The organism is Streptomyces sp. NPDC102462 (genome assembly GCF_044765425.1).
Lineage (GTDB): Bacteria > Actinomycetota > Actinomycetes > Streptomycetales > Streptomycetaceae > Streptomyces.
Genome location: NZ_JBIWKB010000002.1, coordinates 232,168 through 289,838, shown reverse-complemented (window position 1 = coordinate 289,838; position 57,671 = coordinate 232,168). Strand labels below are relative to the sequence as shown.

The following is a 57,671-nucleotide window of genomic DNA, read 5'->3' as shown; positions in this document are numbered from 1 at the left end:
GCTCACCGACTTCGGCATCGCCCAGGTCGAGGGCGACCCGTCCATCACCTCCACCGGCATGCTCGTCGGCGCGCCCTCCTACATCTCCCCTGAGCGGGCCCGCGGGCACAAGCCGGGCCCGGCGGCCGACCTGTGGTCGCTCGGCGGCCTGCTGTACGCGGCGGTGGAGGGCGTCCCGCCGTACGACAGGGGGTCGGCCATCGCGACGCTGACCGCGGTGATGACCGAGCCCCTGGAGGAGCCCAAGAACGCGGGACCCCTCAGGGACGTCATCCACGGGCTGCTCACCAAGGACGCCGCCCAGCGGCTGGACGACGCGGGCGCCCGGGCCATGCTCAACGCGGTGATCCACGCGCCCGAGCCGGAGGCGATGGACGCCACGCGGGTCGTGCCGCTGCCGGCGCAGCCCGGCGGGTCCGCGGACCGGGCCGCCGCGGGCGGCGGCAAGCGGGGCGAGGAGGCCGCGGAGAAGCTGCGCGGGGCGCTGCGTTCCGTGCGCAAGGCCGCGGGGGTGGCCACGGCCGGGGTGGCGAGCCGGACTGCCCCGAGAACGGGGGGCACGGAGGTGGGCGCGGGCGAGTCCGCTCCGGCCTCCGGCGACGCGGGTCCCGTCGGTGCGGGTCCTGCGGGTGCAGGCGCGGGCGTAAGCGGCGGCGGGGCTGCCGGTGCCGGCTCGGCTGGGGCGTCCGGGGCCGCTTCCCCGTCGGCCGCGGCCGGCGCGGCGGCTCCGGGGGCGGCCGCGCAGGCTGGTGCGGCGAAGACGGGTGCGGCCAAGTCGGATGCAGCGAAGCCGAGTTCCGGGTGGCCCGTGGTGCCGCCGCCGGATCTGCCGCCGCGGCCCGCGCCCCGGGCGCCGCTCACGGACGTGGTGCCGAAGCGGACGCTGGTGATCATCGCGGTGGTCCTGGTGCTCGCGGTGGTCGGCACGGTGCTGGCCCTCACCCTCGGTGACGACACGGGCTCCAACGGCGCCGAGGACGGCGGCAAGCCGGTGGCGAGCGCGGGCGCGAGCGCCGGCACCAAGCAGGACAAGGACGGCACCCGCACGGACGGCGAGACCGGCGATACCTCGGCCTCCTCCGGTACGGGCGCGGCGACGGACCCCGCGACGGGCTCCGCGTCCGGGGCGGGGAGCGAGCCGAGCGCGAGCGCGTCCGGCGACGGCGGCTCCGGCGAGTCGAACTCCAGTGGCAGCGGCGGCGCGCCCGTGGTGCAGACGCACAAGGGGCGCCAGGGGTACTCGATCGGGCTGCCCGCGGGCTGGAAGTACGGGTCCTCGGACAACGCGGGGGACCGGTTCACCGGACCCGAAGGACAGAAGCTCCTCGTGGCCTGGACCAGCACGCCCAAGGACGACCCGGTGGCGGACTGGAAGAACCAGGAGCGCTACATGGTGCGTCCGCAGTACCAGCGGATCCGGATAGAGCAGGTGGACTATCGCGGCTGGAACGCGGCGGACTGGGAGTTCACCTACACCGAGGGCGGCACGAAGTACCGGACCATCGACCGCGGCTTCGTCATCGAGGGGCGGGTCGGTTACGCGCTGATGTACACCGCGAAGTCCGCGCAGTGGGGCGGCGAGTTGCGCAAGGGGACCTGGAAGACGCTGACGCGGTCCTTCGAACCCAAGGCGTGAGGCAGCGGTCCGGGTTTCGGGGCGTGACAATACGGTCAAGCCCTCAATGCGGGTTGCCTCCGGCACGTATCGTGAGGGGCCGCGGACCGTACGCGTCCAGGAACGCCTACCGAACGGGCCGCAAAGCGAACGGAATTGACCGACAGGGCTGCCGGGGGAGGCAACGTGGACGACTATGCGGGTCGGGTGCTCGCCGACCGCTACCGCCTGCCGCTGCCGCCCTCCGACGAGTACGAACTCACCGAGACCCGCGCCTTCGACACCTACAGCGGGCAGGAAGTACTCGTCAGGCAGGTGCCGTTGCCCGAGGTCGTCGAGGCGGAGGTGCTGGACGCGGACGGGCTGCCCGACGGTTTCACCGCCCGTGACCGCGGCGCGCGTCGGCCCCCGGCGGCCCGGTCGGCGACGCGGCGGCCCACGGATCCGGCGGTGCGGCGCGCCGTCGAGGCGGCGCAGGCCGCCGCCCGCATACCCGACCACCCGCGGCTCGACCAGGTCTTCGACGTGTTCGCCGAGGGCGGTTCGCTGTGGATCGTCAGCGAGTGTGTGACGGCGCGCCCGCTGTCCGCGCTGCTGGCCGAGCATCCGCTGACGCCGTACCGGGCCGCCGAGGTCGCCTCCGACGTCCTGATGGCGCTGCGAGTGCTGCACGCGCACGGCTGGGTGCACCGCAACATCACGGCCCGCACGGTCCTCGTCTGCGACGACGGGCGTGTGATGCTGACCGGTCTCGCGGTCGGCGCGGCCGAGGAGGCACTGTCCGGATACGATCCGGTCCCGGCTCCGGAGGAGCCGGAGGGCGCCGGTCCGCAGGGCCTCGCCGGGCCCGTCGGGCCCACAGGGCCGGGTGGCGCCGCAGGACCCGGCGCACCAGGCGGTCCGGGGAGCGCCGTCGGACCGGTCGGATCCGTGGCGCCCGGAGTGCCCGGCTACGGCGCTGGTCGCCCCGGTGGGGTCGGTGGTGGGCCCGGTGGTGGAGTCGGTGGTGGGGCGCCGGAGGGTGTGGACCCGGAGGCGGCCCGGCGTGCCGCGATCCAGGCGCGGGCCGTGGGGGGCCGACCGGTGCCCGGCGCGGAGGGCGCGGACGGCGCCGTGACGCCCGGGGCGCCGGGCCGCCCCGCGCTGGAGGGCGGCGGGGACGTCCGGGCCGCCCGTGCGGGGGCGATCGCCGCGTACCGGGCGGGCGCACGCGCCGCCGCCCGGGTGCAGGAGACACAGCAGAACGGGCGGGCCGCGCTGCCCGGCGTCCGGCCGCCCACCGAGGCCGACCCCGGCGCCGCCCGCGAAAGCGGCCCCGCCCCGGTGCCGTACGGGCCCGGTCCGGGCGTGGACCCACGCCCCGGCGGCACGCCCCCCGGACAGATAGCCGATCCCTACGGCGTGCGCGCCACCCCCTGGCACGGGGCGTCCCCCCGGAGCGCCCCGGGCGAGGACCCGCAGCGGACGGCGCTCCCGCCGGGCGGCGCCACCCACGCGGCCCCGCACGCCCCCGGCGGGCAGGTCGGCCCCGCCCCCGCGCTGCCGCCGGCCGCCGCCGACGGACGCTCGCTCCCGGCCGCCACCGTGCCCCCGAAGGGCGGTCGTGCGCCGGTGCCGCCCGCCGCCGACACCCCGCCGCCCGCCGGCTGGGGCGAGCCGGCCGCCGGTGCCCCCGCCCGGCGGGGCCCCGCCACCGCGCTCGCCGCGGAACGGGCACGGCAGGTGCGGATGACTGTGGTGGGGCCGGTGACCGAGCGCTGGGCACCCGAACAGGCCGGGCCGGTGCACGAGAACTGGCAGCTGGCTGCCCCGATCGGTCCCGCGACCGACCTGTGGGCGCTCGGCGCGCTGCTGTTCAGGGCCGTACAGGGGCATGCGCCGTACCCGGAGGAGTCCACGGCCGAACTGGTTCAGTTGGTGTGCGCGGAGCCGCCCGCCTTCGCGGAGGAGTGCGGGCCGCTGCGTCCGGTCGTCGAGTCGCTGCTGCGTCAGGACCCCACCGAGCGGCCGGACTTCGAGGAACTGCGCGGCTGGCTGCGCTCCCTGGTGCGGTCCGCGCCCGAGCCGGACGCCGGCACACATGTGGTCGCCGCGCCGCCCGCCGACCCCAAGCGGCTGCCGATCGTGCGGCGCCGCGGCGAACTGGTGCGCAGACGGCGCGCCGGGCTGCCCGCGACCAGTGCGCACGGGCGGCACAAGCGGGCCCGGCAGGAGGCCGCCTCCCCACGCCGTCTGGGCCGCACCCTGCTCCTGCTGATCCTGCTCCTGCTGGCGGGCACGATCGCGTACGCGGTGCTGTTCATGCCGAAGGCGGACAGCACCGACGCGGCGGACGGCGAGCGGACCGGGGCCGCGAGCCAGGTGAGCCAAGCACCCGCGCCCTCGGGCGGGGCGAGCACCGCGCCCTCGGCGGACGCGTCCGAGAAGACCTCGTCGGCACCGTCCACCGAGACGCAGACCACCGAAGGGCCCTCCGCCGCCGACGGTTTCACGCTGCGCAAGGACCCCGAGGGCTTCCGGATCGCCGTCGCCGACGGTTGGGACCGCACGCCCCGCAACGGCCTCGGGCAGGTGCTGTACACGCACGGCGACTTCCAGCTCGTCGTCGTGCCGGGCCGGGACAGCGCGGCCAAGTACGGCAGCGACCCGATGGTCTACCAGCGGGACAAGGAGAGCGAACTGCAGCCCTACCGCGACTCCAGCTGGGCCACCGCCGCCGGGCTGCGGACCATCGAGGTGGGCGGCCGGACCATGGCGGAGGGTCAGTTCACCTGGACCGACGACCAAGGGCGAGACCTGTTCGTACGCAATATCGCCCTGCTCATCGACGGCCGCTACCACGTGGTGCAGGTGCGCGGTCCGGAGGCCGAACGGGACGAGGTGACACGGCTGTACGAGCAGGCGTCGCAGACGTACCAGTACACCCGCTGACGCCGCTTCGCGTCCGGTTCCCGCGGGCTTGCGGAAGCGAAAACCGTCACAGTGCGGTCTCCTTGGCACCCCGCCCGTTCCATGAACGACTGCCGGTCCCTAGTCTGACCCTGTCAAGAGCATTGCGGGGCAACGTGAATCAGATGCAGGGCCTGCTCGTGGCGGGCCGCTACCGGCTCGTCGACTCCATCGGCAGCGGGGGCATGGGCCGGGTGTGGCGCGCACACGACGAGGTGCTGCACCGGGCGGTCGCCATCAAGGAGTTGACGGCGGCGTTCTACGTCTCCGACAGCGACCAGGCCGTGCTGCTCGCCCGCACCCGGGCAGAGGCCCGCGCGGCGGCCCGCATCAACCACTCCGCCGTCGTCACCGTGCACGACGTGCTGGAACACGACGGCCGCCCGTGGATCGTGATGGAGCTGGTCGAGGGCAGCTCGCTGGCCGACGCGGTCAAGGAACGGGGCCGCATCGAGCCGCAGGAGGCCGCGCGCATCGGGCTGTGGGTGCTGCGGGCGCTGCGCGCCGCGCACACCGCCGGCGTCCTGCACCGCGATATCAAGCCGGGCAACGTGCTGCTCGGGCGGGACGGCCGGGTCCTGCTCACCGACTTCGGCATCGCCCAGATAGAGGGCGACTCCACCATCACCCGCACCGGAGAGGTCGTCGGCTCGGTCGACTACCTCGCCCCGGAACGAGTGCGCGGCCACGACCCGGGCCCCGCCTCCGACCTGTGGGCGCTGGGTGCCACGCTGTACACGGCGGTGGAGGGCCGGTCGCCGTTCCGCCGCACCTCACCGCTGAGCACCATGCAGGCGGTCGTCGAGGACGAGGCAGAGGAGCCCGGGTCCGCCGGTCCGCTCGGCCCCGTCATCACCGCCCTGCTGCGCAAGGACCCCGCGGAGCGGCCGGACGCCGCGGAGGCGGAGCAGCTGCTGGCGGAGGCGGCGGAAGGGCGGCGGCCCGGTGCGGCGCAGGCGTTCGTGCCGACACAGAACGTGGCATCCCACCCGCCCGAGCCCACCGGGTACGGCCCGCCCGAGCCCACCGGGTACGGCCCGGCCGACCCCACCGGGTACGGCTCCGCCACCGCGGCCCCGTACGGGACGCACCCGGCGACCCCGCCGGTGCCGACCACGGCGCCGACGGCCCTCGCGCCGGCCGCGCCGCCCGCCCGGCCCCGGCGCCGCCTGCGCACCTTCGCAGTCGTGATCGCGTTGGCCGCCGTCGTGGGCGGCGCCGCCGCGGTGGCACTGCAGGAGCTGGGCACCGGACGGCAGAACGACGACGCGGCCGTGACCACGCCCGACCCCACGGACTCGGCCACCGCCAGCCCCAGCGGCACGCCCACCGAGGACGCGACCGTGCCCTCCGACTGGCAGCGCGTCAACGACCCGCTGGGCTTCACCCTGTCCCTGCCCAAGGGCTGGAAGCGACAGGTGTACGGCATAGAGGGCGACCTCAAACAGGTCGACTACACACCCGACGGCGGCAAGCACTTCGTCCGCATCTCCATCGACGGCTCACCGGACTTCGCCGACCCCTTCCAGCACCAGCAGGACCTGGAACAGCAGTTGCAGCGGCTGGTGGACTACGAGCGGGTGACGATGGAGGAGAACACCTACCGCGACCGCAAGGGCGCGCTGTGGGAGTACACCTGGACCGCGCTGGCCAAGGACCCGCCGTACGTCGCAGGTCCGCGCCGCGCCATCGAGGAGACGTACATCGGCCGTGACGGTGTCGAGTACGTGATCTACATGTCGTCGCCCGCCGAGGACTGGGCGACGGCGAGCCGGCAGTTCACCTGGGTGCTGCAGAGCTGGCAGCCACCCGCGGGCTGACACGCTTGGCCGGTCGACGCCCCGGAAGCAGAGCGTCCGGTGCGGCATGATGGGCCCATGGGGACCGAGGGGGACGCCTTCCGTGTGATCGCGGGCCGTTACCGCCTGGAGGCCCGGCTCGGGCGCGGCGGGATGGGCGTCGTGTGGCGGGCAGCCGACCAACTGCTGGGACGCCGGGTCGCGGTCAAGGAACTCACCCAGGACACCTCCCTCTCGGACGACGACGCCCGGCTGCACCGCGAGCGCACCCTGCGCGAGGCCCGCGCGGTGGCGCAACTGCACCATCCGCACATCATCGTCGTGCACGACGTCGTCGAGGACGACGAACGCTCCTGCATCGTCATGGAGCTGATCGACGGCGACTCGCTCGCCGAGCGGATCGCGCAGCGCGGACCGGTCGACGCAGCCGAGGCCGCCCGCATCGGCATCGCCCTGCTCGGCGCGCTGCACACCGCGCACGCGGCCGGTGTGCTGCACCGCGACCTCAAACCCGCCAACGTCCTGATCGAGTCGGGCACCGACCGGGTCGTGCTCACCGACTTCGGCATCGCACAGGTCGCCGGTGCCACCACACTCACCGAGACCGGCTCCTTCGTCGGTTCGCCCGAATACACCGCGCCCGAGCGGATGTCCGGGAACCGGGCCGGGCCCGCGTCCGATCTGTGGTCGCTGGGCGCGCTGCTGTGCGCGGCGCTCAGCGGCGAGTCGCCGTTCCGGCGCGACTCGCTCGGCGGCATCCTGCACGCCGTCGTCGCCGCCGAGATCCGGCCGCCCGCCGAGGCCGAGCCGCTGCTTCCGGTCATCCGGGGCCTGCTGGAACGCGACCCGGCCCGGCGGCTGGGTGCGGCCGAGGCGGAGCGGATGCTGCGCGCGTTCCTGGAGACCGGCCGTACGCCGCAGCCGGCCGACGGGCCGCGGCCGGCCGGCCCGTATCCGCCGGCCCAGCGGGACGCGCCGGGGCCGGTGCCGGCCGGCCGGACGCCGTTACGGCTGTCGCGGCGGGGTGTGCTGGTGGCGGCGCTGCTGGTCGCCGCGATGGCCGGGGCCGGTATCTCGGCGGCGGCACTGCTGATCAACCGCGACGGCGGCGGCGCACCGACGCGTCCGGCGCCCGGCACGTCGGCGAGCACGGCATCAGGCACACCGGCGCCCGGCGCGTCGGCGCCTGGTACGTCGGCGGGCGTGTCGCCTTCGCCTAGCGCGTCCACCGCCTTGGGTGCCCGCCCGGCACCCTCGGGCTATCGCACCGCCCGGGACCCGGCGGGCTTCTCCCTCGCCGTGCCCGAGGGTTTCACCCGCGACCCGCAGGACGAGCGTGTCTTCTATCTGTCGCCGGGGGCGACCTTCCGGCTCGGCATCAAGGTCACCGAACCCGGACCGGGCGGCCCGCTCGCGGTGCTGCGCCGGGCGGCGGCCGAGGGTCCGCGCACCAACCCCGGGTACCGCGACGGCCGGGTGACCGAGGCCACGCACCGCGGACGACCGGCCGCGCTCTGGGAGTTCAGCTGGAGCGGCTACAGCGCGGTGGAGGGGCCACGGCACACCTACGACCTGTGCTGGGAGGAGAACGGCCGGCTGTACGACGTATGGGTGTCGGCGCCGGTGGGCAGGACCCGCACCGCCCGCGCACACTTCGACGTCGCCCTCGACACGTTCGCACGCGACTGACACCGATCCCGGCTCACGCCGCCCCCCAATGCGTGGGGGAGCCGGTGGGTCACGGGTCTGTGACCGGTTGGCGCCGAGTGTGGCTGGTTCGCCGCATGGCACGGTATGGATGGACGCATGAGCAGCAACGGGGGAGCCCACCAGCGCGCCGATGAGCCGACGAGTTTTGGTCTGCAACCGCCCAACCCGCCCGCGCACGTGCCGCATCCGGACAATCCGTATGCGGCGCCGACCCAACTGGTGCCGCCGCGGGCCGAGTCGCCACAGCCCGAGTCGTCACAGCCCGCGCGCGACCTCGGCGCCGGGCGTCTGATAGCCGGGCGCTACCGGCTGTTGTCGAAGCTCGGTGACGGCGGCATGGGCACGGTGTGGCGGGCCAAGGACGAGACGGTGGACCGTGAGGTCGCGGTGAAGGAGCCGCGGGTCGCGGACCATCTTCCCGAACAGGAACGCGCGAACGCCTTCGAGCGGATGCGACGCGAGGCGCGCGCGGCGGCCCGTCTCGACCATCCGGCGGTGGTGAACGTCCATGACGTGGCGGTCGTCGACGGCCGGCTGTGGATCGTGATGGAGCTGGTGCGGGGGCGTTCGCTGGGCAGCGCGCTCCGGGAGGGCACCCTGGACACGCGGGAGGCGGCCCGGGTCGGCCTCCAGGTGCTCGGCGCGCTGGAGGCCGCGCACGCGGCGGGCGTGCTGCACCGTGACGTCAAGCCCGACAACGTCCTGCTCGGCCGGCACGACCGGGTCGTCCTCACCGACTTCGGCATCGCGCAGATCGAGGGCGAGACCAATCTGACCGACACGGGCGGCTTCGTCGGATCACCCGAGTACATCGCGCCGGAACGGGTGCTGGGCAGACGCCCCGGGCCCGCCTCGGACCTGTGGTCCCTCGGTGTGGTCCTGTACGCGGCCACGGAGGGTGTCTCGCCCTTCCGCCGCAGCAACACCGCGGCCACGCTCCAGTCGGTCCTCAACGCGACCCCCGCCCCGCCCGCCGCCGCGCACGGCCCGCTCGCCGAGGCCGTGAGCGGGCTGCTGGAGAAGGACCCCACGCGCCGTCCGGACGCGGCCCGGGTGCGCGCCCTGCTGGAGGCGGCCGCGCGTCCCCCGGCTCCGGTGTCCGCCGGGACGCCCTCGTCCGCCGGCCCGGCCGGCCGCCGCTTCCGGCCGGGCCGCGGAACCTGGTTGGGCCTCGGCGCGGCCGTGGCCGCCGCGGCGGTGGCGGGGTATCTGCTGTTCGCCGACCCGTTCGGCGGCTCCCTCCCGGCGGACTGGGAGACGAAGGCGGAGAAGGACCTGGGCGCGACGCTGGCGGTGCCGGCGGCGTACAAGGCCGTTCACCCGGGCAAGAACGACACCGACCGGAACTGGGTCACGTACTACGATCCGAGCGGCGCCGTCTGGATCGGGCTGAGCCTGTCCAGGAAGTCCGACGACTCCCTGCGTCGGATCAAGGGCTCCGCGGCCTCCCAGATGTACGCGGACAACGAGAAGTTCAAGGACGACGGCGACTACAGCCTCTCCATGCCCGACGGGCCGGCGACGAGACCGGACGACAACGCGGAGTTCCACGGCAGGCCGGCGGCCCAGAACACGGTCACCTACACGACGACCGACAGCCAGAACCCCCGCCCCCGCGAACTGCGGGTCTTCTACTACCGGACCACGGCCGGGGACATGTACAAGCTCACCATCGGCTATCCGGGCAAGGGCGACTTCACGGCCCGGGGCCGCGAGGTGGCCGGCACGGCCGTCGCGCATCTGACCGTCGACAAGCCCTGAAACAGGGGGAGTTGACGGATTCGTCGCACCGGGCGTCGCGGCGGCCCGCGTCGACAAGGGCGCTGCAGGCACGGTACTGATGGGGCATGAGCGAAGACGGTGCACCCGCGGCCGACGGGCGTCTGATAGGCGGCCGGTACCGGCTGTCAGCGCGCCTCGGCGCCGATGCCACGGCCGACGGCGCCGCCGCCGGCCGGGTGTGGCGGGCCGTCGACGAGGCGACCGACCGTGAAGTCGCCGTCAAACAGCCGCTGTTGCTGCCGTCGGACCCGCGGGTCGCCCACCGCGTGCACCATGAGGCCCGGGCCGCCGCACGCGTGGACCATCCGTCCGCCGTGACCGTCCTGGACGTGCTGCTCGATGACGGACTCCCTTGGATCGTCATGGAGTTGGTGCGCGGCGAGTCGCTTCGTACGGCGCTGCGCCGCGGGCCCGTCCCGCCCGCCGAAGCCGCTCGGATCGCTCTCGCCGTCCTCGGCGCGCTGCGTGCCGCGCACGCCGTCGGCATCGTGCACCGTGGCGTCAAGCCGGCCAACGTCCTGATCGAGTCAGGAACGGGCCGCGTCGTCGTCACCGACTTCGGCACCGGACACGGCGGCCCCGCGGATCCGCCCGGCCCGTCGGCTGGGCCGCCCGACCCCCTCGGCCCGCGCGACTTCCTCGCCCCCGAGCGGCTGTCCCGGCCGGGCGCGGGACCCGCCTCCGATCTGTGGTCCCTGGGCGTGCTGCTGTACGTCGCCGTCGAGGGCCGCTCGCCCTTCGGCCACACACCGGGAACCACGTCCGGCGCCCCCGGAGCCGGCGCTCTCGCACCTGGGGCTTCCGCACCCGGCACCCCCGCACCCGGGGCTCCCGGCTACGACCGTGCAGGTCCGCTCGGCCCCCTGCTCACCCGGCTCCTGGTCGACGAACCGGCGGACCGGCCGGGGCCCGACGAGGTGGCGGCCGTGCTGCGCGCGGTCGCCGAAGGGGAGCGCGCGGGGCGGCGCGACGGACAGCAGGTGGGGGCGACGCCGTCGCGCAGATCATCGGCCCCGCTCCTCGGCCCGGCCCGGCGCCTGGGCACAACGCCCTGATCAGCACGTTCACCGCCAGTGTTCACTGGCGTCATGTGAGCGCTCGGTGAATCCCTGTTACCGACGGGTACCCAAAGTTTCCGCGCCGGAATACCCTGCCGCTCATGACCGACTCGCAGGCCCAGGAACAGGCTCCCGCACGGCCCACGGACGTGACCGGCACCGGCACGAACCCCCTCGCCCCCGCTCCCGAGGGCGCGCGGACCGCCGCCGACGTGGTCACGCCGGAGCTGGTCGCCCAGCTCACCAAGGGCGTCATCGGCTCCGGCCGCACCGCCAACCACACGCCGTTCACCGGCGAGAAGCTGGCCGACCTGCCGCAGTCCACGCCCGAGGACGTGCGCAAGGCGTTCCAGACCGCCCGCGCCGCCCAGGCGGTATGGGAGCGGACCCCGGTGCGGCAGCGGGCCGCCGTGCTGCTGCGCTTCCACGACCTGCTGCTCGAACGGCAGGCCGAGGTCCTGGACCTGATCCAGCTGGAGACCGGCAAGGCGCGGCTGCACGCCCACGAGGAGGTCCAGGCCGTCGCCGTCGCCGCCCGCCACTACGGCCGCAAGGCGCCCGCCTACCTCAGGCCCAGGCGGCACACGGGCGCGGTGCCCACCCTGACCAAGGTCACCGAACTGCGCCACCCGCGCGGGGTCGTGGGCCAGATCGCCCCCTGGAACTACCCGCTGGAGCTGTCGGTCGGCGATGCGCTGCCCGCCCTCGTCGCCGGCAACGCGCTCGTGATGAAGCCGGACACCGAGACCTGCCTCACCGCCCTGTGGGCACGCGACCTGCTGATCGAGGCCGGGCTGCCCGCCGGTGCCTTCCAGGTGGTCCTCGGCGACGGCCCGGTCGTCGGCCCCGAGGTCGTCCGGCACGCCGACTACGTCTCCTTCACCGGCTCCACCCGCACCGGCCGCGAGGTGGCGCAGAGCGCCGCCGCCCGGCTGGTCGGCGTCTCCCTCGAACTCGGCGGCAAGAACGCCATGCTGGTACTCGCCGACGCCGACATCGAGAAGGCCGCCGCCGGCGCCGTCCGCGCCTGCTTCTCCTCCGCCGGTCAACTCTGCGTCTCCATCGAGCGGTTGTACGTCCACGAGTCGATCGCCGACGCCTTCCTCGACCGGTTCGCCGCCCGCACCAGGGCCATCCGGCTCGGCACCTGCCTCGCCTACGGCGCCGACATGGGCTCCCTGGCCGGGGAACGCCAGCTGGAGACCGTACGACGGCATGTGACGGAGGCCGTCGCCAAGGGCGCGAAGGTGATCGCCGGCGGTGTGGCCCGCCCGGACATCGGCCCGTACTTCTTCGAACCCACCATCCTCGACGGCGTCGAGGCGCCCATGGCCGTCTGCACCGAGGAGACCTTCGGACCGGTCGTGTCGGTGTACCGCTTCACGACCGAGGACGAGGCGGTCGAGCACGCCAACTCCACTCCCTACGGCCTGAACTCGTCGGTGTGGACGAAGGACGGCCGGCGCGGCAGGTCCGTCGCCGCCCGCCTGCGCACGGGCACGGTCAACGTCAACGAGGGCTATGCGCCCGCGTACGGCAGCGTCCAGTCCCCGATGGGCGGCATGAAGGACTCAGGGCTCGGCCGCCGGCACGGCTCCGAGGGCGTCCTCAAGTACACCGAGGCCCAGACGGTGGCCCAGCAGCGGCTGCTGCCGATGGCCCCGTCGCTGGGGATGGACGACGAGAAGTACGCCCGGTTCATGAGCGGGAGCCTGCGGCTCATGAAGGCGCTCCGGCTCCGCTGAGCGCCCCGCCGCACCTGCTGAGCCGACCTGTCTTCGGGCGCGGGCCGCGCGACCGGCCACGGAAGCCCGCACGCACCACTCGATGAGGAGAACTCGTGCCCCAGGACAGCTACGACTACGACGTCATCGTCGTCGGTTCCGGCTTCGGCGGTTCCGTGACCGCCCTGCGCCTGACCGAGAAGGGGTACCGCGTCGGCGTCCTCGAAGCCGGCCGCCGCTTCACCCGCGACACCCTCCCCGCGAACTCGTGGGACCTCAGGAACTACCTCTGGGCGCCCAGCCTCGGCATGTACGGCATCCAGCGCATCCACCTGCTCGGCAATGTCATGGTCCTGGCCGGCGCGGGCGTCGGCGGCGGCTCCCTGAACTACGCCAACACCCTCTACGTACCGCCGAAGGCGTTCTTCGACGACCCGCAGTGGAAGGACATCACCGACTGGCAGGAGGAGCTGACGCCGTACTACGACCAGGCCCGGCGCATGCTCGGCGTACGGCTCAACCCGACCATGACACCCTCCGACGTGCACCTGAAGGCCGCGGCTCGGCGGATGGGCGTGGGCGACACCTTCCACCCGGCCCCGGTCGGGGTGTTCTTCGGCGACGGCGAGGACGCGGACGGCAGGGCGAAGGCACGCCCGGGGGAGCAGGTCGCGGACCCCTACTTCGGCGGTGCGGGACCGGCCCGCCGGGCCTGCACCGAGTGCGGCGAGTGCATGACGGGCTGCCGGCACGGCGCGAAGAACACCCTCAACGAGAACTACCTCCACCTCGCCGAACGGGCCGGCGCGGTGGTGCACCCGATGACGACGGTCGTGTCCGTCACCGACGACTCCCAAGGCGGCTACGCGGTGGCCACCCTGCCGACCGGCCACCGCAGAAAGGGCGCGGGCCGGACCTTCACGGCCCGCAGGGTGGTGCTGGCCGCCGGCACCTACGGCACCCAGACCCTGCTGCACCGTATGAAGGCCCATGGCCAACTCCCGTACCTCTCTGACCGGTTGGGCGAGCTGACCCGGACCAACTCCGAGTCGCTGGTGGGCGCGCAGACCGACGACCGCCGCTACCGCAAGGCACACGGCACGGCGAAGGCCGACTTCACCCGGGGCGTGGCGATCACGTCCTCGATCCACCCGGACGCCGACACCCATGTCGAGCCGGTCCGCTACGGCAAGGGCTCGAACGCGATGGGCGGTCTGGCGATCCTCCAGGTCCCCTACGCCGAGGGCTCCTCGCGCGTCCTGGCCTGGCTGGCGAACGCCGCCCGGCACCCGTGGCTGCTGGTCCGGTCCCTGTCCTTCCGACGCTGGTCGGAGCGGACCATCATCGGCCTGGTGATGCAGTCCCTGGACAACTCCCTGACGACGTACCTGAAGCCGGACGGCGTCGGCAAGGGACTGCTCACCGCCCGGCAGGGGCACGGCAGGCCCAACCCCAGGCAGATCAAGGCGGCGGCGGAGGCCGCGTCCGCGCTGGCCGAGGAGATCAACGGCTTCCCCGGCAGCAACGTCGGCGAGCTGATGGGCACCCCGCTCACCGCCCACTTCCTCGGCGGCTGCCCGATCGGCGACTCACGCGAGACGGGTGTCATCGACCCGTACCACCGGCTGTACGGGCACCCCGGCATCTCGGTGGTGGACGGCGCGGCGGTCTCGGCGAACCTGGGTGTCAACCCGTCCCTCACCATCACCGCGCAGGCCGAGCGGGCGATGGCGTACTGGCCCAACAAGGGCGAGAGCGACCCGCGTCCGGCGCAGGGGGCCGCGTACCAGCGGCTGAGGCCGGTGGAGCCGCGCAGCCCCGCGGTTCCCGCGGACGCCTTCGGTGCCCTGCGCCTGCCGTTCCTCGGGATGCCGGCGGTGCCGCCCAAGCCGTAGGCGGGAGTGGGCGGGGAAGACGAAAGAGAGGGACCTGCGCCCCCCTCCGAGCGCAGCTCCCTCTCTTTCGTCTTCCCGCGCGCCGGCCTTACGCGTTCGCGTCGGCCTTGCGGCGGCGCACCGCGAACACCGCACCCGCGCCGACGACGACGGCGATACCGCCGACGAGGCCGATCATGGGCAGCGCGGAGTCGGAACCGGTGTCGGCGAGGTTGCCGGTCGGCACGGAGGAGAGGTCTCCCTGCGGCTTCTTCACCGAGCCCTTGCCGCCCTTGTCGCTCGGGGTGGCGGAACCGGGGTCGGGGTTCGGCGAACCGGCCTTCAGGACCTCGAAGTCGTACATCGCCCAGCCCTCGGCGACACAGGTCTCGCCGTCGACGTCGTCGAGGTAGGCGCCGGAGCCGAAGGAGTAGGCATCGCCCGCGGGAGCCTTGGCGTCGATGCTGACGCGCAGGTCGATGGACTTGCTCGCGCCGGCCTTCAGCTGCTTCGCGCGGAAGAAGACGTCACCGGCCCACCGCTCGTCGCCGATGCGGTCCCAGGAGCCGTCCACCGGGTTCTTGAACTGGAGGTTCACGTACGGGCTCAGGTACTTCGCCTCGTCGTCGAACTCGTAGTTCTCGATCTCGGCGTAGAAGTAGACGTCCTCGACGTCGGCCTTGGAGTCGTTCGTGACGACCAGCTTGAACGGGTGGAAGCCGTCACCCGCGACGACCTTGCCGGGCAGGCCCTTGATGTCCGCGGACACCTTGGCGCCGTATGAGCCGTCGAGGTCTTCGCAGTACGGATCCTCCGGGGCCGAGGGAGTCTCCGTCGGGCCGCCCGACTCGGAGGGCTCGGGCGAGGTCGACGGGCTCGTGCTGTCGCTCGGGGCGGGCGTCTCGCTCGGCGACGTGCTGCCGCTCGGCTCGGCGCTGTCCGACGGCAGTCCTGTGCCGGACGGCGAGGCGGAGCCGCTGGGCGTCTCGGCGGGCTCGGTCGTCACGCTCTCGCTGGGGCTCGGCGAGGTCGACTCCTCCGCGAACGCGGCAGGCGCGGACAGCAGGGCGAGCGGGGCTATGACGGCCGTCGCCGCCGCTGCCACCATGGCACGGCGAAGATTCATGAAGACCTCGTGGAGTCCGGGGTGCCGCTGGCGGGCGGCACCGTGTGGGTGGCGGGCTCCGCGTGTGGGGCGCGGGTTGGGTCCCTGGGCGTGCTGGTGTCGCTGGGTTTTGGTGAACTTTTTGATCTCGTCGGTGTCTGCTGGTTTGATCAGCGAGATCACTCAAAGGTTGCGCGCGCTCTCACAGAATTTTTATGTGTCCTGGGTCACACGGACCGAACCGCGCGGGGAGCGGCCGACGGCGGCTCCGGAGCGACGTGATCCTCACAAGGCCGACGAGTCAGCCGCGAACGGCGCGCTTCCCACGCGAACCGCGCGGGGGCGGTGAGCCGGGTGGGCTTGAGGGCGGGCCGTGCGCGGGTGATGCGTGCGGGTGGGCTTGGGAGCGGGCCGCGGGCGGGTGGCGTGAGGTGGGCGGCGACGCAACACCACTGCCGCGCCAGGTCTGACGGGCGATACCGGCTCCCCGCCCGAGGTGGGCCCGTGGCAGTGCCGGGTGCCGGGGTTTCTGTGAGCTTGGGGTGCAAGCCGTTGCCGACCACGCGCGGGTGCCAGGTGTGGTTCTTCGGTGGCCGGAAGTCGGAGAGGCGGCGTGTTTGAGGGGGTGCGGGCCGGCGGGGGAGGGTTCCGCGGGACGGAGGAACCGCCGTCTCGGCCTGGCAGAGGGGCCGCTTACTGCCGTGCGGTCGTCTGTGGGGGACCTGGGGGTTTCCGCCGGTCGGCTCCGGGCGTCCCCGGAGCCGACCGGTTCTCCTGGGTGACCGGGCTGCTGTCCCCTGCGGTCCGGTCACTTCCCTGGAGCGAGGTCCCACGACGCACGGCACGATCCGTACGCCTCATCGCTCCAGCGAGCCACGCGTGGTTCTTCGGGCCCGCCCCTGGCTGGCACGGACACCGGGACCAACGAAGCGGTGTGGGCGGCGGTCACGCGCCGTACGAGTGAGAGGGGGACCGAACTCAGATGCGACCCCGGCACAGTTCGAGGAGCGTCATGGCGAGCGCGGTACCGGGCTTGCCCAGTTCCTGTCGGTAACGGCCAAGGATCTCCATCTCACGGGAGAGGTTCACGCGCCGCCCGCCGGAGGCGATCCGCGCGTCCTGGATCACCGCGGACACGGCCATCCGCTCCTGGACGAGCCCGATGATCCGGTCGTCGAGCGCGTCGATGCGTTCGCGTGCGGTGCTGATGGTGTCGGCGGCCTCGGTCGTGCGGGCGCCGGTCTTCTCGGTGGTGGCGGTCATGTCGGGGCTCCTTGTCGGTGCGCCCCGGCCCGGCAGGCTCCGGAAACGCCAGGCGCCCCGGACCTTGTCGGCCCGGGGCGCCTGGGAAGTTGCTTGTCAGTTGCTCAAGCAGCACGACCATGGCAGCCGGCGGGCCGGACGCCATAGGTAAAGACGAAGGTCGAGTGCGCGAACATGCCTCCAGTATGCCACGGCCCCACCCACGCCCCACCGCCCCGAAGACAGGCGAACGGACCTGGGCGGGCCGTAGCTGGGGAGAGGGGGCGCAAGACTCGGGGCGTGGGGCTTGGACGCGGCGAGGTGTCCTGCGGGGCGCCGTTAGAATCGGTAACCACAGACCCCCGCCCGACCGCCGGAAGGCACCCCGTGTCATCAGCGACTCCCGCTGCCGCCACCCCCGACACCGTCCTGGTCGTCGACTTCGGCGCGCAGTACGCCCAGCTCATCGCCCGTCGTGTCCGCGAGGCGCGGGTCTACAGCGAGATCGTGCCGAGCACCATGCCGGTCGCCGAAATGCTCGCCAAGAACCCCGCGGCGATCATCCTCTCCGGCGGCCCCTCGTCGGTGTACGAGGAGGGCGCCCCGACCGTGGACCGCGCCCTGTTCGAGGCCGGCGTCCCGGTGTTCGGCATGTGCTACGGCTTCCAGCTGATGGCGCAGGCCCTCGGCGGCACGGTGGACAACACCGGCGCCCGTGAGTACGGCCGTACCGACCTGCATGTCTCCAAGCCGTCGTCCACCCTGTTCGAGGGCACCCCCGCCGAGCAGGCCGTGTGGATGTCGCACGGCGACGCCTGCTCCGCCGCCCCGGCGGGCTTCTCGGTCACGGCTTCCACGGACGTCGTCCCGGTGGCCGCCTTCGAGAACGACGAGAAGCGGCTGTACGGCGTCCAGCACCACCCCGAGGTGATGCACTCCACGTACGGCCAGCAGGTGCTGGAGCACTTCCTGTACCGCGGCGCGCGCCTCACCCCGTCCTGGACCACCGGCAGTGTGATCGAGGAGCAGGTCGCCGCGATCCGCGAGCAGGTCGGCGACAAGCGGGCGATCTGCGGTCTGTCCGGCGGCGTGGACTCCGCGGTGGCCGCCGCGCTCGTCCAGCGGGCCATCGGCCCCCAGCTGACCTGCGTCTACGTCGACCACGGCCTGATGCGCAAGGGCGAGACCGAGCAGGTCGAGAAGGACTTCGTGGCCGCCACCGGCGTCCAGCTGAAGGTCGTCGACGCCGAGGAGCGCTTCCTCACCGCGCTCAAGGGGGTCTCCGACCCCGAGGAGAAGCGGAAGATCATCGGCCGTGAGTTCATCCGGGTCTTCGAGCAGGCCCAGGCGGAGATCATCGCCGACGAGGGCCCGGCCGTGGAGTTCCTGGTGCAGGGCACCCTGTACCCGGACGTGGTCGAGTCCGGCGGCGGCACCGGCACCGCCAACATCAAGTCCCACCACAACGTGGGCGGCCTCCCCGAGGACCTTGAGTTCCAGCTCATCGAGCCGCTGCGCAAGCTGTTCAAGGACGAGGTCCGGATGGTCGGCCAGGAGCTGGGCCTGCCCGCGGAGATCGTCCAGCGTCAGCCCTTCCCGGGGCCCGGCCTCGGCATCCGCATCGTCGGCGAGGTCACCAAGGACCGCCTCGACCTGCTGCGCGAGGCCGACGCGATCGCCCGCGAGGAGCTGACCGCGGCCGGCCTCGACCGTGACATCTGGCAGTGCCCGGTGGTGCTGCTCGCGGACGTGCGCAGTGTCGGCGTCCAGGGCGACGGCCGCACCTACGGTCACCCGATCGTGCTGCGGCCGGTGTCCTCCGAGGACGCGATGACCGCCGACTGGTCGCGGCTGCCGTACGACGTCCTCGCAAGGATCTCGACCCGCATCACCAACGAGGTCCGTGACGTCAACCGGGTCGTGCTCGACGTGACCTCGAAGCCGCCGGGCACCATCGAGTGGGAGTGAGCCCCGAGCGGCGCGGGCAGCGCCCGAAAGGGGCGCGGGGAACTGCGCGGCCGGCCACGACGGAGCCGCACCCGGCCGACGGCGCGGCACGGCGCGTCCGGCGGAGCGTTCAGCGTCTGAGGGTGCGCAGCGGCCGGCCGGGCTGCCAGACCTCGGTGACCAGCCAGGTGTCGTCCTCGACGTAGGTCCGCACGACCTCGGTCAGCTCGGCGCGGAAGAGGTGGAACGGCTGCGGCGGTTCCACCTCTTTCACATACGCCCCCTTCAGCTCCGGGTCCTCGACCTCGACCGCGCGCCCGCCGATCCGGATGTCGCCGTCGCCCGGGTCCGTGCCGGAGCCGGGGTTGGCCTGGAGCGCGAAGCGCGGGTCGCGGCGCAGGTCGAGGGCCTTGAGCGAGTGCGGCATCATGCCGAGCCACAGCTCGCCGTGCAGGAAGCGGACCTCGAGGCCGCTGGTGCGCGGGGAGCCGTCCTTGCGCAGCGTGGCGAGGACATGATGGCGGAACGCGCCGAAGCGCCGCTCGGCGGTCTGCGCGAGGCCGGGTGCGGCGGTGCTGAGTGCTGCCCAGTTCATGGGCCCACTCTCACGGCGATACCCGACATCTCCTGTCGGGTTTCCCTTGCGGACGTCATCTTTGCGCAACTTCTCTGTTCTCCTGCGCTGACCGACGGTAACTTCCGCCCCGTGACGCAACCCAGTGCTGGAGGACCTGTGCACGGGCCGACCCCCACCCCGCCATTGCCGCTGCCCACCGACCAGTTGCAGTTCGCGATGCCGCCGATGCACGACTCGCTCGACGCCGAACGACGGCATCGAAAGGAACGGCTCGCCGGCGCGCTGCGGATCTTCGGCCGGTCCGGCTTCGAGGACGGGGTGTCGGGACACATCACCGCGCGTGACCCGGAGTTCTCCGACTGCTTCTGGGTCAACCCGTTCGGGATGCCGTTCAAGCACGTCACGGTCAGCGATCTCGTCCTGGCCAACCAGGACGGGCAGGTCATCGAGGGCCGCTACCACATCAACCAGGCCGCGTTCACCGTGCACGCCCAGGTGCACGCCGCCCGGCCCGACGTCGTCGCGGTCGCCCACTGCCACTCCGTGCACGGCCGGGCCCTGGCCGCGCTCGGCGACCTGCTCGACCCGATCACCCAGGAGAGCTGTGCCTTCTACGAGGACCACGCCCTGTACGACGCCTACACCGGCGTCGCCGTGGACGCCGAGGAGGGCCGCCGGATAGCGGCCGCGCTGGGCAGCCGCAAGGCGCTCGTGCTGCGCAACCACGGGCTGCTCACCGTCGGCGACTCGGTGGACGCGGCGGCCTGGTGGTTTCTGTCGATGGAGCGGTCCTGTCAGGTGCAGTTGACGGCGAAGGCGGCCGGCCGGCCCGTGCTGATCGACCACAAACCGGCGGTGGCGACCCGCGAGCAACTGGGTGGCGACCTGGTGGCCTGGATCAACTACCAGCCGCTGTGGCAGGACATCAGCCGCAGCGAGCCGGATCTGCTCAGTTAGCGCGCAGCAGCCGAACCGGGTCCGCTCGGCCCGGGCCGTGCTAGAAACCGCGCAGCACGGCCGCCTTCGTCCGGGTGAACTCCTCGTCCGTGAGCACCCCGTCCCGGTGCAGCTCGCCCAACTCGCGCAGCCGGCGCAGCAGTACGTCGTGGTGGTCGGCCTGCGAGGCAACCGCGGCCAGCGGCGGCGGCCGGTCGGCGTACTCGGCACCGGCCCGGCTGGAGGGGTGCGGCAGCCGGGCGGTCACCGCGGCGGCCACGAGCGCGGTGAGCAGATCGCGGCGGGCGCTGCCCCACAGGTCGAGGGTGTACGGGTCGCGTTCCGGCGGCAGCTTGGAGAACACCGTCTCGCGGGTCACGAAGCGCAGGAAGCCGTCCTCGTGGCCGGAGTTGGGCAGCCACTCCACCTGGACCAGATCGCCGATGCCGATCATCCGGGGCCCGGTGGCCCGCTTGACCCGGTCGGAGGTGTCGGCCCAGTCGATGCGCACCTGCCCGCCGTCGAAGGAGACCGTCCCGTCGGAGGAGCGCACCGACACCGGCACCGGCGGCCCGGGCAGCAGATAGGCCCCGGCGGGCTCTCGCGGGATCTCGTCGAGCAGCAGCGCGTGCCGGATCTCCTCGGCGACGTACTCGGCGACCCCGGCCCGGTCCGCGTCCACGTCCAGCCGGTACGGGTCGGCCGCGTCCGGCAGCCGGCCGCCGGTGGCCTGCAACAGCGGATCGGCGCCCTCGCGCAGCCGTAACCGCAGTCGGCCGCGCCTGCGTTCGGGCTCGTAGACCACCCCCGACACGGCCTCCAGGGGCACGGCGATCTCCCCGTACGTCTGCCGGAAGAGCGGCACGGAGCGGTGCCGTCCCGGCGTGATCCGGATCGTGCCGCCGTCGAAGGCCCAGGCCCCGTCACGCTGGATGATCTCGGCCATACGCACATTCTCGCAGCCGGGTCAACACACCGGGCCTTCCCTCACCCCCGGTGACCGCACCTGCCGACGGCAGTCCGGTCGGCATAGGGCACAATTCGCAGACAATACAAGGGAGTTGCGCGGCAACGGCCAAGCCCCGCAAGGGGGGTGCCGGCCGTGCCGCGGGTCGCGGGGAAGGCGGGCATCGGGCGTGGCGGTGCAGGAGGCGGGGCAGGGCGGGGCTACGGCCGTCCATGAAGGCGGCTGCACCTGCGGGGACTGTCCGCACGGGGCGCGCGAAGGGCACCGCCGGGCGATCGCCGAATTCCTCGTCAAACGCGATGAGTTCGCGGCCGGCCGGGGCCTGCCGGCGGCGGTGGCGCACTCGGCGTCCGCCTCCCGCCAGTGGGTCTCCGAGGAGTTGACCCAGTCGGCGGAGGCCGTGGCCGAGCGCGGCCGGGCGGAGGGTGCGGCCTGGCTGGCCCGGCTGTGGCGGCGCACCCTGTACGTCCTATGGGCGGCCGTCGTCCTGCTGCTGCTCGTCCAGGCGCTGACGGCGATCGGCGCGGGCTGGACCGGCGCGCGCACCGCCGGGCTGCTCGCCGCGCTGGTGGTGGCCTGCGCGCTGACCGCCGCCTCCTGGTTCCACCGGGCCCGGGGCGGCGCGCTGGCCCCGGTCATCGGCGAGGACAACCGGCTGTCCACCTCCCGTACCGTCGCGGCGGCCTGGGTGCTGTTCGTCGCGTACGCGGTCCTCGTCCTGGCGGGCCGGCTCGCCGCGGCCTCCGACCCCGCCGAGCGCGACGCGCTGATCTCCGGTCTCGAACTGGCCCGCGGGGCGGGCGTGGTGACCGTGCTCGCCGTGGTCTGCGGTATCGCGGTGCTCGTCCGGCGGGTGGTGGGGCTGCGCATCCTCGCCCAGCGGCTGCAGAAGGTACCGGCGCACCGGCCGCGTGCGGCCGACCTGTTGACCGACGACGCGGGCCGGGGCACGTTCGCCGACATCCAGTACGTCGTGATCGGCACGGTGGCGCTGGCGTTCGCCGCGGTACGGCTCGCCCGCCGCCCCGACCAACTGCCCGACCTGCCCTGGGGGCTGGCCGTGCTGGTCCTGGTGTCCGCCGCCACCTATCTGGCAGGCAAGTACGCCGAGGGCGGGCGCCCGCTGATCCTCTCCGTGGTCCGGGCCCGCGAGGCCGGCGATCTGGACGGGCCGATCCGTACGGGCGACGACATCGAGATCCGCGGCGCCGGTTTCGTCCCGCCCGGCGCCCAGGGCGCCGACCGGCTGTCCCGCATGGTCGTGCGTATCGGCGCGGTCAATGTGCACGTGCCGCTGGTGCCCGTCGCCGGCGGGTTCAGCAATCCGACGGACGGGGTGCTGAGGGTTCCGGTGCCGGCGGAGGTGGAGCCGGGCTCGGTGGAGGTGCAGGTGGTCACCGCGGCGGGGGCGGCGACCAACCGCTGTGTGGTCGAGGTGACGGAGTGACGCAAGCCGCCTGAGTGATCAGAGGGATGTGGGTGGCCGGGGCGGTGCGGTACCGGTGTGCATGCGTCGAGTCGAACCCCGAAAATGGTCAGAGAGGGGATTGAACGGTTCCCGTTTGTCATACGTATGGTCTGGTGGGGGTCGACACGCGGGTGAGAGGCGGCATTCTGTGATGAATCATGGCATTCGTTCGGACATGCACACGTCCTACCTCGGCCGCCGGCGTGACTGGCGGGAGACCGCCACCCACTACGCCCTGCTGCCCCTGCGCGTCTTCCTCGGCGTCACGTTCATCTACGCCGGCCTGAACAAGCTGACCGACAGCGCGTTCCTGAAGTCCGGCGGGTCCGGCTCCATCGGTGACACCATGCGCGCGGTCCGCGACTCCGCGGCGATCCCGGCCCTGGTCGACCTGGCCCTGAAGAACCCCGTCGGCTTCGGCACCGCCATCGCCATCGGCGAAGTCGCCGTCGGCACCGGCGTCCTCTTCGGCCTGCTCACCCGGCTGGCCGCGCTCGGCGGTGCGCTGATCTCGCTCAGCCTTTGGTTGACGGTCAGCTGGGCGACGACGCCGTACTACTACGGCAACGACCTCGCCTACCTGATGGCCTGGCTGCCGCTCGTCCTGGCCGGCGCGCCGTACCTCTCCTTGGACGCGGCGTTGCGCAGTCGTCGCCGCCGTTAGCTCCGCCGGGTCGGCCGGTGTGGGGTGCCTTCTGCTAGGTCGGTTTGTTGGTGGTGGGGGCTTTGGGGCGTCTGCCTCTCAGGGTTCTGGTCAGTACCGCTGTCGCGCCTGCCAGGGACAGGCCGCCCACGGTCAGGGGGATTGCCGCGAACCAGGGGGTCTGCCACAGGCCGCCCGCGTCGCCGGCGTATGCCGCGGCCGTCGCGGTGAGGAAGACGCCCGCGACCAGGCGGCCGGGCTGGAACTCATGACGCAGCACGGCTGACCTCCGCCTGTCCCATGCCGACCTGGAGGTCGACGTCGAGGGTGCCGCCCCCGCCGCGCTTGCCTGTCGTCGTCGGCGACAGCGTCACCGTCTTGTGCTTGCCGGGCGCCACGTCCACGTCCTTCTTGTCCTCGCCGGGCAACTGGATATCGCCCACCCCCACCTCGATGTTCAGCCGCACGGTCGCGTCGGCGGGCACGACGAGCCGCAGCCGGCCCACGCCCACCTGCGCACTGGTCGCCAGGGTCTGGCCGTCGGCGAGCCGGACCCCGGTCAGGTCCAGGGTGCCCACGCCGGTCCCCAGGTCGTACTTGGGCCGTACCTCCGCGACCGCGGCGGGCTGCCAGGACGCCTGCTGCCAGTGGGTGCTGATGTCCTTGGGCAGCTGCGTCGAACCGGCGAGCAGCGCCGCCGTGACGAGCGCCAGGAACAGCGAACCGGCCCCCGTGCGCCCCAGGAAGGCGCTGACCGCGACGCCGAGTCCGAAGACGGCGAGCGCGCAGGACAGGCCGATCTGGAGGCTGGTGCCCAGCGGCTGCCGGTCCCACGACAGTCCGCCGCCGAGGCCGCCGGCCAGCAGCGCGAGCAGGAAGACCCAGCCGCCGATCCAGCGGGGGCCGCGTGGCCGGTGCGGTGCGGTGTGCGGGCCGCGGGTCTCGCCCCGGGGCACCCCCGGCCCGAAGCGGAGCGCCCCGGCCAGGTCGCGGTCGGCGGCGGTTTCCGGGCCCCACAGATAGCCGGTGCCGCCCACGTGCGAGCCGTCCTTGACGATGGGGTCGCGCCACCAGGACGGATACGCGGTGGGGGCGGGCGGCGCCTGGGGTTCCGGCGGGGCGTCGGCGACCGCCTGGGCGGCCAGCGGATCCGGGTCGGGGGCGCCGCGCCGCTGGGACCAGTAGCCGGCGCCCGCCAGCAGCAGGGAGAGGACGACGCCGAAGGTGAGCACGCCGCCGTTCCTCAGCATCGTCAGGAACACACCGCAGCCGACCAGCGCGAACAGCACGGCCGCGAGGGCCTGCCCGTCGACCCGGCCGGTCAGCAGCTTGCGGACCTCGTTCTCCTCCTCGTCGTCGTACGGCACGAAGAGCCAGGCGAACCCGTAGAAGATGAGCCCGATGCCCCCGCTCGCGGCCAGCACCGCCAGGGTGATCCGGAAGATCACGGGGTCCATGTCGGTGTGCCGGCCGAGCCCGGAGCAGATCCCCGCCATCACCCGGTGCTGCCGGTCGCGCCGGAACGCGCGCAGGGGCTGGACGCCGTCCCCGACGAGGGGCCCGGCGCCCGCCGTGCCGTCGCCGCCCGGCGCGCCCGCGTCCCCGCGCGACCCCTTGGTGCCGGCCGCGCCGGGCGCGGCACCCGGCGGCCCGGAGCCCGGGTCCGGGCGGGGGCCGGACCCGGGTCCCGGACCCGTCGCGGCGTGCTCGTGATCCGTCATGCGTCCATGGTGACGGCACGGCCGCCGCGACGGCAGTCGGATCGACCCTGGCCGAACCCTGATATCGGCCCTGAGCCGGACCGGGGATGCGCGCCGCCGCGGCCGGGGCTGTGAAGATCAGGGGCGTCTCCGGGTGGACCCTGATGACCCGCGCCCGCGGCCGTGTGACCATCGTTGGCATGCCGGAAGCCGCAGCAGCAGCGACCCCCGTCGAACCGCGGCCGCCGCGCAAGCTCTACCGCAGCGGCGACGGCCGCTGGCTCGGTGGCGTTGCGCGGGGGCTCGCCGGGCACCTCGGGCTGCCCGTGGTCTGGGTGCGGCTCGTCTTCGTCGGCCTGCTCATGGCCGACGGCCTCGGCGCGCTGCTGTACGCCGCGTTCTGGTTCTTCGTGCCGCTCGGCGTCGGCGGCGTCGGCTGCCAGAAACCGCCGTCCCTGGTCGGCGCCGAGACCGCGCCGGACGGCCGCCGCAGGCTCGTGGCCCGCAAGCCCGACAAGGGTCAGATCGTCGCGCTGCTCCTCATGGTCGTCGTGGCGATGGTCTTCGTGAGCAACGTCAACCTGGGCGGCGGGGCCAAGGCGTATCTCGTGCCCGCCGTCCTCGTCGCCGCGGGTGTCGCCCTCGTCTGGCGCCAGGCGGACAACGCCCGCCGGGCCCGCTGGGTCGAGGTCGGCAGCCGCCGCCGCACCCTCAGACTGCTGCGCGGGGGCGCCGGTGTGCTCCTCGTCACCGCCGGCGTCTCCGGGATCTTCGTCCTGCAGGGCTCCGCCGCCCACCTCGGCTCCGTGTTGCAGGCCGCGCTCGCCGTCCTCGTCGGCATCACCCTGCTCGCCGGCCCCTATCTGGTCCGTATGACCCAGGACCTGTCCGAGGAACGCCTGATGCGCATCCGCGCCCAGGAGCGCGCCGAGGTCGCCGCGCACGTCCACGACTCGGTGCTGCACACCCTCACCCTGATCCAGCGCAACGCGGAGAACGCGGGCGAGGTGCGCCGCCTCGCCCGCGCGCAGGAACGCGATCTGCGCACCTGGCTGTACAAGCCGGAGGGCACCGGCAAGGTGGAGGAGGACGAGCCGGCCACCCTCGCCGACGCGGTCCGGCGCAACGCCGCCGAGGTGGAGGACAAGCACGGCGTCCCCATCGAGGTCGTCGTGGTCGGCGACTGCCCGCTCGACGAGAAGACGGCGGCGCAGATGCAGGCCGCGCGCGAGGCGATGGTCAACGCGGCCAAGTACGGTGGCGAGGGCGGCGCCGTTCAGGTCTACGCCGAAGTGGAGGGAAGGACGGTCTTCGTGTCCGTCCGTGACCGCGGTCCGGGCTTCGACCTCGACTCGATACCCGCCGACCGCATGGGCGTCAGAGAATCGATCATCGGCCGCATGGAACGCAACGGCGGCACGGCGCGGCTGCGCGCGGTGCCGGGCGGCGGCACGGAGGTCGAGCTGGAGATGGAGAGGGCGGAGAAGACGTCATGAGCGACCCGACCGAGGCGAACGGTACGGCGGGGGCGGCGGAGCCGGCCGGCGGGGACGGGCCCGCCGACGGTGCGGGCGAGCGTCGCGTACGCGTGGTCCTCGTCGACGACCACCGTATGTTCCGCACCGGAGTGCAGGCCGAGATCGGCCGGACCGAGCAGACCGGTGTCGAGGTCGTCGGCGAGGCCGCGGACGTGGACCAGGCGGTCACGGTGATCACCGCGACCCGGCCCGAGGTGGTGCTGCTCGATGTGCATCTGCCGGGCGGCGGCGGGGTCGAAGTGCTGCGCCGCTGCGCCGCGTTGATGGCCGACACCGAGCGGCCCGTGCGGTTCCTCGCGCTGTCCGTGTCGGACGCGGCGGAGGACGTGATCGGGGTGATCCGCGGCGGCGCCCGCGGCTACGTCACCAAGACGATCACCGGGACGGACCTCGTCGACTCCGTCTTCCGCGTCCAGGAGGGCGACGCGGTCTTCTCGCCGCGGCTGGCCGGCTTCGTCCTCGACGCCTTCGCCTCCACCGACGCCCCGCCCGTCGACGAGGACCTCGACCGGCTCACCCAGCGGGAACGGGAGGTGCTGCGCCTCATCGCCCGCGGCTACGCGTACAAGGAGATCGCCAAGCAGCTCTTCATCTCGGTGAAGACGGTCGAGTCCCATGTCTCGGCGGTGCTGCGCAAGCTCCAGCTGTCCAACCGCCACGAACTGACCCGCTGGGCGACGGCACGCCGGCTGGTGTGAGCAGGGCCGGCCGGCTCCGGGGCGCGGCCCGGTGCGCCGTGCGAAGGCCTCACGCCACCCGGGTCGCCCCCGCGAACGGCATCTGGTCGATCGGGGCCAGACGCACCGGCGTGGACGGGTTCGGGGCGTGGATCATCTGCCCGTTGCCCACGTAGATCCCGACGTGACTGACACCGGAGTAGAAGAACACCAGGTCGCCGGGGAGCAGTTGGGAGCGGGCGACGCGCCGGCCAGCGCCGATCTGGGCGTAGCTCGTGCGGGGCAGGGCGATGCCGGCCGAGCGGTAGGCGGCCTGGACGAGGCCCGAGCAGTCGAACGCGTGCGGGCCGGTCGCGCCCCACACATAGGGGCTGCCGAGCTTCTGGTAGGCGTACGCCACGGCGGCCGCCGCGCGGGAGCCGGGTGCCGAGGCCGGACCCGCGGCCGGCAGGGCGGTGCGCCCGTCCCCCGCGGCGGCGCGCGAGGCATGGCCGCCCGTGCCGCCGTCGGCCGTGACCCGGGCCCGCTCCGCAGGCGACAGGTGGTCCAGGAGCTGCCGGGCCTCGTCCAGCTTCTCCGTGATCGTCTCCTTGCGCCGCTTCAGCTCGGCCTGCCGGGACCGCAGCGAGGACAGCTCGATCCGGGCGGCGCCGCGCAGCCGCTCGATCTCCCCGAGCTGCTTGCGTACCCGTGCCACCGCCGCCGACTGGCGGTCGCCGGCCCGCTCGGCGAACGCGGTCCCCTCCAGGAACCGGTCCGGGTCGTCGGAGAGCGCCAGCTGGACGGCGGGGTCGACGCCGCCGCTGCGGTACTGCGCCGCCGCGACCTTGCCCAGCGCGTTGCGAGCCGAGTCGAGCCGTTCCTGTCTGCGGGCCGTCTCGTCCTGGAGGGACTTCAGTCGCCGCTGCGCCGTGTCCGCCTTCTCCTTCGCCCCGTTGTACTTCTCGGTGGCGACCTCCGCCTCCTGGTACAGCTTGTCGACCTTGGCCTCGACCTCGGTCGGCGTCAGCTCCGGCTCGGCATGTCCGGTGCCCTCGAAGGCCGTCGCCGTCGCCGCGCCCGCCAGGGCCAGGGTGGCGGCCGTCCGGGCCGTGTTGCCGCCGAGCGGGCGGTGCCGGGGCTTGCGGTGCGCTGCCACCTCGACCGTCACGTCCTTTCCTGAGTGCGGTTGCCGCGTCCGGCACGGGGAGCCGGTCGCTGGTGGAGGACGCTAGGGCCGATGGTGACGAGTCGGTAACGGGATGTACGGAACTGGCAGCGGCACAGCGGCAGGTGACCGTATGTGACCGTGATGGCGGTGCGGAGTCGCCGCCTTCGCATGACGCGCTGACCGAAGCGGCACTTCCGGGGCGTGCGCGGCACCCGGGGTGCTATGGGACGCGGTCAGCCGGGGGCCGGTGGCCGTCGGGTGCGGGGCCCCTGATTAGGCTCCGGGGCCATGGACGTACTCACCCATCTCTTCGTCGGCCTGCACATCATCGGCATCGCCTGCCTGCTCGGCGGCTTCCTCACCCAGATGAAGGCGATGGGCCAGGGCACCGCCCGGTTCGTGCCCGCCATGCTGCACGGCGCGCTGACCATGCTGGTCACCGGAGTGATCCTGGTCGGCCTCAACCAGGCCGACGACCACCACGTCAACAACATCAAGATCGGCGTGAAGCTGGCCCTGCTGATCGTCATCCTGGGACTGGTCTACGTGAAGCGGGACGAGGAGCGCGTCGACAAGAACCTGTTCGGCGTGGTGGGCCTGCTGACCACGGCGAACGTCTTCATCGCCGTGCTGTGGACGTGACGTACGGCAGCGTCAGACGCGGCCCGCCGCTCTGATCCCGGCGCGCGCCGTCACCACCGCGCCCGCGGCCACCGCCAGCCAGGCCGCGACGGCGACCCACAGCAGCACGTGCCCGGGGCCCCGCAGCCACGGGGTGCCGACGGCCGACGCCCCGGCCAGCGAGGCCACCGCCGTCATCCCCATCGGGAACACCGTCGACCAGCGGCGCACGTCGTAGCGCGGGCGGGGCCTGACCACCTCCGCGAGCACCAGGACGACGTAGCAGGCCAGGTCGAGGGCGAGCAGCCCCACGGTCACGTTGTGCAGGACGTCCTGGTCGTCCTCGTTCCACAGGTACAGCTCCGGGCCGCCTGCGGTGATCAGCTTCGCCCCGGCCAGCGCCGAGATGGCGAGCGCGCCGGCCAGCACCCAGTGGTCCCCGGCACCGTCGAGCACCTGCCGGGCGTCGAACCGGGCCAGCGCGACCAGATACAGGGCAAGCCCCAGCCAGAACAGCACCAGCGCCGTGTGCGCGAGCCACGCCGTCGACTCCGCGACGGCCAGGGTGGCGCCGAGCGCGGCGAGTCCCTGGGTGGCGACGCAGAGCAGGAACACCGCCCCGGGCATCCGCCGCCGCAGGCCCCGTCCGACGAGGAACAGCAGCACCGGCCAGAGCACGGCGGCCAGCGCGAGCAACGCCGCGGCAAGGGTGTGCCCGCCGAGCGCGGAGATACGGGTGCCGAGCACGGTCGTCGCGGCCACGGCGCTGAGCGCGCCCGGCGTCCGCGCGGCGGCCAGCCACCGCTGCCGGTCGCGCAGCATGCCCGCGGCGCAGTCAGCGGCCAGCGCCAGCCAGGCGACACAGCCCAGCGCCAGCGTGATCAGGGACAGGACCTCGTACCCGGTCAGGTGCAGCCCCACCGAGACGATGCCGGTCGCCATCACGGCGGCCCCGGCCGCCGGCGGACGCTGCGCCCACCAGGCGCGAAGGGGTGAGGTGCCGGGCATGCGCCCGATGCTAGGGAGCACCGGGCGCACCGACGGCGTGGCACGCGCGCGTACGTCGCAAAAACGCGCGGGCGCGGGACACGGAGGGATCAGGAACGCCGCCACGCGCGCGTGGGCGCGCAGCCCGACCGGCTCAGGCCGGCCGTACCACGCTGTGGATGATCGAGTCCCCCGCGTAGTAGATCGACTCCTCGCGGACGTAGGCGCCCGGCTTCGGGGCGTGGATCATCATGCCGTTGCCGATGTAGAGACCCACGTGGCTGACGTCGTCGTAGAAGAAGACCAGGTCACCGGGTTGTGCGTTGGCGAGGGAGACCGTGGTGCCGGCCTCGACCTGGCTGTAGGTGGTGCGCGGCAGGCTGACGCCCGCGGCCTTCCAGGCGGCCTGGGTGAGCCCCGAGCAGTCGTAGGAGTCGGGTCCGGTGGCGCCCCAGACGTACGGCTTGCCGATCTGCGCGCGGGCGAACGCGATCGCCTTCTCGGCCTTGGTGGCGTAGCCGGAGCCGGACGAAGACGAAGAAGACGACGAAGAGGAGGAAGGGGAAGAAGACGAAGAAGACGACGAGGAGTCCGTGGAGTTCGACGCGTCGCTCTTCTGCCGGGCCGCCTCCTGCTCCGCCTGCTTCTTGGCCAGCTCGGCCGCCTTCCGCGCGGCCTCCTGCTGCTTGCGCTTCTCGATCGCCGCGAGCCGTGCCTTCTCCTCCGCCGTCAGCTTGGACAGCAACTGGCGCGCGGTGGAGAGCTTCTTCTGGACGGTGGCCTTGGCGGTCTGGAGTTCGTCCTGCGACTCGGTCAGTGTCTCCAGGCTCTTCGTGGCCTCCCGCCGCTTCTTCATGGTCGTCGACTGCTCGGTGACGTAGTCGTCGACCGCGGTCTTCTGGCGCGAGGTCAGCCGGCTCATCAGCTGCGTCCGGTCGAAGTAGTCCTGCGGGGTGTCCGCGAGCAGGAAGGTGGCGGTGTCGGGGGCGGCGGCCCCGGTCCGGTACTGCGCGGCGGCGAACGCCCCCAGTTCCTCACGGGCCTTGTTGAGCCGGTCCGTGCGCCGGGCGACGTCGTCCAGGAGGGTGTCGACCTGCTTGCGCTGCTTGCCGGTCCTCTCCTTGGCCGCGTTGTACTTCTCGGTCGCCGACTCGGCCTGCCGGTACAGGTCGTCGACCTTCCTCTGCACCTCCTCCACGCTCGGCCGGTCGCCGTCGGGGGAGGGGGCGGCGTTCGCCGTCTGGGAGAGCAGGGCCACGGAGGTGAGGGCGGCGGTGGCCAGGGCGGGGGTCCGTATGCCGGCCGCGCGGGTACCCGCGGAGCGTGACTTGCGATGCGACGCCAAGGGAGGCGACTCCTTCCGTGTTCCGCCTACCGAGTTAGCTGTCGGGTTCGGGCGGGTGGTTCGGAAGGGTTGCCCTACGGCCGTTCCCCGCGCGGGGGTTGGGCCGATTCACCCCAAGGTCGGTGTGGGTCCCCGGCTCCGCGCACCATGCGGGCGCGCCGGACTCGGCGGAGGCCGTGCGGCCCGGCGACGTTCGCCGGTGGGGGTCGTACGGCCTGCCCGGCACGCTAGCCAACTCGTGTGGTCCCTGTGAAGGTTGATGGGTGATATGCCCGATACATTTTCGTGACCTGACGGAGGGATTCCGTCTGGGTGACAGGGTGATTCCGTACGGTGAGCGGTCTGTGCGGCCCGCGCCCGCACCGGATCCGCCGCAGGAACCGGCCGTCTTCCCGGGGCGGCGGCGGGTTGTCGGTGGCGCGGCCTAGACTCGGAGAGCGATGAGCAGCCTCTTTGACGACAGCTTCCTGGCGGACCTCCGAGCCCCCCGCGGGCAGGAGGAGGAGCCCCCGCCACCGCCCGAGGACGATCACGCTCCGGAGCCGGTTCCGGACGATCTGTTCGGCGGGAAGTTCGACGTGCCCCCGGACCGGGACTCCTACTACGGCAACGGCGCCCCACGGCCGGTCATCGACCCGGCCACGCTCCTGCACGGGCTGAACGAAAACCAGCGCGCCGCCGTCGTGCACGCCGGCTCCCCGCTGCTCATCGTGGCCGGCGCAGGCTCCGGCAAGACCAGGGTGCTCACCCACCGCATCGCCCATCTGCTGGCGGAGCGCAAGGTGCACCCGGGGCAGATCCTCGCGATCACCTTCACCAACAAGGCCGCGGGCGAGATGAAGGAACGCGTCGAGCAGCTGGTCGGCCCGCGCGTCAACGCGATGTGGGTGATGACCTTCCACAGCGCGTGCGTGCGCATCCTGCGCCGGGAGAGCAAGCGCCTCGGCTTCACCTCGTCCTTCTCGATCTACGACGCCGCCGACTCCAAGCGGCTGATGGCCCTGGTCTGCCGCGACCTGGACCTCGATCCGAAGCGCTTCCCGCCCAAGTCCTTCAGCGCCAAGATCTCCAACCTGAAGAACGAGCTGATCGACGAGGAGGACTTCGCCGCCCAGGCCGGCGACAGCTTCGAGAAGACCCTCGCCCAGGCGTACGCGCTGTACCAGTCCCGGCTGCGCGAGGCGAACGCGCTCGACTTCGACGACCTGATCATGACGACGGTCAACCTGCTGCGCGCCTTCCCGGACGTCGCCGAGCACTACCGCCGCCGCTTCCGCCATGTACTCGTGGACGAGTACCAGGACACCAACCACGCGCAGTACGCCCTGGTGCGCGAACTCGTCGGGACCGCCGAGCACCCCGTGGACGTGCCGCCGGGCGAGCACGACCTGCCGCCCGCCGAACTGTGCGTCGTGGGCGACGCCGACCAGTCGATCTACGCCTTCCGCGGCGCGACCATCCGCAACATCCTCCAGTTCGAGGAGGACTACCCGGACGCGACGACGATCCTCCTGGAGCAGAACTACCGCTCCACGCAGACGATCCTGTCCGCCGCCAACGCCGTCATCGAGCGCAACGAGTCCCGCCGCCCCAAGAACCTGTGGACCAACGCGGGCGCGGGCGCCACCATCACCGGGTATGTCGCGGACACCGAGCACGACGAGGCACAGTTCGTCGCCGACGAGATAGACCGGCTGACCGACGCGGGCGAGGCCAAGGCCGGCGATGTCGCCGTGTTCTACCGCACCAACGCCCAGTCCCGTGTCTTCGAAGAGGTCTTCATCCGCGTCGGCCTGCCCTACAAGGTCGTCGGCGGCGTCCGCTTCTACGAACGCAAGGAGGTCCGCGACGTCCTCGCCTATCTGCGGGTGCTGGCCAACCCGGAGGACTCGGTCCCGCTGCGCCGCATCCTGAACGTGCCCAAGCGCGGCATCGGCGAGCGCGCCGAGGCGATGATCGACGCACTCGCGCAGCGCGAGAAGATCAGCTTCTCGCAGGCGCTGCGCCGCGTGGACGAGGCGTACGGCATGGCCGCCCGGTCCACCAACGCCGTCCAGCGGTTCAACGCGCTGATGGAGGAGCTGCGCACCATCGTCGAGTCCGGCGCGGGCCCCGCGACCGTCCTGGAGGCGGTGCTCGAACGCACCGGCTACCTCGCCGAGTTGCAGTCCTCGACCGACCCGCAGGACGAGACCCGGATCGAGAACCTTCAGGAACTCGCCTCGGTGGCCCTGGAGTTCGAGCAGGAGCGCGGCGAGGGAGAGGCCGCGGGCGGTACGCTCGCCGACTTCCTGGAGCAGGTCGCGCTGGTCGCCGACTCCGACCAGATCCCGGACGAGGAGGAGGGCGACGGCGTCATCACGCTGATGACCCTGCACACCGCCAAGGGCCTGGAGTTCCCGGTGGTCTTCCTGACCGGCATGGAGGACGGCGTCTTCCCGCACATGCGCGCCCTCGGCCAGACCAAGGAACTGGAGGAGGAGCGCCGCCTGGCGTACGTCGGCATCACGCGCGCGCGGGAGCGGCTGTACCTCACCCGGTCCGCCATGCGCAGCGCCTGGGGGCAGCCCTCGTACAACCCGCCGTCGCGGTTCCTGGAGGAGATCCCGGCCGCCCATCTGGAGTGGAAGCGGACGGGAGCCGCGGCGCCCGTGTCGTCCGGACCGGCCTCCGGCATCGCGGCCTCGCTGTCGTCGTCCCGCTCCCGCTCCTCCGCGGCGGGCGGGTCCGGGTTCGCCACGCGCAGGACGTCGGAGAAGCCGGTGGTCTCCCTGGCCGTCGGCGACCGGGTCACGCACGACCAGTTCGGGCTCGGCACGGTCGTCGCCGTGGCGGGCACGGGGGACAAGGCCCAGGCGACGATCGACTTCGGAGACTCCAAGCCCAAGCGGCTGCTGCTGCGGTACGCGCCGGTGGAGAAGCTCTAGTCCCTTGAGCCGGGCCCCTGCCGACCGGCGGGGGCCCGCAGGACCGTGAGCCGGTGGGTCGGCGGTCTTACGTCGGGTCGACTCCGTGGCTGCGCAGCCACGGCAGCGGGTCGATCGCCGAGCCGCCGGCCGGGCGCACCTCGAAGTGCAGGTGCGGACCGGTGGAGTTGCCCGAGTTGCCGGAGTACGCGATCGGCTGCCCGGCCTTGACGGATGTACCGGAGACGACCCGGTAGCTGGAGAGGTGGCAGTACCACGTCTCCGTGCCGTCCTTCGCCGTCACGATCATCATGTTGCCGTAGGCGCTGTTCCACTCCGTGCGGACGGTGCCGTCCGTCGCGGCCATCACCGTCGTGCCGTACGAGACGGGAAAGTCGATACCGGTGTGCACGGACATCCAGTTCACGCCGGCCTGACCGAAGTAGGCGCTGAGCCCGTGCTGGGCGACCGGGATCGCGAACTTGGGGCGCAGCCGCTCCCTGAGCGCCGCCTCGGCCTGCGCCTTCTTCTTCTCGGCGTCCTGCTGGGCCTTGAGGTCGATGCGCTCCTGCGTACGGCTGGCCCGGTCGGCGAAGTCGTCGGCGCCGGCGGAGAGGCTTTCCAGCTGGGTGTCCAGCTTGTTGTTGGCCGCGGACGGTTTCACCGGCGTCGCATCGGAGGCGGAGGCGGTGGTGTCCGTGCCGTCGTCGGTCAGACCGCCCACCGAGGCGGCGGCGATACCGGCGACCCCCATCACACAGGCCGAGGGCACGGCGATGGTCAGCAGCGCGGAGCGTTTGGCGGGCGGGCGGCGCCGGGAGCGGGCCGCGGCGCGTGAGCCCGTGCGCGATGCGGGCGCCGGGGTGACCTCTTCCTGGTCGTCGAGCAGCGGCATCGCCGCGGGCAGTTCACCGGTGGCGGTCAACTCGCCCTGTTCCGGGGCGTGTTCCTCGTAGGCGGCCGGCGCGGCGTCCTCGTATCCGGCTTCGTCGTATGCGTTCTGCTCGTACGCGTTGTCCTCGTATGCGTTGTCCTCGTAGGAGTTCGCTTCGTAGGCGTTCGCGTCGTACGAGGTCTGCTCGAAGGTGCCGGTCGCGTGCTGGTCGAAGGGCTCGGCCCGCTGCTCGGACCCGGCGCCGTCGGAGTTCCACTGCGTGGCGTCGTACGCGCCGGTGTCGAACGCCTGGGTGCCCCACTCCCACTGCTGGGTCGGGTCGGCACCGCCGGACTGACCGGCCTGGAGCCAGGTGCCGGCGTCCCACTGACCGCTGGTCTCGGGCGATGAGCCCTGCTGCGGCAACGTCCACGCCGTGGCGTCGTAGGCACCGCTGTCGTACCCGGCCTGGTGCTGCGCCGCATAGGGGTCGTAGTTCAGGGTGGCGTGGGCCCCCGTCGACCACTGTGTGCTGTCGTACGCGCCGGTGGCCCCGGCCTCTCCCGGGAGGTTGCCGAAGAGGGGGTCGGCCTCGAAGGCCGCGGTGGCCTGCGGGCCCGACGGAAATCCGTTGGCGTCGTAGCCGCCGTGCGTGGTGAAGTCGCCGTACTGGGTTTCCTGTGCGCCGTACGACGCGTAGTGCGCCGAGGCCGCTTCGGAAGCCGGAGCCGGGGTGGTCAGGGTCCCCGACGGGTGACGGTCGTTCACCAACTTCTCTTTCGCCTCGACAACAGGGGCTGCCAGAGCAGTGCGGCGACTGTACCCGGCGGTATGCGGGCGCGACAATCTTCCGCTGGTTTCGCGTCCGCAGGAAACGGGCATTCGGCTGTGTTTCGGGGGACCGTGGACCCGGGTTTGGCCTTGTGTTCGAAGAGTGTTCGACGGCCGAGGGGTGTCCGGGAGCGTGAGCACGCCTGCTGCGGGACGCGCGGTCGCGTTGTGTGGCCGTGTTGTGCGCGTTGTGGCGGTCGTGTTGTGCGCTCGTGTCGGGGGTGGTTCTGGCGGCCGGGTCGGCGGTCCCGGCCGCGTCGGGAGGCCCTGAAGCGGGCGCTCTGGAAGGCGGACGGGAACGGGTCGGGCGGCCCCGAAGCCGGTCGGGAACGGGGCCGGGTGTCGGTCGGAGCCTGGTCGGGAGCCGGGTCGGGCGGCGGCCGATCGGGGGCCCCGGGCCGCCCGCAGCCCGCCGCCGGCTCTCGGCCCGCCGCTCGCTCTCCGCTCGCTCTCCGCCCTGCGCGCTCCGTCCTCCGCGCTCAGGCCACGGTCAGCCCGGCGGGACCGGAGACGACGCCCGTGTCCGTCGGCCCGGCGTCGAGCGCCTGCCGTATGCGCGCCGCGACCGCGGGGTGCACCGGCAGGGCGAGGTGCCCTATCCCGGTCACCGGCACGTTCTCCGCCAGCAGGTCGGGATGGTCGAGGCAGGCGCTCTCCAGCGGGTCCATCACCGAGTCGAGGTCGCTCCAGAAGCTGACGAACCGCGTACCGCAGTCGGGCGCGGGCAGGGCCAGCTCCTCGATGACGTCGGAGCCGGGCCGCATCTGGCGCACGATCGGGTGGGCGTTCGCGAGCGGCACGGCCCGGGTGCCGGAGTGCGGGGTGCCCAGCGTCACCAAGGTGCGGATCCGGTTGTGACCGCTCAGGCGCTGTACGTAGTAGCGCGCGATCAGCCCGCCCAGGCTGTGCCCCACGATGTCCACCTGCGGGCTGCCGGTGCGCGCGCAGATCTCCTCGATGTGCCTGCCGAGCAGTTCAGCCGCGGTACGTATGTCGCAGGTCAGCGGAGAGTAGTTGAGTGACTGCACGTGGTGGCGGCCCTGCTGGGCGAGATGGCGGCGCAGCAGGACGAAGACAGATCGGTTGTCGATGAAACCGTGCAACAGCACGACCGGGAGTTCTGGCCGGGCCGGCAGCTGCGCGGCGCCGTTCGGCGGGGACGGGGCCTGGGAGCGGCGTTCCTGGATGATGCCGGTCGGATAGAGGAGGAGGTGTCCCGCGAGAATCGTGACCTCCAGGGCGGTCGCCTTGAGGAGGGTCACGGAGAGTCCCGCCAGTCTGGCCGGCAGGAGGAGCTGGTAGAGCGGACGAAGGGGCTGCACTGCCCTGGTGACCATCATGGCCGACCTCCTGTCGGCACACAGGAGGACGTCTCTGTCCCCCGTGTGCCCTTATGGGAAGCCGTGCGCAGGGTGATCGAGGGTGCGTGCCGTGCACGCCGCGTGCCTTTCGTGTCCCTGCGGACCACGCTGCGGCTCCCGAACATGTCCCACTGTGTGATTTCCCCCTCGGTCGCCGCCGTAAAACTGCCGGTTGCGGGATGCTGGGGATAACGCCCGTTCACTTCGCGGCCGGTGGCGGACCACGCGGACTGTGCGGTACTTGTCGGTACGGATGGATCTAATCGCTTCATGGAGGCAGTGATGGGTGTGACAGCCGGTCCGATCCGCGTCGTGGTGGCCAAGCCGGGGCTCGACGGTCATGACCGTGGGGCCAAGGTCATCGCGCGGGCGCTGCGCGACGCCGGCATGGAGGTCATCTACACCGGGCTCCACCAGACGCCGGAGCAGATCGTCGACACGGCGATCCAGGAGGACGCGGACGCGATCGGTCTGTCCATCCTCTCCGGTGCGCACAACACCCTGTTCGCGGCCGTCATCGAACTCCTCAAGGAGCGCGACGCCGGGGACATCCTGGTCTTCGGCGGCGGCATCATCCCCGAGGCGGACATCGCGCCGCTCAAGGAGAAGGGCGTCGCGGAGATCTTCACTCCGGGCGCGACCACGGCGTCGATCGTGGACTGGGTCCGGGAGAACGTACGGCAGCCGGCCGCGTCCGGCGGCTGACCCCGACGGGCCGCTTCCGCGGTTCGGGCCGTCGGGCGGCTCGGGCTGCTTGCGGCCGCTCCTGCCGGTGCGTTCGCGCTTTCGTTGCTTGAGCCGGGGCAGCGGGATGAGCCGAACGAGGGAAGTGAGGGGCCCAACTCCCGGTGCCGCGAGGCGAGAAGACCTGGCACCCGATGCCGCAGTACAGGTGACTCAGGCACTCGGTGCCGCGGCATACGCGTTCTGGCACCGGGTGCCGCGGCGCGGAAGCCCCCGGCACCGGGTGCCGCCCCGTCAGAAGCCAAGGCGAGCCCGCCGCGACGGCCCCGGCTGCGAGCCCGGCCGTCTTCGAACCCCACGCCGCCGAAGCAATCCACCGTTCGGCTTACCCCGCAGAGCTACCCGACAGCTGCCGCCCGTCCCGGCTCGCCGCGCACCTGAGGCGTGCGCGGTTCGTCCCTGCCGTCGCGGCCACCGAGGCGGGCGTTGTTCGTCCGCGCTGTGGCGCGCCGACACGGGTCCGCATTCGCTCTGTTCCTGGGGCGGGCGCTTTTCGGTCCGTGCCGCCGTCGTCACGGAGTCGGGCGTGGTTCTGCCCGCTCGCGGAAGTGCCGAGAGTGGTCCGATCCTGAGGTGGGCGGGGTTCGGCCGTGCTGTGGTGCGTCGGCGCGGGTCCGTATGCTCCGCGTCTGCGGCGGGCGGTGTTCGGTGGCGTCGTGGTGGTGCCCGGCAGGGCCGGTCGGCTCGCCCCGGCGCGTCCGCGCCGCCCGGTGGCGTTCCGTGCGGACGCGGCGGCGTACCGAGCGGGTCGCGCCGGCGTTCCGTGCGGGTCGCGGGTCGCGGGTCGCGGGTCGCGGGTCGCGGGTCGTGGGTCGTGGGTGGTGGGTGGTGGGTCGCGGGTGGTGGCGTGCTCGCCTGATGCCTCGGGCGGGGGCCGCACGCGCGGGGGCCTCAGGCGGTGGCCGGTGTCAGTTCCCGGGCCATGTCGGCGCGCAGCCGCAACGTGGTCACCAGCCGCTGGAATGCCTCCGCCCAGTAGCCGCCGGCGCCTGGTGACGCGTCCTCCCGCTCGTCCGGCACCGCCAGCAACCCGTCCAGCCGCGCGGCCTCCGCGGGATCCAGACACCGCTCGGCGAGCCCCATCACCCCGCTGAAGCTCCAGGGATAACTCCCCGCGTCCCGCGCGATGTTGAGCGCGTCCACCACCGCCCGCCCGAGCGGCGCCGCCCAGGGCACGGCACACACACCGAGCAGCTGGAACGCCTCGGACAAGCCGTGCGTAGCGATGAACCCCGCCACCCAGTCGGCCCGTTCCGCCGCACCGAGCGTGCCCAGCAGCTTCGCCCGCTCGGCGAGGGACACCGCTCCCGGCCCGCCCGCCTCGGGCACGGCGGGCGTCCCGAGCAGCGCCCGGGACCACTCCGGGTCCCGCTGCCGCACCGCCGCCCGGCACCAGGCCGCGTGCAGCTCGCTCTGCCAGTCGTCCGCCACCGGCAGCTCCACGATCTCCCGGGGCGTGCGTCCGCCGAGCCGCCGCGGCCAGGTCCCGAGCGGTGCCGCCTCCACCAACTGGCCCAGCCACCAGGACCGTTCCCCTCGACCCGCGGGGGGCTCGGCCACCACGCCGTCCCGCTCCATCGAGGCATCGCACTCCAGCGGCGCCTCCACCACGATGGCCGGCGCGCCGCGCGTGTGGTCGACCGACACACAGGCACCGGCGCGGACCGCCATCCGCGCCGCCAGCGCCGAACCGGGCAGCGCGGACAGCAACTCGGCCGCCATCGCCCGCACATTGCGGCTCCGGTCGGCCAACGCCCGCTCCAGGAACGGCTCGTCCTCGGCTGACAGCCCCGAACGCAGCGAGTCGAGGAACATCAGCCGGTCCTCCGCCCGCTCGGTCGCCCACGTCACCCCCAGCAACTCGCGTGCCGCCGCGGGCCGCACCGCCCGTATCGCGGCGAGCAGTGCGACCCGCTCCGCGAACAGCCCCTCCTCCCACAGCCGTTGCACGCCGTCGGCGTCATCGAGGTCGGGCAGCGCCGCGCCGCCGCCCGGTGCCGCGCGCAGCGCGAACCGCCAGTCCGGGTTCAGCCGGGCCAGCCACAACCCCCGCGGCCCCGCGAACGCGAGCGCCGCGGGACGCAGGTCCGTGCGCCCCCGGGCCGCGTCCAGCAGCGCGGGCAGTGTCTTCGGCGGGGCGGCGTAACCGTGCGCGTTCGCCGTCGCCAGCCACTGGGGCAGCAGCTCCATCAGGTCCGGCGAGGCGCCCCGGCGACCGCCGCCCGTGCCGGAACGGTCGGCCAGCAGCAGGGCGAGCCGCCGGGCCGCGGCGGCGGGCAGGGCGGGGCGCGGATCCTCGGCGGCCGGCTCCGGTCTGCGGGCCGCCGCGGCCGGACGCAGCCCGGCCCGCCGCCGTACGGTCGCCAGGGCCGCCGCGTCCAGCAGCGCCACCGGTGCCGCACGGTCCGGCCCGCCCCCGGCGAGCGGGCGCCGATCGGTGCCGAGCAGCGCCGTGGTGACCAGGTCCTCCCAGGAGCCCACGGCGAACGCGGAGCCCACGGCGAACGCGCCGTCAGCGGCGTCCCTGCCGTCAGCGGCGTCCCTGCCGTCGGCGGTGTCACTGCCTTCCGCGGTGCCGCTGCCTTCCGCGGTGCCGCTGCCGTCCGAGGTGCCGCTGCCGTCCGAGGTGCCGCTGCCGTCCGAGGTGGCTATCGCGTCCCTGCGGTCGGTGGGGTCTTGGGCGACGCGGTCCTGGGCATCCGCGGTCTCCAGGGCGTCCGTTGCGTCCGGCAGAGCGGCCGCACCCCGCACCGCAGCGCTGCTCCCGTTCATACGACTCCTTTCTGATCGGATCTCCGTGATCGCCGGTCGGTTCAGCACAGGGACACCGCCTCCCCGGCGCCCTCCGGCCAGGCCGTCAGCGGGGTGAAGCCCCGGTGGCCGCACTCGCCGAACACCTTGACCGGGGCGCCCCCGGACAGGGCGACCAACCGCCACAGCCCGGGCCGGGAACGGGCGGCCGGGGCCAGCGGCAGCGCCCCGTCCCCGTCGGCGTCCGCCAACTGCCAGGAGTCCCCGTCCGGCGTGGGGACGACTCGGTCCAGCGTCACCGGCACCGCGTCCAGCCACGGGTCGTCCCGCAGCGCCTCGCCGTACCGGGCGATCGCACGCGCCGTCGTATCGCCCGGCGGCCGTATCGCTGCGGGTACGGGCGGGGCGAACCGCTCCCCGAGCGCCGCCCGCGGCTGCCCGGCACCGGGATAGACGGCCACCTCCGCCTCCAGGACCAGCCCGACCGGCAGGGCCTGCTCGGGGGCCCGGCCCGCCGCACCGTAGGAGAGGAGCAGGCAGGTGCGGCCCGATCCTTCGCCGTACAGCCAGATGCGACGCGTCGTCAGCTTGGCGTCCGTCGTGTCGTACTGGGCGAGGACCAGCCAGCGGTCGCGGGTCGACGGGCCGTCCGGCGCGGCGGGCAGGCCGACACGGGACCGGACGGTCGCCGCGAGGCCGTCCGGCAGCCGGTCACGGCGCAACCAGCCCTGGTCGAGGAGGTGCAGCAGCGCACACTCCTCCAGCAGCCGTACCGGCCAGCCCGGACCGGACGCCGGTATGGCACCCAACTCCCGTACCCGAGCCGCCAGTCCGGGGGCCTGCGCGTCGACCATGCGGGCCGCCGTCTCCTCCCACAGGCCGTAACCCGCCTGTTCCGCCGAGGCCATCCCCCCGCGCAGCAGGTCGGCGAGGCGCTGTTCCAGTTCCGTGGCGCCCGCGGTGACCCGCTCGGCCCTGCGCTCCGCCCTGCGCCTGGCCGCCTCGGGATCACCGGATCCGGCGGCGGAACCGGCCGCCGCCTCGGGCCGCTTGTCCTGCGCGCGCTTCTTCCGCCCCGCTATCCACTGCTCCGCCCAGTCCGGAGCCCGCCCCGGCGGCACCGCGGCGTCGCCGCCGGCCCAGAGCAGCAGCAGCCCCAGCGCGTGTTTGCACGGGAACTTGCGGCTCGGACAACTGCATGTGTACGCGGGGCCGGACGCGTCCGCGATGTCCACCACCGTTTGATACGGCTTGCTGCCGCTGCCCTTGCACAGTCCCCACACCGTCCCCTCGTCGGAACTCCCCGCCTCGGACCACGGCCCGGCCGCGCCGAGTTTGCTTCCCGCTTTGCGTGATGCGGCGTCAGGCGCCAGTGCCAGCACCTGGTCCGCGGTCCAGCGCACCCCCTGCTGAGTCATGCCATCGAAGGTAGATCCCCCCACTGACAATCGGCCCTGCCAGCACGTTTCCGCAGGTCAGAGCGATTGTCAGTGGCGTGGTGCACGGTGGACACAGATCCGAACCGGCCGAGCTGCGAGGGGGCCTCAGCCATGTCTGTGTCCGTGGAACCTACGTCCGTCGAACCGAGCCAGAACCACTCCGCGCCCGTGAACGCGGCGCAGGAGCTGCGCCCGCACGCCGAGGACGCCTTCGCCACCGAACTCGCCGCGCTGGCCGCGCAGGACGACCGTCCGCGCCCGGCCCGCTGGAAGCTGTCGCCGTGGGCGGTAGCCACCTACCTGCTCGGCGGCACCCTCCCCGACGGCACGGTGATCACACCGAAATACGTGGGCCCGCGCCGTATCGTCGAGGTCGCCGTCACCACGCTCGCCACCGACCGCGCCCTGCTCCTGCTCGGCGTGCCGGGCACGGCGAAGACCTGGGTGTCCGAACATCTCGCCGCCGCGGTCAGCGGTGACTCGACACTGCTGGTGCAGGGCACGGCGGGCACACCCGAGGAGGCCATCCGCTACGGCTGGAACTACGCGCAGCTGCTCGCCCACGGCCCGAGCCGGGACGCCCTCGTGCCCAGCCCGGTGATGCGGGCCATGGCGGAGGGCATGACGGCCCGGGTGGAGGAGCTGACCCGTATCCCGGCCGACGTGCAGGACACGCTGATCACGATCCTGTCGGAGAAGACGCTGCCGATACCGGAGCTGGGCCAGGAGGTGCAGGCGGTCCGCGGCTTCAACCTGATCGCCACGGCCAACGACCGCGACCGCGGCGTCAACGACCTGTCCAGCGCGCTGCGCCGCCGCTTCAACACGGTGGTGCTGCCCCTGCCGGCCGACGCCGACGCCGAGGTCGACATCGTCTCCCGTCGCGTCGACCAGATCGGCCGCTCCCTCGACCTGCCCACGGCGCCCGACGGCATCGACGAGATCCGCCGCGTCGTGACCGTCTTCCGCGAACTGCGCGACGGCATCACCGCCGACGGCCGTACGAAGCTGAAGTCGCCGAGCGGCACGCTGTCCACCGCCGAGGCGATCTCCGTCGTCACCAACGGGCTCGCGCTGGCGGCCCACTTCGGCGACGGAGTGCTGCGGCCCGGCGATGTCGCCGCGGGCATCCTGGGCGCCGTCGTCCGCGACCCGGCGGCCGACCGTGTCATCTGGCAGGAGTATCTGGAGACGGTCGTGCGTGAGCGCGACGGCTGGAAGGACTTCTACCGGGCCTGCCGGGAGGTGAGCGCGTGAGCGACAACCGGCCCCTGCTGCTCGGCGTGCGGCATCACGGTCCGGGGTCGGCGCGGGCGGTGCGGGCCGCGCTGGACGCCGCCGCGCCCGAAGTGGTGCTGATCGAGGGCCCGCCCGAGGCCGACGCACTCCTGCCGCTCGCCGCCGACCCGGGGATGCGGCCGCCGGTCGCGCTCCTCGCCCACGCCGTGGACGAGCCCGGCCGCTCGGCGTTCTGGCCGCTGGCCGAGTTCTCCCCGGAGTGGGTGGCCGTCCACTGGGCCCTGGAGCACGAGGTACCGGCCCGCTTCATCGACCTGCCCGCCACTCACACGCTGGCGTGCCGCAAGGAGGAGGAAGACCGAGGCGAAGAAGAAGAAGAGAAGGGCGAAGAGGGGAAGGGCGTAGAAGAAAAGGGGGAAGAAGGGGACGCGCCTGCCGGCTCCGTGGACGGTGCCGACGGCCCGCCCGGCCGCTCCGCCGAGCACACCCTTCGTCTCGACCCGCTGGCCGTGCTCGCCGAGACCGCCGGATACGACGACCCCGAGCGCTGGTGGGAGGACGTCATCGAGCACCGGGGCGCCGGGGCCCCGGGGGAGGCGACCCAGGACCATGAGGCCGCGCTCGCGCCGTTCGCCGCGCTGGAGGAGGCGATGACGGCGCTGCGGGAGACGTACGGCGCCGGCGGGCACGACCGGGACCTGGTGCGGGAGGCGTACATGCGGCTCCAACTGCGGGCAGCACAGCGGGAGTCCGGCGGGCGCGTGGCCGTGGTGTGCGGGGCGTGGCACGTGCCCGCGCTGCGCCGCAAGAGCGCCGTCACCGCCGACCGGGCCCTGCTGAAGGGGCTGCCCAAGGTCAAGGTGGACATGACGTGGGTGCCGTGGACGCACCGCAGGCTGTCCCGGGTCAGCGGCTACGGGGCGGGCATCGACTCGCCGGGCTGGTACGGGCATCTGTTCGGCGCCCCGGACCGGCCGGTCGAGCGGTGGCTGACCAAGGTGGCGGGCCTGCTGCGCGAGGAGGACCACATCGTCTCGTCCGCGCATGTCATCGAGGCGGTCCGGCTGGCCGGGACCCTCGCCGCGATGCGCGGACGCCCGCTGCCGGGGCTGACCGAGACGACCGACGCGGTGCGCGCGGTGATGTGCGACGGCTCGGACGTGCCGCTGGCGCTTGTGCACGACCGGCTGGTGGTCGGCGATGTGCTGGGGGAGGTGCCGGACACGGCGCCCGCCGTGCCCCTGCAACGGGACCTGACCGCGCTGCAACGGCGGCTGCGGCTCAAACCCGAGGCGCTGGAACGGGAGTTGGAGCTGGACCTGCGCAAGGAGACCGACGCCGGACGCAGTCGGCTGCTGCACCGGCTGCGGCTGCTGGGCATCGGCTGGGGCGAGCCGGCCCGGTCACGGGGCAGCACGGGCACGTTCCGGGAGACGTGGCGGCTGCGCTGGGAGCCGGAGCTGTCCGTGCGGATCGCCGAGGCCGGGGTGTGGGGCACGACGGTGGTCGCCGCCGCGACCGCCAAGGCCGAGGCGGACGCCACGGCCGCGCAGGCCCTCGCCGAGGTGACAGCGCTGGCCGAGCACTGCCTGCTGGCCGGACTGCGCGACGCGCTCCCTGTGGTGATGCGGGTGCTCGCCGACCGGGCCGCGCTCGACGCCGACGTCGGCCATCTCGCGCAGGCACTGCCCGCCCTGGTCAGCTCGCTGCGCTACGGCGATGTGCGAGGCACGGACACCAAGGCGCTCGCCGAGGTCGCCGCGGGCCTCGCCGAGCGGATCTTCGTCGGGCTGCCACCTGCCTGCACCGCCCTCGACACGGACGCGGCCGAGCAGATGCGCGGCCACGTGGACGCGGTGCAGGGCGCGGTGGGGCTCCTCACCGAGAGCTCCGCCGCGGGCCACGGCGACCTGCGGGCCCGCTGGCGCTCGGTGCTGCGGTCGCTGTCCGGTCGGGACACCGTGCCGGGAGTCATCCGCGGCCGGGCCGTGCGGCTCCTGCTGGACGAGGGTGAGGTGGGGCAGGACGAGGCGGCCCGGCTGATGGGGCTCGTGCTCTCGCCGGGCACCCCGCCGCAGGACGCCGCCGCCTGGATCGAGGGCTTCGTGGGCGGCGGGGGAGGCATGCTGCTCGTGCACGACGAACGGCTGCTGGGGCTGGTCGACGCATGGCTCACCGGGGTGCCTGCGGACGCGTTCGCGGATGTCCTGCCGCTGCTGCGGCGGACGTTCTCGGCCTACGAGCCGGGCGTGCGGCGCACCCTCGGCGAGCTGGTGCGGCGCGGCCCGGGAGCACGGGGCGGCGCGTCGGCAGGCCGGACGGCGGGCATACCCGGGTTCGCGCCCGAACCCGACACCGAGCGCGCGGAAGCCGTACTGCCGCTGGTGCGGCTGCTGCTCGGACTGGACACCGACGACAAGGACCTGGCGAGGGTGGGCACATGACGACCACGCAGACCATGACGGGGCCGGCCGCCGGCAGCTCGGCCGAGCCGGACGCCGCCGGGGAGCGGCTGCGGCGCTGGCGGCTGGTGCTCGGCGGCGACAGTGCCGACGGGACGGGCTGCACGCTGCGCGGACAGGACGCGGCGATGGACGGCGCGCTCGCCGCGCTCTACGGAAAGGGGGACAGACCGCAGTCGGGGCGGGAGCGTTCGGCGGGGCTCGGGGCGTCCGCCCCGTCCGTGGCCCGCTGGCTCGGCGACATCCGGACCTACTTCCCCTCGTCCGTGGTCCAGGTCATGCAACGGGATGCCATCGACCGGCTCGGTCTCGACTCCTTGCTGCTGGAGCCGGAGATGCTGGAGGCGGTGGAGGCCGACGTGCACCTCGTCGGCACGCTGCTCTCCCTCAACAAGGCGATGCCGGAGACCACGAAGGAGACCGCACGGGCGGTCGTGCGCAAGGTCGTCGAGGACCTGGAGAAGCGGCTCGCCACCCGGACCCGGGCCACGCTCACCGGCGCCCTCGACCGCAGCGCCCGCATCAACCGGCCGCGCCACCACGACATCGACTGGAACCGCACGATCGCGGCCAACCTCAAGCACTATCTGCCCGAGTACCGCACGATCGTGCCGGAACGGCTCATCGGCTACGGCCGCGCCGCCCGATCCGTGAAGAAGGAGGTCGTCCTCTGCATCGACCAGTCGGGATCGATGGCGGCGTCCGTCGTCTACGCCTCCGTGTTCGGGGCGGTGCTGGCGTCCATGCGGTCCATCGACACCCGGCTCGTCGTCTTCGACACGGCCGTCGTCGACCTCACCGACCAGTTGGACGACCCCGTCGACGTGCTGTTCGGCACCCAGCTCGGCGGCGGCACCGACATCAACCGGGCGCTCGCCTACTGCCAGTCGCAGATCACCCGGCCGACCGAAACGGTGATGGTGCTCATCAGCGACCTGTACGAGGGCGGTATACGCAACGAGATGCTCAAGCGGGTCGCGGCGATGAAGGCGTCCGGGGTGCAGTTCGTGACGCTGCTCGCGCTGTCGGACGAGGGGGCGCCCGCCTACGACCGTGAACACGCCGCCGCGCTGGCCGCAATGGGTGCGCCCGCCTTCGCCTGCACACCCGATCTGTTCCCCGAGGTCATGGCGGCGGCGATCGAGAAGCGTCCGCTGCCGATACCGGACGGCATGTGAGGTCCGGGGCGGAAGAGACATGACGGGCCATCGGTATGGGGGGCTTGCGCATCCTCGGGCGCGCCGTGCGAGGATCGGTGCCCGCGTTGCGCCGACCCGTCACTCGTTCCGCCGCACGGGAGGACCCACCCGCTCTTGGCCTCAGCAGCAGCTCTGTCCGGTGCCGCTGTGCGCGTTCGCCGCACGGCGGGCGGACGGCGTGCGCTGCGACTGGCGGTGCTGGTGGGCGCCCTGATCACACTCGGACTCCTCTACGGCGAACGAGCACACGCAGCCGACGACCCCCGGCCCTCACCTTCGGCGGATTCGGCCGCAAACCCGATTCCCCCAGTCTCGGCCCCGCCCCCGGCCTCGGCGGGTTCGGCTGGGGGCCGGAGCTCGGCAATGCCGGTCCCGTCCCGGCTCTCGGCGGGTTCGGCTGGGGATCCGATTTCGGCTGCGTCGGTCCCGCCCGGGCCCTCGGCCGTAACGACTCCGGGTCTGGCCTCGGCCGTATCGGCTTCGTCCGTCGTGCGCCCTGCGGGTGACGCGGGGCGGGCCCTTGCGGGCGACGGGCCGAAGACCCCTGTGGCGGACGCGGTGCTGGCCCTCACGGGTGCCGCGTCCCGCACGCCGGTCCGACAACCGGCCGGTATCCCTGGCCGACCCGCACCCGTGGCCACACAGGCGCCCGCCACCACGTCCGGTCCGGCCCCCGCACCGGCATCCGTCCTCGGGTCCGCCCCCGCACCGGCATCCGTGCCCGCACTGGCATCCGTAGCCGCGTCCGCGCCCGCATCCGGCCCCGGACCGGCAGCCGGGCCTGCGCCCGTCACGGTGTCCGGTCCGGCGCTCGCGCCCGCCCCCGGACCGGCAATCGGGCCTGCGTCCGCAACCGTGTCCGGTTCGGCGTTCGCGCCTGGCCCCGCACCGGCAACCGTGCTCGCGTCCGCCCTCGCGACGGCACTCGTGCCCGCCCCCGAGTCGATCGTCGCCTCCGCCGCCGCAGGGGAACCGGTGGTCGGGGTGGGGTTTGTGGGTGGGGCTGGGGTTCAGGGGGTGGTGGGTTCTGTTGTCGGTGGGGTCGTGGGGGATGTCGTCGGGGCGGTCACCCGGGCCCTGGACGAGGTGGGGACGGCGGTGCCCGCCGCGCCCGCCTGGCCCGCACTGCCCGGGCTGCCCGAGGCGCCCTACTGGCCCACGCCGCCCGTGTTGCCGGGGGAGACGGCGGACCTGTTGCCGTCGTTGCCCGGGCTTTCCGAGTTGCCGGGGCGGCTGGTGCCCGCGCCGGTCGGTTGGGGTCCCGAGCCGCAGGCGGCCCCCGAAGCGGCCCCGCGTACCGGTGAGCGGGCCGCCGTGCAGCGGACGTCGACCGGCGCCGCTCTCGGCCCGTACGGCACCGCCCCCGCTCCCCGGCCCGCGGCGCACGGCGGCGGCCGGCGTGCCGCGGCCGCCGTGGACAGCCCGCCCCATCCCGCCCCCGCCGGCGACCCGGACGGCAGGGTGGGCAAGTCGGCCCTCGACGGCGGCACTTCGCGCCATGCCGACCTGCATGCGTTCACCCCGCAGCACCGGGCGCCGCTGCGGCTCGTGCCCGGTGCCGCCGTGCGTGTCGCCATGCCCGGGACCCGGGACGGGCACCAGGACATCCCGGTCTTCCCCGGCTAGCGCGGGTCCGGCCGGCTCCCGCCCGGACCGCCACCCACCTCTCCCCGGATGCGCCCGTATCCGCCCGCACCCGCCGCACCTGCGCGGGGGCCGTCGACGGCCTCTGCCGAACGCCCCGCGCGCCCGATGCGACCAGTGCGGCCGACGAGACAGCATGGACGCATGGGACCGGTGGGACGACGTGGCCGTGTGGCCGGCGAGCCGCCCACCTCCACCGACTCCGTGGGGAAGCCGGGGTCGGACGGCCGAATGCCGTCGGTGCGTCCGGCCCGCACCCCACGGGCGGGGCGGGCAGGTCCCCATTGGGGTGGGGATCAACCGCCCCGGGCCTTCGGGCCCTTCCAGGGGCCTCACCGGGTCAACCCCAGCCCGGTGAGGCCCCGCCCCTGCGGCACGCCGTGCCAGCAAACCAGGCATCATGTGACAGGTATCACCGCTCAGGTGTGACCCGCGATTTAGAGGCCCCCCTGATGCAGCGATAACCTGCGAGACGGACATGCCGCGCGCTCGGACACCGTGTGCGCATCCCTTGTGACACATGCGGACGTCACGTTGCCCTTCGCGGCACGCCCACGCATCCAACGAACCGCGAGATCACTGATAGGGACGGAAGCGCGTGGACCTGTTCGAGTACCAGGCGAGGGACCTCTTCGCCAAGCACGATGTACCGGTGCTGGCCGGTGAAGTCATCGACACGCCTGAGGCGGCGCGCGAGATCACCGAGCGGCTGGGCGGCAAGTCCGTCGTCAAGGCGCAGGTGAAGGTCGGTGGTCGCGGCAAGGCCGGTGGCGTGAAGCTGGCCGCTTCCGCGGACGAGGCCGTCGCCCGTGCGACGGACATCCTCGGCATGGACATCAAGGGCCACACGGTCCACAAGGTCATGATCGCCGAGACCGCCCCGGAGATCGTCGAGGAGTACTACGTCTCCTTCCTCCTCGACCGCGCCAACCGCACCTTCCTCTCCATCGCCTCCGTCGAGGGCGGCATGGAGATCGAGGAGGTGGCGGCCACCCGCCCGGACGCCGTCGCCCAGACCCCGATCGACGCCATCGACGGGGTGACGCCGGAGAAGGCCCGCGAGATCGTCGCGGCCGCCAAGTTCCCGGCCGAGGTCGCGGACAAGATCGCCGACGTCCTCGTCAAGCTGTGGGACACCTTCATCAAGGAGGACGCCCTCCTGGTCGAGGTGAACCCGCTGGCCAAGGTCGCCTCCGGTGAGGTCATCGCCCTCGACGGCAAGGTGTCCCTGGACGACAACGCGGAGTTCCGTCACCCCGATTTCGAGGAACTGCACGACAAGGCCGCGGCCAACCCGCTGGAGGCCGCCGCCAAGGAGAAGAACCTCAACTACGTCAAGCTCGACGGCGAGGTCGGCATCATCGGCAACGGCGCCGGCCTGGTCATGTCGACCCTGGACGTGGTCGCGTACGCCGGTGAGAAGCACGGCGGCGTCAAGCCCGCCAACTTCCTCGACATCGGCGGCGGCGCCTCCGCGCAGGTCATGGCCAACGGCCTGGAGATCATCCTGGGCGACCCGGACGTGCGCTCCGTGTTCGTCAACGTCTTCGGTGGCATCACCGCCTGTGACGAGGTCGCCAACGGCATCGTGCAGGCCCTGAAGCTGCTGGAGGACCGCGGCGAGAAGGTCGAGAAGCCGCTCGTCGTCCGCCTCGACGGCAACAACGCCGAGCTGGGCCGCAAGATCCTCACCGACGCCAACCACCCGCTGGTGCAGCGCGTCGACACCATGGACGGCGCGGCCGACAAGGCCGCCGAGCTGGCCGCCGCCAAGTAAGCACTCAGGACGAGGACACCAACACACCATGGCTATCTGGCTCAACAAGGACAGCAAGGTCATCGTCCAGGGCATGACCGGCGCCACCGGCATGAAGCACACCAAGCTCATGCTCGGTGACGGCACCAACGTCGTGGGCGGCGTGAACCCGCGCAAGGCGGGTCAGACCGTCGACTTCGACGGCACCGAGGTACCGGTCTTCGGCACCGTCAAGGAGGCCATCGAGAAGACCGGCGCCGACGTCTCCGTCATCTTCGTGCCGGAGAAGTTCACCAAGGACGCGGTCGTCGAGGCCATCGACGCCGAGATCCCGCTGGCCGTCGTGATCACCGAGGGCATCGCCGTGCACGACACGGCCGCCTTCTGGGCGTACGCCGGCAAGAAGGGCAACAAGACCCGCATCATCGGCCCGAACTGCCCCGGCATCATCACCCCGGGCCAGTCGAACGTCGGCATCATCCCGGGCGACATCACCAAGCCGGGCCGCATCGGCCTGGTCTCCAAGTCCGGCACGCTGACCTACCAGATGATGTACGAGCTGCGGGACATCGGCTTCTCGACGGCCGTCGGCATCGGTGGTGACCCGATCATCGGCACCACGCACATCGACGCCCTGGCCGCCTTCCAGGACGACCCCGACACCGACCTGATCGTGATGATCGGTGAGATCGGCGGCGACGCCGAGGAGCGGGCCGCGGCCTTCATCAAGGAGAACGTGACCAAGCCGGTCGTCGGTTATGTCGCGGGCTTCACCGCCCCCGAGGGCAAGACCATGGGCCACGCCGGCGCCATCGTCTCCGGTTCGTCCGGCACCGCCCAGGCGAAGAAGGAGGCCCTGGAGGCCGCCGGTGTCAAGGTCGGCAAGACGCCGACCGAGACGGCCAAGCTGGCCCGCGGCATCCTCGGCAGCTGAGTCACCGGACGCGGCCCCGCGGCGTAAGCGGCGGCCGGTCCGGCGGTACGAAGGGGTCCGCATCCCGACGGGATGCGGACCCCTCGCGTCTGTTCGGTGGGAGAAGCGGCTCAGCGGGTGAGCGGTACCAGCCGTTCCGGCCCGTTCGCGGTCTCTGTGCGCAGCTTGGCCCGCAGTTGCTGCTCCGTGTGCGACAGCGGGCCGAGAGCGGGCTTCGGCGGGACGCCCCGCACCGCCTGCGCCGGGGCGAGCGGGGGTTCGTAGTGCGTCGGCGCGGTGCGCAGCGTGAGGGCCGTCGAACCGATGATCGCGACGGTGAAGGTGATGGCGGCCCGGGTCCAGAAGCGGTTCCGGCGCTCGCCGTGGGTCCGTACCGGCTCCGGCTTCTGCGCCCGCAGCCGCTGTGTGGAGGCCAGCTCGACCAGCCGCCGGTGCAGCACCTCGGGGTCCGCCAGCTCCGGGACGCGCGCGGCCAGTTCGGCGCGGGCGTGCGTGAGCCGGCTCGCCGCCGCCGGGGTGCTCGCCTCCGTCTCGGCCGCGGTCTCGGGCAGATTGAGCCCGACGCCGTCGTACAGCACGAGGGTGCGGCGGTACGACGGCGGCAGGCCGAGGAGCGCCTTCAGCAGCACACGGTCGCCGGGGTCGGCGGGCGGTGGCTCGGGGTACAGGTAGCGCGGGCGGAAGCGGTGCCAGGGCGACAGGGCGCACTCGTACGCCGTTGCCCGCACCCAGCCGGCGGGGTCCCGGTCCTGGGCCACCTCCGGCCACTTCTGCCAGGCCAGTTGGAAGGCCCGCTCCACGGACTCGCGGGCGAGTTCGCGGCGCCCGGTGAGCAGATAGGTCTGCCGTACGAGGGCGGGGGCGCAGAACGCGTAGAGGGCATCGAACGCCTGAGTGGGCGTCAGGGTGGGACTCTGCGTCACTGTACGCCCTTTCGTGTGATAAAGAACATAAACATATATTGAGCGACACTTCGGTGGTTCGCCCGTTACAGCCGGAAGGCGCGTGTCGTTGGGAGCATGGCGGTCGTGACGCAGATGACCGCTCGCCGACCGTCGTTGTCGTCCCTGCCGACCCGGCTGCGCGACCGCTCGCCCGGCTGGGGCACGAGCCTCGTGGGCGGCGTGATCGCGGCCGGTCTCGGGCTCGGCTCGTCCGCCGTGCTCGTGCTGGTGCTGTGGATCAGTTCGCCGTACCCCGACAGCGGGCCGGGCGGCGCGCTGCACCTCGCCGCCACGCTGTGGCTGCTGGCGCACGGGGTCGAACTGATCCGCACCGACACGCTGTCCGGTGCCCCCGCGCCCATGGGCATCACCCCACTGCTGCTGCTTCTGCCGCCGGTGTGGGCGCTGTACCGGGCGGCACGGGACGCGGTGGACGCGCCGGATGACCCCGACGGGCCGCCGCCGGTCGCCGCGGGCACGGCGTGGGCCGGCGTCGTCCTCGGCTATCTCGCCGTCGCCGGCCTCGCCACCCTGTATGCCCGGGGCGGCGAGTTGCGGCCGGAGTGGCCCTGGGCCGCCGTGTGCGTGCCGCTGATCGCCGCGGGCGCGGCGGGCGTCGGCGTGTGGACGGCGTACGGCCGGCCGCCGGGGCCGTCGGCGTGGCTGCCGGGCCTCGCGGCGCTGTGGCCCGAACGCCTGCGCCGCCCGGCACCCGGGCCTCGCGGCGCGGCCGGACCGGGCTCGGCCCTCGGCATCGCCGCGCGGGCCGCCGGGGCCGGGGCGGCGGTGCTCGCTGGGGGTGGCGCGCTGCTGCTCGCGGCGTCCCTCGTGGCGCACGGCGATGTGGCCTACGAGTCCTTCCTCCAGTTGACGGACGGCTGGTCCGGGCGGTTCGCGGTGCTGCTGCTGTGCGTGGGGCTGGTGCCGAACGCGGCCGTCTGGTCGGCCGCCTACGGTCTTGGGCCCGGGTTCGTCCTCGGCACCGGGCATGTGGTGTCCCCGCTGTCCTCCGATCCCGCGCCGCTGCTGCCGCCGTTTCCGCTGCTGGCGGCGGTTCCGGACGCGGGGACAGGGGGGCCGTACAACTGGGCGGCCGGGGCGGTTCCGGTGGCGGCGGGGCTGACCGTGGCCTGGTTCGCGGTCGCGGGGGCGGTGGGACGGCGGGGCGCGCGTCCGGGCGCGGACGCGGATACGGGCGCCGGCAAGGACGCGGCGGGGGTGAGGGCCGGGCGGTCCGCGTGGTCCGCCGCACGGACCGCGGGGGTGGTTGTGCTGGCCGCGGGGATGTGTGCGGTGGTGTGCGCGGTGCTCGCCGAGGCGGCGGGCGGGCCGCTCGGGACCTCGGCGCTGGCCCGGTTCGGCCCCGTGTGGTGGCAGACGGGCGGCGCGGCGGGGGCGTGGATCGCGGGCGTGGCCGTCCCGGTGGCGTTGCTGGTACGGGCCTGGCGACTGCGGACCTGGCGGATGCGCAAGTGGCTGTCGCGGGGCAGGGATTGGCTGTCGCGGGGATGGCGGAGGACTGCGGCCGGGCCCCGGCGGACGTCGGAGCCGGTGTCCGAGCGGAAGCCGCAGCCGAAGCCGGAGCGCAAGGCGGAGGGCGTCCGCATGGCGCAGGGCGCGGAGTGGGGTGCGGGTTCGGCGGGGTCCGACGCGTACGACCTGCTGCCTGCCGACGAGCCCGGGGGGCCGGCATGGCCCGACGACACGTCCCGGGAGGGCCATCCCCACCCCCTCGCCCAGCCGCCGTCCGACTCACTGAGCTGAAGAAGGGCCGCCCGCCGAGGTGGGGTGGCGGGCCGGGGGCGGGGTCAGGTGTTGGTGCCCAGGAGGGTCCGGAGTTCCTGGGGGAGCAGATGGTTGCAGGACTGCTTGGCCTCGTTGGTCAGGGCGTCGTTCACGCAGGTGTAGTAGTCGCGGTAGACCAGCTGGGCCGTGAACGTCGCCGCGACCAGGCTGAGGGCCAGCGCCGCGGTCACCAGGCCGCTGACCGCCGCCGCGGTCTGCGGGCGGCCGGTCTGCGGGCGGGCCTGCGCGGGCGCGGGCTCGTCCGGGTCCGGGGTGCGCGGCTTGGCGCGCAGCGCGGTGATGCCCCAGTACAGGGCCAGCGCACCCAGCAGCAGGGCCACGTACGGCCAGCTGAACAGGGCGAAGAAGAAGGCCCACATTCCGCACAGCAGCGCGTAGCGGGCGCGGCGCTGGGCCGGGTCCGTGGGGTCCCAGCGCAGGCCGGGGCCGGGGGCGCCGCCGCCCGGGCCCTGCGGACCGGCGCCCGGGCGCTCGCCGAAGCCGCCGGAGGAGCGGCCCGGCTGCCGGTCGCTCCACTGGCTGCCCCAGGGGGAGGGCTGCTGCGGGGTGCCGTTCTCGTCGGAGGAGGAGTCGTCGTCCCCGCCCTTGGGCCGCCGCGGCTGCCACGGACGGTCCGGCGTGCCCTCCGGCGGCGGCGCGAACGGGTTGTCGTCCTGCGCTGCGCCGCCCCGCTCGTCCCCGTTCTGCCCGCCCGAGGGTGCGTCGGGCGGTGAGGCCGGGCGCTCCCGCACCAACACGGCACCACGCTCCCCTCCCTGCACCGACTGCGGGGGGAACGTGAGGAGTCGCAGACTGCGGTCCGGCATCAACTGAGCGTCTTCCCCTAGGTGATCACAGATGTCTCATGTGAGCTGACACTTCGGCAACGCACCGCACGACGACAGCGTTCCCGAACCGCTCCCTCCCAGACGCTACCTTCCGGCCACGCCCCCGTCCCGTGGGGGCCTTCCCGTATGCCGGTATCGTTGCTGACGGCCGACTGCTTCGTAGAGTTCCCCGTATCCAGGGGCGCGAAGCACTCGTACGAATGTACAAAACGTCGTACGGGCGCGGCCGTCGTACCGAAGTCATTCCCCGAGAAAGGGCCCCGCCGTGGCCGCCAAGCCCGAGGTCAAGCGCCTCGTCGTGCTGGTCTCCGGATCCGGCAGCAATCTGCAGGCGCTCCTCGACGAGATCGCGACCAAGGGTGCCGACGCGTACGGCGCGCGGATCGTGGCCGTCGGCGCCGACCGCGACGGCATCGAGGGGCTGGCCCGGGCCGAGCGCGCCGGGGTACCGACCTTCGTGCGGCGGGTCAAGGACTACGCCACCCGCGAGGAGTGGGACGCCGCGCTCGCCGAGTCCGTCGCCGCCCACCGGCCCGACCTCGTCGTCTCCGCCGGGTTCATGAAGATCGTCGGCAAGGAGTTCCTGGCGCGGTACGGCGGACGCTTCGTCAACACGCACCCCGCCCTGCTGCCCAGCTTTCCCGGGGCCCACGGGGTGCGGGAAGCGCTCGCGTACGGCGTCAAGGTCACCGGTTGCACCGTCCACTTCGTCGACGACGGCGTCGACACCGGGCCGATCATCGCTCAGGGCGTGGTGGAGGTCCGGGACGAGGACGACGAGAGCGCGCTGCACGAGCGCATCAAGGAAGTCGAGCGAAGGCTGCTCGTCGAGGTCGTCGGCAGGCTCGCCCGCCACGGCCACCGCATTGAGGGACGAAAGGTAGTTATCCAGTGACCGCCGAGAGCATCGAGAGCGGTAAGCGGCCGATCCGGCGCGCGCTCGTCAGCGTCTACGACAAGACCGGGCTCGAAGAGCTCGCGCGCGGGCTGCACGAGGCCGGCGTCGAACTCGTCTCCACCGGCTCCACCGCCGGGCGGATCGCCGCGGCCGGCGTGCCCGTCACCAAGGTCGAGGACCTGACCGGATTCCCCGAGTGCCTGGACGGCCGGGTCAAGACCCTGCACCCCAGGGTCCATGCGGGCATCCTCGCCGACCTGCGGCTGGACAGCCACCGGGAGCAGCTGGCCGAGCTGGGCGTCGAACCGTTCGACCTCGTCGTCGTCAACCTGTACCCGTTCCGCGAGACCGTCGCCTCCGGGGCCTCGCCCGACGAGTGCGTCGAGCAGATCGACATCGGCGGGCCGTCCATGGTGCGGGCCGCCGCCAAGAACCACCCGTCCGTGGCCGTCGTCACCAGCCCCGAGCGGTACGCCGACGTCCTCGCCGCCGTGCGGGGCGGGGGCTTCGACCTCGCCGCCCGCAAGCGGCTCGCCGCGGAGGCGTTCCAGCACACGGCGGCCTACGACGTGGCGGTCGCGAGCTGGTTCGCGAGCGAGTACGCGCCGGTCGACGCATCGGGCTTCCCCGACTTCCTCGGCGCCACCTGGGAGCGCGCCGACACCCTGCGCTACGGCGAGAACCCGCACCAGCCCGCCGCCCTCTACGTCGACGGCACCGGCGGCGGCCTGGCGCGTGCCGAGCAGCTGCACGGCAAGGAGATGTCGTACAACAACTACACGGACACGGACGCCGCCCGCCGTGCCGCGTACGACCACGACGAGCCGTGCGTCGCGATCATCAAGCACGCCAACCCGTGCGGCATCGCGATCGGCGCGGACGTCGCCGAGGCGCACCGCAAGGCGCACGCCTGCGACCCGCTGTCCGCGTTCGGCGGTGTGATCGCCGTGAACCGGCCGGTCAGCAAGGAGATGGCGGAGCAGGTCGCCGAGATCTTCACCGAGGTCATCGTCGCTCCCGACTACGAGGAGGGGGCCCTGGAGGCCCTTGCCAAGAAGAAGAACATCCGGGTGCTCAAGGCCGCGGACGCCCCGGGCAACCGGGTCGAGGCCAAGCCGATCGACGGCGGTGTCCTGCTCCAGACCACCGATCGGCTCCAGGCTGAGGGCGACGACCCGGCCAACTGGACGCTGGCGACCGGCGAGGCCCTCAGCGCCGGGGAACTGCGGGAACTGGCCTTCGCCTGGAAGGCGTGCCGGGCGGTGAAGTCCAACGCCATCCTGCTCGCCAAGGACGGGGCCTCGGTGGGCGTGGGCATGGGACAGGTCAACCGGGTCGACTCGGCGAAGCTGGCCGTCGAGCGGGCCGGCGCCGAGCGGGCCCAGGGCTCGTACGCCGCCTCCGACGCGTTCTTCCCCTTCCCGGACGGTCTGGAGATCCTTACCGCGGCCGGCGTCCGGGCGGTTGTCCAGCCCGGCGGCTCGGTCCGCGACGAACTGGTCGTGGAGGCCGCGAAGAAGGCGGGCGTCACCATGTACTTCACCGGAACCCGGCACTTCTTCCACTGACGGTCGGCGGGGGCAGCGGGCCGTAGGGGCGGGTTGCGGTTCGTCGGCGGGTGCGGCTCGTGGGGGCTGTTCGC

Annotated in this window: 41 protein-coding genes and 1 riboswitch (1 of these 42 running past the window's edge); of the genes, 26 read left to right on the top strand and 15 right to left on the bottom strand. The window is 73.2% G+C overall.

Annotated features, from left to right (window positions below; genetic code table 11):
- The 8 genes from ACIRFL_RS03440 to ACIRFL_RS03405 all read left to right on the top strand — a co-directional run.
- A protein-coding gene (locus ACIRFL_RS03440; RefSeq protein ID WP_404023498.1) for a serine/threonine-protein kinase crosses the window boundary here: on the top strand, positions 1-1,636 show its 3' portion. Its footprint begins 494 nt before the window's first position; only the last 1,636 of its 2,130 coding nucleotides appear in the window; its start codon lies off the left edge, out of view; it ends in the stop codon at positions 1,634-1,636.
- Positions 1,637-1,801: 165 nt separating this feature from the next.
- The gene (locus ACIRFL_RS03435) at positions 1,802-4,546 is read left to right on the top strand and encodes a protein kinase (RefSeq protein ID WP_404023497.1); all 2,745 of its coding nucleotides are present in this window, start codon (positions 1,802-1,804) and stop codon (positions 4,544-4,546) included.
- 143 nt (positions 4,547-4,689) lie between these two features.
- Positions 4,690-6,384: a serine/threonine-protein kinase gene (locus tag ACIRFL_RS03430; protein WP_404023496.1), complete on the top strand. Its 1,695-nt coding sequence runs from the start codon at positions 4,690-4,692 to the stop codon at positions 6,382-6,384.
- A 57-nt stretch (positions 6,385-6,441) separates the two neighbouring features.
- Positions 6,442-8,052, top strand: coding sequence for a protein kinase (locus tag ACIRFL_RS03425; RefSeq protein WP_404023494.1), 1,611 nt, complete (start codon positions 6,442-6,444; stop codon positions 8,050-8,052).
- Between the two features lie 117 nt (positions 8,053-8,169).
- Positions 8,170-9,834, top strand: a complete 1,665-nt coding sequence (locus tag ACIRFL_RS03420; RefSeq protein WP_404023493.1) for a serine/threonine-protein kinase — start codon at positions 8,170-8,172, stop codon at positions 9,832-9,834.
- 86 nt (positions 9,835-9,920) lie between these two features.
- Positions 9,921-10,910 carry a serine/threonine-protein kinase gene (locus tag ACIRFL_RS03415; protein ID WP_404023492.1) on the top strand — a complete coding sequence of 330 codons (990 nt, stop codon included), beginning with the start codon at positions 9,921-9,923 and terminating at the stop codon, positions 10,908-10,910.
- 104 nt (positions 10,911-11,014) lie between these two features.
- Positions 11,015-12,658 (top strand): succinic semialdehyde dehydrogenase, encoded by a 1,644-nt coding sequence (locus ACIRFL_RS03410; protein ID WP_404023491.1) that lies wholly within the window; start codon positions 11,015-11,017, stop codon positions 12,656-12,658.
- A 95-nt stretch (positions 12,659-12,753) separates the two neighbouring features.
- A complete protein-coding gene (locus ACIRFL_RS03405) occupies positions 12,754-14,532 on the top strand; it encodes a GMC oxidoreductase (protein ID WP_404023490.1) in 1,779 nt (592 codons plus the stop codon).
- Positions 14,533-14,620: 88 nt separating this feature from the next.
- On the opposite strand, the gene ACIRFL_RS03400 is transcribed toward ACIRFL_RS03405, so the two are convergent.
- Both ACIRFL_RS03400 and ACIRFL_RS03395 read right to left on the bottom strand, forming a co-directional pair.
- Positions 14,621-15,637, bottom strand: coding sequence for an LAETG motif-containing sortase-dependent surface protein (locus ACIRFL_RS03400; protein WP_404023489.1), 1,017 nt, complete (start codon positions 15,635-15,637; stop codon positions 14,621-14,623).
- A 957-nt stretch (positions 15,638-16,594) separates the two neighbouring features.
- A complete protein-coding gene (locus ACIRFL_RS03395) occupies positions 16,595-16,879 on the bottom strand; it encodes a chorismate mutase (protein WP_404023487.1) in 285 nt (94 codons plus the stop codon).
- Positions 16,880-17,245: 366 nt separating this feature from the next.
- Between ACIRFL_RS03395 and guaA the strand changes: the two genes are divergently transcribed.
- Complete coding sequence (gene guaA, locus ACIRFL_RS03390) at positions 17,246-18,826, top strand: glutamine-hydrolyzing GMP synthase (RefSeq protein WP_404023485.1); 1,581 nt, start codon at positions 17,246-17,248, stop codon at positions 18,824-18,826.
- 109 nt (positions 18,827-18,935) lie between these two features.
- Here the strand turns inward: guaA and ACIRFL_RS03385 are convergent, their stop codons facing one another.
- The gene (locus tag ACIRFL_RS03385; protein WP_404023483.1) at positions 18,936-19,400 is read right to left on the bottom strand and encodes a pyridoxamine 5'-phosphate oxidase family protein; all 465 of its coding nucleotides are present in this window, start codon (positions 19,398-19,400) and stop codon (positions 18,936-18,938) included.
- A 138-nt stretch (positions 19,401-19,538) separates the two neighbouring features.
- Between ACIRFL_RS03385 and ACIRFL_RS03380 the strand changes: the two genes are divergently transcribed.
- The gene (locus ACIRFL_RS03380; RefSeq protein ID WP_404023481.1) at positions 19,539-20,339 is read left to right on the top strand and encodes a class II aldolase/adducin family protein; all 801 of its coding nucleotides are present in this window, start codon (positions 19,539-19,541) and stop codon (positions 20,337-20,339) included.
- A 40-nt stretch (positions 20,340-20,379) separates the two neighbouring features.
- Here ACIRFL_RS03380 and ACIRFL_RS03375 read toward each other — a convergent pair whose 3' ends face one another.
- Positions 20,380-21,264 (bottom strand): DUF4429 domain-containing protein, encoded by an 885-nt coding sequence (locus ACIRFL_RS03375; protein ID WP_404023480.1) that lies wholly within the window; start codon positions 21,262-21,264, stop codon positions 20,380-20,382.
- Between the two features lie 190 nt (positions 21,265-21,454).
- Here ACIRFL_RS03375 and ACIRFL_RS03370 point away from each other — a divergent pair, with 190 nt between their 5' ends.
- Positions 21,455-22,732 (top strand): hypothetical protein, encoded by a 1,278-nt coding sequence (locus ACIRFL_RS03370; protein ID WP_404023478.1) that lies wholly within the window; start codon positions 21,455-21,457, stop codon positions 22,730-22,732.
- A gap of 172 nt (positions 22,733-22,904) precedes the next feature.
- Positions 22,905-23,417, top strand: a complete 513-nt coding sequence (locus ACIRFL_RS03365) for a DoxX family protein (protein ID WP_404023476.1) — start codon at positions 22,905-22,907, stop codon at positions 23,415-23,417.
- 34 nt (positions 23,418-23,451) lie between these two features.
- Here the strand turns inward: ACIRFL_RS03365 and ACIRFL_RS03360 are convergent, their stop codons facing one another.
- Positions 23,452-23,676 (bottom strand): hypothetical protein, encoded by a 225-nt coding sequence (locus ACIRFL_RS03360; RefSeq protein ID WP_404023475.1) that lies wholly within the window; start codon positions 23,674-23,676, stop codon positions 23,452-23,454.
- On the bottom strand, positions 23,663-25,117 hold the full coding sequence (locus ACIRFL_RS03355) for a PspC domain-containing protein (protein ID WP_404023474.1): 1,455 nt from the start codon (positions 25,115-25,117) through the stop codon (positions 23,663-23,665). Before ACIRFL_RS03355 ends, ACIRFL_RS03360 begins: the two co-directional genes overlap by 14 nt.
- Positions 25,118-25,296: 179 nt before the next feature.
- Between ACIRFL_RS03355 and ACIRFL_RS03350 the strand changes: the two genes are divergently transcribed.
- Positions 25,297-26,592 carry a PspC domain-containing protein gene (locus tag ACIRFL_RS03350; RefSeq protein ID WP_404023473.1) on the top strand — a complete coding sequence of 432 codons (1,296 nt, stop codon included), beginning with the start codon at positions 25,297-25,299 and terminating at the stop codon, positions 26,590-26,592.
- Positions 26,589-27,332 carry a LuxR C-terminal-related transcriptional regulator gene (locus tag ACIRFL_RS03345; RefSeq protein WP_404023471.1) on the top strand — a complete coding sequence of 248 codons (744 nt, stop codon included), beginning with the start codon at positions 26,589-26,591 and terminating at the stop codon, positions 27,330-27,332. Before ACIRFL_RS03350 ends, ACIRFL_RS03345 begins: the two co-directional genes overlap by 4 nt.
- 49 nt (positions 27,333-27,381) lie before the next feature.
- Here ACIRFL_RS03345 and ACIRFL_RS03340 read toward each other — a convergent pair whose 3' ends face one another.
- Positions 27,382-28,449, bottom strand: a complete 1,068-nt coding sequence (locus ACIRFL_RS03340; protein WP_404023580.1) for an NlpC/P60 family protein — start codon at positions 28,447-28,449, stop codon at positions 27,382-27,384.
- Between the two features lie 300 nt (positions 28,450-28,749).
- On the opposite strand from ACIRFL_RS03340, the gene ACIRFL_RS03335 reads away from it, so the two are divergent.
- Entirely contained in the window at positions 28,750-29,103 is a 354-nt protein-coding gene (locus ACIRFL_RS03335; protein ID WP_404023469.1) for a hypothetical protein, read from the top strand.
- A gap of 12 nt (positions 29,104-29,115) precedes the next feature.
- Here ACIRFL_RS03335 and ACIRFL_RS03330 read toward each other — a convergent pair whose 3' ends face one another.
- Both ACIRFL_RS03330 and ACIRFL_RS03325 read right to left on the bottom strand, forming a co-directional pair.
- On the bottom strand, positions 29,116-30,090 hold the full coding sequence (locus tag ACIRFL_RS03330; RefSeq protein ID WP_404023468.1) for a tellurite resistance/C4-dicarboxylate transporter family protein: 975 nt from the start codon (positions 30,088-30,090) through the stop codon (positions 29,116-29,118).
- Between the two features lie 133 nt (positions 30,091-30,223).
- Entirely contained in the window at positions 30,224-31,414 is a 1,191-nt protein-coding gene (locus tag ACIRFL_RS03325; RefSeq protein WP_404023466.1) for an NlpC/P60 family protein, read from the bottom strand.
- 8 nt (positions 31,415-31,422) lie between these two features.
- Positions 31,423-31,594: riboswitch (cyclic di-AMP (ydaO/yuaA leader) on the bottom strand.
- A 260-nt stretch (positions 31,595-31,854) separates the two neighbouring features.
- On the opposite strand from ACIRFL_RS03325, the gene pcrA reads away from it, so the two are divergent.
- Entirely contained in the window at positions 31,855-34,341 is a 2,487-nt protein-coding gene (gene pcrA / locus ACIRFL_RS03320) for a DNA helicase PcrA (RefSeq protein ID WP_404023465.1), read from the top strand.
- Between the two features lie 67 nt (positions 34,342-34,408).
- On the opposite strand, the gene ACIRFL_RS03315 is transcribed toward pcrA, so the two are convergent.
- Positions 34,409-35,962 carry a M23 family metallopeptidase gene (locus tag ACIRFL_RS03315; RefSeq protein WP_404023464.1) on the bottom strand — a complete coding sequence of 518 codons (1,554 nt, stop codon included), beginning with the start codon at positions 35,960-35,962 and terminating at the stop codon, positions 34,409-34,411.
- A gap of 542 nt (positions 35,963-36,504) precedes the next feature.
- Positions 36,505-37,365, bottom strand: a complete 861-nt coding sequence (locus ACIRFL_RS03310) for an esterase/lipase family protein (RefSeq protein ID WP_404023463.1) — start codon at positions 37,363-37,365, stop codon at positions 36,505-36,507.
- A gap of 303 nt (positions 37,366-37,668) precedes the next feature.
- On the opposite strand from ACIRFL_RS03310, the gene ACIRFL_RS03305 reads away from it, so the two are divergent.
- The gene (locus ACIRFL_RS03305) at positions 37,669-38,091 is read left to right on the top strand and encodes a cobalamin B12-binding domain-containing protein (protein ID WP_404023462.1); all 423 of its coding nucleotides are present in this window, start codon (positions 37,669-37,671) and stop codon (positions 38,089-38,091) included.
- Between the two features lie 930 nt (positions 38,092-39,021).
- On the opposite strand, the gene ACIRFL_RS03300 is transcribed toward ACIRFL_RS03305, so the two are convergent.
- Together ACIRFL_RS03300 and ACIRFL_RS03295 are read right to left on the bottom strand one after the other, a co-directional pair.
- The gene (locus tag ACIRFL_RS03300; RefSeq protein WP_404023461.1) at positions 39,022-40,902 is read right to left on the bottom strand and encodes a DUF5691 domain-containing protein; all 1,881 of its coding nucleotides are present in this window, start codon (positions 40,900-40,902) and stop codon (positions 39,022-39,024) included.
- Positions 40,903-40,943: 41 nt separating this feature from the next.
- Positions 40,944-42,299, bottom strand: coding sequence for an SWIM zinc finger family protein (locus tag ACIRFL_RS03295; RefSeq protein WP_404023459.1), 1,356 nt, complete (start codon positions 42,297-42,299; stop codon positions 40,944-40,946).
- A gap of 132 nt (positions 42,300-42,431) precedes the next feature.
- On the opposite strand from ACIRFL_RS03295, the gene ACIRFL_RS03290 reads away from it, so the two are divergent.
- The 6 genes from ACIRFL_RS03290 (at position 42,432) to sucD (ending at position 51,554) form a co-directional block, all read left to right on the top strand.
- Positions 42,432-43,577: an AAA family ATPase gene (locus ACIRFL_RS03290; RefSeq protein ID WP_404023458.1), complete on the top strand. Its 1,146-nt coding sequence runs from the start codon at positions 42,432-42,434 to the stop codon at positions 43,575-43,577.
- On the top strand, positions 43,574-46,003 hold the full coding sequence (locus tag ACIRFL_RS03285) for a DUF5682 family protein (RefSeq protein ID WP_404023457.1): 2,430 nt from the start codon (positions 43,574-43,576) through the stop codon (positions 46,001-46,003). Before ACIRFL_RS03290 ends, ACIRFL_RS03285 begins: the two co-directional genes overlap by 4 nt.
- Complete coding sequence (locus ACIRFL_RS03280) at positions 46,000-47,199, top strand: VWA domain-containing protein (protein WP_404023455.1); 1,200 nt, start codon at positions 46,000-46,002, stop codon at positions 47,197-47,199. Before ACIRFL_RS03285 ends, ACIRFL_RS03280 begins: the two co-directional genes overlap by 4 nt.
- A 1,065-nt stretch (positions 47,200-48,264) precedes the next feature.
- Positions 48,265-48,846: a hypothetical protein gene (locus tag ACIRFL_RS03275; RefSeq protein WP_404023453.1), complete on the top strand. Its 582-nt coding sequence runs from the start codon at positions 48,265-48,267 to the stop codon at positions 48,844-48,846.
- Positions 48,847-49,462: 616 nt separating this feature from the next.
- On the top strand, positions 49,463-50,641 hold the full coding sequence (gene sucC, locus ACIRFL_RS03270) for an ADP-forming succinate--CoA ligase subunit beta (RefSeq protein ID WP_404023452.1): 1,179 nt from the start codon (positions 49,463-49,465) through the stop codon (positions 50,639-50,641).
- 28 nt (positions 50,642-50,669) lie between these two features.
- A complete protein-coding gene (gene sucD, locus ACIRFL_RS03265; RefSeq protein ID WP_388702977.1) occupies positions 50,670-51,554 on the top strand; it encodes a succinate--CoA ligase subunit alpha in 885 nt (294 codons plus the stop codon).
- 110 nt (positions 51,555-51,664) lie between these two features.
- Here sucD and ACIRFL_RS03260 read toward each other — a convergent pair whose 3' ends face one another.
- On the bottom strand, positions 51,665-52,516 hold the full coding sequence (locus tag ACIRFL_RS03260; protein ID WP_404023578.1) for a sigma factor-like helix-turn-helix DNA-binding protein: 852 nt from the start codon (positions 52,514-52,516) through the stop codon (positions 51,665-51,667).
- 57 nt (positions 52,517-52,573) lie between these two features.
- Here ACIRFL_RS03260 and ACIRFL_RS03255 point away from each other — a divergent pair, with 57 nt between their 5' ends.
- Complete coding sequence (locus ACIRFL_RS03255) at positions 52,574-54,262, top strand: DUF6350 family protein (protein WP_404023451.1); 1,689 nt, start codon at positions 52,574-52,576, stop codon at positions 54,260-54,262.
- Positions 54,263-54,306: 44 nt separating this feature from the next.
- Here the strand turns inward: ACIRFL_RS03255 and ACIRFL_RS03250 are convergent, their stop codons facing one another.
- Positions 54,307-55,110, bottom strand: a complete 804-nt coding sequence (locus ACIRFL_RS03250) for a hypothetical protein (RefSeq protein WP_404023449.1) — start codon at positions 55,108-55,110, stop codon at positions 54,307-54,309.
- Between the two features lie 286 nt (positions 55,111-55,396).
- On the opposite strand from ACIRFL_RS03250, the gene purN reads away from it, so the two are divergent.
- The gene (gene purN, locus ACIRFL_RS03245; RefSeq protein ID WP_404023448.1) at positions 55,397-56,026 is read left to right on the top strand and encodes a phosphoribosylglycinamide formyltransferase; all 630 of its coding nucleotides are present in this window, start codon (positions 55,397-55,399) and stop codon (positions 56,024-56,026) included.
- The gene (gene purH / locus ACIRFL_RS03240) at positions 56,023-57,597 is read left to right on the top strand and encodes a bifunctional phosphoribosylaminoimidazolecarboxamide formyltransferase/IMP cyclohydrolase (RefSeq protein ID WP_404023446.1); all 1,575 of its coding nucleotides are present in this window, start codon (positions 56,023-56,025) and stop codon (positions 57,595-57,597) included. Before purN ends, purH begins: the two co-directional genes overlap by 4 nt.
- Positions 57,598-57,671 lie beyond the last annotated feature (74 nt).

What these genes read in the sequence shown, in the direction of transcription:
- ACIRFL_RS03430 (WP_404023496.1), top strand. Translation starts at nt 4,690, where the DNA reads ATGCAGGGCCTGCTCGTGGCGGGCCGCTACCGGCTCGTCGACTCCATC.
- ACIRFL_RS03425 (WP_404023494.1), top strand. Translation starts at nt 6,442, where the DNA reads ATGGGGACCGAGGGGGACGCCTTCCGTGTGATCGCGGGCCGTTACCGC.
- ACIRFL_RS03420 (WP_404023493.1), top strand. Translation starts at nt 8,170, where the DNA reads ATGAGCAGCAACGGGGGAGCCCACCAGCGCGCCGATGAGCCGACGAGT.
- ACIRFL_RS03415 (WP_404023492.1), top strand. Translation starts at nt 9,921, where the DNA reads ATGAGCGAAGACGGTGCACCCGCGGCCGACGGGCGTCTGATAGGCGGC.
- ACIRFL_RS03410 (WP_404023491.1), top strand. Translation starts at nt 11,015, where the DNA reads ATGACCGACTCGCAGGCCCAGGAACAGGCTCCCGCACGGCCCACGGAC.
- ACIRFL_RS03400 (WP_404023489.1), bottom strand. Translation starts at nt 15,637, where the DNA reads ATGAATCTTCGCCGTGCCATGGTGGCAGCGGCGGCGACGGCCGTCATA.
- ACIRFL_RS03395 (WP_404023487.1), bottom strand. Translation starts at nt 16,879, where the DNA reads ATGACCGCCACCACCGAGAAGACCGGCGCCCGCACGACCGAGGCCGCC.
- ACIRFL_RS03385 (WP_404023483.1), bottom strand. Translation starts at nt 19,400, where the DNA reads ATGAACTGGGCAGCACTCAGCACCGCCGCACCCGGCCTCGCGCAGACC.
- ACIRFL_RS03375 (WP_404023480.1), bottom strand. Translation starts at nt 21,264, where the DNA reads ATGGCCGAGATCATCCAGCGTGACGGGGCCTGGGCCTTCGACGGCGGC.
- ACIRFL_RS03365 (WP_404023476.1), top strand. Translation starts at nt 22,905, where the DNA reads ATGAATCATGGCATTCGTTCGGACATGCACACGTCCTACCTCGGCCGC.
- ACIRFL_RS03355 (WP_404023474.1), bottom strand. Translation starts at nt 25,117, where the DNA reads ATGACGGATCACGAGCACGCCGCGACGGGTCCGGGACCCGGGTCCGGC.
- ACIRFL_RS03350 (WP_404023473.1), top strand. Translation starts at nt 25,297, where the DNA reads ATGCCGGAAGCCGCAGCAGCAGCGACCCCCGTCGAACCGCGGCCGCCG.
- ACIRFL_RS03345 (WP_404023471.1), top strand. Translation starts at nt 26,589, where the DNA reads ATGAGCGACCCGACCGAGGCGAACGGTACGGCGGGGGCGGCGGAGCCG.
- ACIRFL_RS03335 (WP_404023469.1), top strand. Translation starts at nt 28,750, where the DNA reads ATGGACGTACTCACCCATCTCTTCGTCGGCCTGCACATCATCGGCATC.
- ACIRFL_RS03330 (WP_404023468.1), bottom strand. Translation starts at nt 30,090, where the DNA reads ATGCCCGGCACCTCACCCCTTCGCGCCTGGTGGGCGCAGCGTCCGCCG.
- pcrA (WP_404023465.1), top strand. Translation starts at nt 31,855, where the DNA reads ATGAGCAGCCTCTTTGACGACAGCTTCCTGGCGGACCTCCGAGCCCCC.
- ACIRFL_RS03310 (WP_404023463.1), bottom strand. Translation starts at nt 37,365, where the DNA reads ATGATGGTCACCAGGGCAGTGCAGCCCCTTCGTCCGCTCTACCAGCTC.
- ACIRFL_RS03305 (WP_404023462.1), top strand. Translation starts at nt 37,669, where the DNA reads ATGGGTGTGACAGCCGGTCCGATCCGCGTCGTGGTGGCCAAGCCGGGG.
- ACIRFL_RS03300 (WP_404023461.1), bottom strand. Translation starts at nt 40,902, where the DNA reads ATGAACGGGAGCAGCGCTGCGGTGCGGGGTGCGGCCGCTCTGCCGGAC.
- ACIRFL_RS03295 (WP_404023459.1), bottom strand. Translation starts at nt 42,299, where the DNA reads ATGACTCAGCAGGGGGTGCGCTGGACCGCGGACCAGGTGCTGGCACTG.
- ACIRFL_RS03290 (WP_404023458.1), top strand. Translation starts at nt 42,432, where the DNA reads ATGTCTGTGTCCGTGGAACCTACGTCCGTCGAACCGAGCCAGAACCAC.
- ACIRFL_RS03280 (WP_404023455.1), top strand. Translation starts at nt 46,000, where the DNA reads ATGACGACCACGCAGACCATGACGGGGCCGGCCGCCGGCAGCTCGGCC.
- sucD (WP_388702977.1), top strand. Translation starts at nt 50,670, where the DNA reads ATGGCTATCTGGCTCAACAAGGACAGCAAGGTCATCGTCCAGGGCATG.
- ACIRFL_RS03255 (WP_404023451.1), top strand. Translation starts at nt 52,574, where the DNA reads ATGGCGGTCGTGACGCAGATGACCGCTCGCCGACCGTCGTTGTCGTCC.
- ACIRFL_RS03250 (WP_404023449.1), bottom strand. Translation starts at nt 55,110, where the DNA reads ATGCCGGACCGCAGTCTGCGACTCCTCACGTTCCCCCCGCAGTCGGTG.